Below are 52695 nucleotides of genomic sequence, written 5' to 3'. Positions count from 1 at the left end.
AGTACCAAGGCATTGCGTTTGTGCCGATGTATGGAAGAAAAGATGTTCGGCTATTCTCTATTTTTGCTCCCATTTATTTAAACTTTCTTAATTTTCTATTCATTTATACCTGCTAAAAAACCAAATTATTCTTTCTTGCATTAAATAAGAAGGCTTAAAAATGAGTCCTAAAAAGAATCTTTGTCTTCACTTTTGATTACGAGTTGTTTCTTGGCGAAAGAAGTGGCTCTGCAAAGTGCATGATAGAGCCAACGAACAAACTCATTTCTATTTTTGACCGCCATAAAATTCATGCAGCTATTTTTTTTGTAGATACCACCTATTTAATTCGACTCAAAGAAATGTCAAAATCTTCCTTAGCCGCTAAAGAAGATTTTGACAACATCAGCGCTCAATTGCAGTTGTTGATACAAAAAAAGCACTATGTGTTTCCACACATTCATCCACATTGGCTGGATGCTGAGTACAACAAAGGCAGCAATAGCTGAGTTTGAGCAATATTGCCAAATATCGCTTTCACGCCATTTCGGAAGCCGAGCGCACTTCTCTTTTTGACCAATCGATCAATATTCTGGAAGCAATAATTCAACCCATTCAACCAAATTATGCATTAGATGGCTATCGCGCCGGGGGCTGGTGCATTCAGCCTTTTAGTGATTTTTATCCCCCATTTTAAAAGACATCATATTAAGTATGATTTCAGTGTTGCCGGGCTTAAAAATTTTAAGCAGTGCCCAGTTTTATGATTTTGAAACTGCACCTCAGTTACCGCTGTATACTTTGAAAATGAGGTAGTGGAACTTCACCCCATGGGAGTTTCACTCAAATTCCATTTCGGTTATTCACATTCCTAAAGCCCATCAATTGGCCAATAAATTTTTACTTAAATACTTGTGGAAAACCGGAAATCGCTCCATTGGCGATGGAAATGGTGTGGTGGCTACGTCTAATGATGAAAGCAATCCGCGGATGCTGCCACAAGGCGAAATGGTTTCTTTGGAATTACTCAATAGCATTAAACTTCCACTCTATTATAAGTATTTAAAATCAAGCAAAATCATGCATTTTATCTCCCATCCAAAAATGCTATCGAAACACAATTTAAAAAAACTGGAGCAATTCCTTATAAATGCCCGTCAACAGTATGTCTTGGAGTGCGATTTTAGAAAGATGCAAGAATAATTATTGCTGGATTTTGATTTTTACAATAAATTTTACGTTATTTGCACTCCGTTTTTAAAAAACAGACTAATTAAACAACAAGAAAATGTCACGTATCTGCGATTTAACAGGCAAAAAAGCTATAGTAGGAAACAAAGTTTCTTTCTCTAATAAAAAGACAAAAAGAAAATTTAATCCGAATTTGGTGGTTAAAAAATTCTTTGTTCCCGAAGATGGTTCTTGGGTTACTTTAAAAGTATCTACCTCTGCACTTCGCAACATTCACAAAAAAGGGATTTCTGCAGTGATGAAAACTGCACGTGAAAAAGGGCATTTAAGCAAATAAGCTGAGGCCATTATAACCTATTAAGCGCTGTTACTTTGTAGCAGCGCTTTTTTTTATCCCCGCTATACTGTAAGTTTGTGTTATGGAAATAAGTTAAGGAGTTGTACATCCATTCACTGGATAAACATTTCAAAACTATTTTCAAAATTAGATTTAGCGTCAAACATAATTTTCATCTCCACATGATTCCTTTAAAATTAAAACTAAATATAGTTTTGCTGTTGATTTTTCACTGGGCTAGCGGACAAAACAATTCTTCCAACACCGCAATAAAAAGTAATTACCGATACGATACCGATTTGCTCACCAAAGAATTCCATGCCGGACGTCGAGCGGCCCTGCGTAAGGAATTACCGCCGAATGCCTTGGCTGTGTTTTTTTCAAATCCGGTGCGTAACCGTTCTGGCGATACCGATTTTGAGTTTCATCAAGACCCTAATTTTTATTACCTCAGCGGGCACACAGAGCCAAATTCAATTCTCCTTGTTTTTTCAGAAATGCAGGAGTTGAATGGCCAAAATTTTAATGAAATCTTGTTTTTGGAAGAGCGCACCTCCTCGAAAGAATTGTGGACCGGCCGCATACTGGGAACAAGTGAAGCCAAGAAAATACTTGGAATTCAAATGATTTTAAAAAATACTGAATTTCAAAACTTTCAACTTTCGTTGGATAAATTAGAAGCTATTTATATGGCTCCCTTGTTAGCCGTGGATGCCGAAGAAGGCGCAGCGATTGACTTGCTCAGTATGCAAAACCGTTTCACCACCATGTTGGCCGAATCGGGTAAAAGTAATATACATAGCGGCGCACTAAATACCATTATGAGCAAATTGCGTGAAGTGAAGCAAGCCGAAGAAATAGCATTGATGCGCAAAGCCATCAACATTTCTTGCAAGGCACATCTCGAATTAATGAAAGCGTTGGACAGCGGAATGAACGAATACCAAGCACAAGCTATTTTGGAATATGTGTTTAAAAACGAAGGTGCTGAAGCGCCCGGATACCCTTCCATTGTGGGAAGTGGCGAAAACAGTTGCATTTTGCATTACAGCAGCAATCGTAAAAAATGAAGGAGCAAGAGCTTTTGCTTATCGATGCCGGTGCCGAATACCATGGCTATACAGCCGACATTACGCGTACCCTTCCGGTGGATGGTAGTTTTAGTGCCGATGAAAAAGCAATTTATGAGTTAGTACTTGCAGCACAGGAAGCTGGAATTGCAGCCTGTCGGGCAGGAAACAGCTTTTATGCAACGCACGCAGCCGCTACTAAAGTTATTCAAGCTGGTCTGCATGCCCTTGGAATAACTAAAAACGAAAGCGAATACCGCAGCTACTTCATGCATGGCACCTCACATTTCTTGGGCTTGGATGCGCATGACCCAAACACACGCGCCTTGCTGCAAGCCGGCAATGTAATCACTGTAGAACCCGGAATATATATCCCCGAAGGTTCACCCTGCGATAAAAAATGGTGGAACATTGGCATCCGCATCGAAGACGATATCCTAATTACCAGCGGTGATCCCGAAAATCTATCAGGTTCCCTTCCTCGCGCTGCCGCTGAAATTGAACAGTTAATGAAAGAACAGGGATTTTTTGAACAAAGGCGGTGATGTGTTGATTAGCCGATTAGCCGATTAAATATTCTGATACTATTGAAACATCTTGTCATCCTGAGCGGAGTCGAAGGGTGATTAGCTAGAATGTCATCCTGAGCGGAGTCGAAGGGTGATTAGCCGATTAAATGCTTTGCTATATTGAAACACCTTGTCATCCTGAGCGGAGTCGAAGGATGATTAGCTGATGTGTTGATTAGCCGATTAGCTGATGTGTTGATAAGCCGATTTGCCGATTTCTTGATAGTTGATTTCTTGATTATCTGGTTTAATATTGATAGTCTGGCTGAGCGGTGTAGAAGGGGGATGCGGATTAACGAATTTTTGTATCCCCCGCTGGCGGGGGCAGGGGGTGGATTGGAACGCTGATTTTTTAAGATGATTATGATTTTTCAGGATTTGCTTTTGACTAGTTAAAGCATGAGAATTTTTGAGAAAGCTGCTTCGGAAATTTTTATATCCCCCGCCGGCGGGGGCAGGGGGTGGATTGGAACCTGATTTTTAGAAAGCTTATTATTTTGAGAAGGGATTTGGTTGAATGCTGAAATTGAAGAGAAGCATTATTGATGGAATTAACTATAATTTTTATTGTTACATTTAATCTATGAAAACCCGTTTATTCCTTCTCTTTATTTGTCTCATTCCATCAGCCACCTCTAATGCTCAAAACTGGCAATGGGCAAAACGTGCAGGAAGCGTTTCTGTTGAAAACATTTCAAGTGTTTGTACAGACAATATCGGAAATGTCTATGTTTTAGGGCAGTTCAGTACAAATAATCCATGGGCTCCGTATATGTTATTCGATACTGATACGGTTTATAATATTGGTGTAAATCAAATTTTTATCGCAAAATACTCAAGTAGTGGCTCAATCTTATGGACACGTAGCCTCGGCGGAAGTAATCCAAATCAAGGAGGTTCAAATTGTGCAAATTGCGAATATTCTTATGGCTTGGAAATAGACACTTTTACTAGTTCCATCATTATAACAGGGCAACTTTGGGGGGGCGCTACTTTTGGAAATGTAACCTTAAACGGAATGGGTACACTTTTCGTTACCAAAATTGATTTTAGTGGAACATTCTTATGGTCAAAAACCTATGGAAATATTGGGGTCTCGGCTTCCGCTTCTGTTTCCTGTAACCTAACAGGTGATATCTATTTGTCAGGATATACTAATAATTTACTTTATATCGACAGTGTCAGTATTACTGCTGGCTTCTTTTGGGCTAAATTAGACCAAGATGGAAATGCTGTTTGGGCAAAGAATATTGGGAAAAATACGGGATCAGGAAAACTCTTTTTTGCTAATAACTCAATTTACTCTCTATTTGGAACAACAAATGATACAGTTTGGATTGATAGCTCAATTTATATTTCAACTTCTACAAAAAATATGCTTTTTGCTAAATTTGATAATTTTGGAAATATTCTTTGGTATAAACCAGTAAAAGCCAAAAATTACTTGTTTGCAACATTAGATGTTGACTCGTCTGGTAATTTTTTTATTGCAGGAACTTTTAAGGATAGCCTTAACTTCGGAACAATTTCACTCACTAACCCTAATTATGATATGTTTATTGCAAAATATAACTCTTTAGGTAATCTCATATGGGTAAAACAATCAGGTTCTACCAACGATGTTACTAGTGGTGCTATCTCAACTGCATTAGACGGTAGTACATATATAGGGGGAAGCTTTTCTGGCGCATTGACTCTTGATTCTTTTTCCATTAACTCATCAAGCCCAAATGAAATATTCGTTACAAGATATGACTCCTTAGGTCATTGTATGGGAATAACGCAAGTGCCAAATGCTGTAGGTGTCAAAATATCTGTCGGTCCAAACGGAAGTTTCTATTTAGGCTCAGAATTTTACTACAACATAACAATTGCAAATTCATCATTCATCACATTTGGAGCAGGCGATATCTTCATCGCCAAACACGACGCCATCACCGGAATTCCCGATCCACGTCGAAGTACAAACAACCAACTCTTCATCCACGCCAACCCCAACGAAGGCAAATGCAATATTACCGTACCCGATGAATTTTTGCATGAGAAAAACCTGGTACTTAGCATTTACAACAGCTCCGGCAAACTCATCCAACAAAAAAAACTAGAGATGAATGAAGGTAAAATAAAACTCAGTTTGGAAGCAGAAGCCAAAGGCTTGTATAATGCGGTGCTAAGCAATGGGACTAAGAGTTATAGTGGGAAGATTGTATTTGAATGATTAGCTGATGTGTTGATTAGCTAATTAGCCGATTAGCCGATTAAATATTCTGATAATATTGAAACACCTTGTCATCCTGAGCGGAGTCGAAGGATGATTAACTGATGTGTTGATTAGCCTCTTAAATATTCTGATAATATTGAAACACTTTGTCCTCCTGAGCGGAGTCGAAGGGGGATTCTGAATAAGAATTTTTAAAGAAAGGCGATCATTTTAAATTTATATATTTTTATTTAACAAAACCCGAAAGCTAATTCTTCCGGGTTTTGTGCGTTTTGCATGTGCTTATTTTAAAAGCCTATATCTGTTAGGATTGGAATGAAGGTAAACTATTAACTTGTGCAAAACCTTAATGGCGTTGCTGAAGGAAAAATCGATTCGGCAAAAAAATTTATAAAAACACTCAAGTCAAAAAGAGTTGCACGAGAGGTGAATTCCATGCCTGAAAACCGCTCGAGTTGCTAATTTTCGCTCGTAAATATTCAAGCTAAGGGAATAGAAATTTATTTAGCTTAGGACGTACTTAGCTATAAATTATTTATTTTGGACTCCATTGGCCTGAAGCAGTTGGCAAAGTAAATCAAACATTACAAAGGGCAGTGTAAAGTAAGGCTTGTTGAAACAAATGGTTGAAATCAAACATTAAATGAATTGAAAATAAGTATTGCATTGAAAAACAATAAATCACTTTACCCTTTCCTTCTCCTAATTCTTCTCTTCATCCCACCTTCTGCGGCTTTTTCTCAAACAGACTCTTTAAAAAAAGAAAGTTCATTTGTGAAATTTATGCTGCTCCCGCATCGAAAATTTGTACATATACTTTACAATGATTCTATTAAAAAAACGGATACACTTTATTTTCATTCACTTAAACATAAAACAATAGTTTCATTGCCCTTTATTTTAAAAACGCAGGGAATAAGCCTGGAAGAAAACAGCAACACTTCAAAATCTGAAAAACTAATATTTCAGCCAAATGATAATTATGTGCTCGGTTTTATGTTCAGCAATCGTTTTGCCACCTTAGTGCTGAATACCGGTATTTCATTTAAACAAAAAGGATATAGTGAGAAAGGAAAAACGCGAAAGCATATTGACTTAAATTTTAATTTTTACGGAAAAAAAATAGTAACCGATACTTATTATCTAAATTATGAAGGGTTTTATATTAAAAACAGCAATGCATTTCCGAATTATAAATTAGTCACAGGACAAAATTTTATGCTCCTGCCAAATGCGAAGTTATATGCGTTTGGACTATCCAGCAGCTATATTTTCAACTACAAAAAGTTTTCTTTTCGTGGCTCCTTTACTTTTACCGAAATTCAAAAAAAATCTGCAGGTTCGGGAATAGTTGGGCTATTTTACACTTATTTAAATCTAAGCAATACACAAACACTGACTCCTTCCTTGATTCAATCAAATTTTAAAGACTTGGCAACTACAAATGCCATTCGCTTTCAAAGCATGGGAATCAATACCGGATATGGTTATTCTTTAGTTTTAAAAAAGCATTTCATTTTAACTGGTTCTATTATTAATGGTATTGGAATTGATTTTACAGATCAAAAACTCCTGAATCAAATATCAATTAAGCAAAAGGCAGCTTTTATTGATAAATTAAATACTCGATTTGCGATTAGATACGATAAGAGAAAGTATTTCATCGGCCTTTTCTTCATAAATGAGAATTTAATAAATTACTCCACAAATAATCTCTTAATCGACTATAACAATCGAAAGTTTTTAGTTTTCGCAGGAATTAGGTTGGATACAGAAAAGGCGGAACGAAGGTTCTTGAAAAAAATTAGACTTTTACCGGCATAAAATGAGTGGTACAACCACTCAATTAGAATTTTCTGTTTCTCCATTGTTTAGGAAGGTGAGGAATGAACGCCTCAAATTCGAACATTTTTCTCAAAAAAATAAAAATTCACGAGGTTGTTTACTTATTTAGATAAAAATATTACATTTGCATCCCCATTTAAAAAAGGGGATAATTGTTAAAGCTTATTGGTGAGTGGTTTAACTGCTAGATAAAAGCGGTACATCGCCTAAAAAAATTAAGAAAAGATGGCAAAAAAAGGCAACAGAATTCAGGTAATTTTAGAGTGTACTGAGCACAAAGACAGCGGCAAGCCGGGAACTTCGCGTTACATCACTACAAAAAACAAAAGAAATAGTCCTGACCGAATTGAGTTGAAAAAATTCAACCCGATTTTGAAGAAAAAAACAGTTCACAAAGAAATTAAATAATCGGTTTCAGATTTCAGGGCATTGATGCTTTATCAATACACCAACATCCGAATCCAAAAACTAATAAACAATGGCTAAGAAAGTAGTTGCAACGCTAAAATCAGGTAAAGGAAACAACTTTACCAAAGTGATTAAAATGGTGAAATCTCCAAAAACAGGAGCCTTTACCTTTAAAGAAGAAATCGTTCACAACGACCACATCAAAGATTTTTTCAAACCCTAATCTTTGAATTGGTAGGTATTATAAAAAGCTTCTTTCCATCGGGAAGAAGCTTTTTCTGTTTCCTGTATTAACAGCGTAAATACCCATCCGAAGCAATAACATTCATCCAAAAACAACAAAATACATGGGATTATTTAGTTTCTTTTCGAAAGAAAAAAAAGAAAGCTTAGATAAAGGATTAGAAAAAACCAAAACTTCCATCTTCTCCAAACTTGCTAAAGCCATCGTTGGTAAATCAACTGTGGATGCAGAAGTGTTGGATAACCTGGAGGAAATCTTAATCTCCTCCGATTTGGGTGTGAGCACCACGCTTAAAATTATTGAACGCATTGAAAGCCGCGTATCTAAAGACAAATACGTGGGAACGGCTCAATTAAATGACATTATGAAAGAAGAAATTGCCGCCCTTCTTTCGGAAAATAATACCACCGATTTACTTGAATTTACTGTTCCTGTTGGCCACAAACCATACGTAATAATGGTTGTTGGGGTGAATGGAGTGGGTAAAACTACTACCATCGGAAAGCTGGCACATCAGTTTAAAAAAGCAGGGAAATCTGTTATACTGGGCGCTGCCGATACCTTTCGTGCAGCTGCTGTTGACCAACTTACTATTTGGTCCGAAAGAGTTGGTGTTCCCATTGTTTCACAAGGTATGAATGCCGACCCCGCTTCTGTAGCATTCGATACACTTAAATCGGCTGTAGCCAAGGAAGCCGACGTAGTAATAATTGATACAGCTGGTCGCTTGCACAACAAGGTGAACCTGATGAATGAATTAAGTAAGATTAAAAAAGTGATGCAAAAAATTGTTCCGGATGCACCTCACGAAATTTTGCTTGTACTGGATGCTTCTACCGGTCAAAATGCAATTGAGCAATGCAAACAATTTACAGCCGCCACTGATGTAAATGCATTAGCACTTACAAAGCTTGACGGAACAGCTAAAGGCGGCGTGGTGATTGGCATTTCCGATCAATTTAAAATTCCGGTTAAATACATTGGTGTTGGCGAAAAAATGGACGATTTACAGGTTTTCAATAAAAATGAATTCATTGATAGCTTTTTTAAACAATAATAAGTTTCGATAAGTTTTTTGTACTCATTACAAGCCTTCCTATCTAATGACATTGAAACACCTGCCTGCATTAGATTAAAGACGAATAGTAACATTTTGTCGACAATTCTCGTAAACCTGCTTTTATCAAGGTTTAAATTAGAATATCTATCTATAAATCAGCAAGATAAATTTTGGAATTTTAACCAAAATTACTATCCTTGTAAATTGTATTGACAAAAAAAGGAGTTTTGAATAAATATTGCCTATCCATTCTTATTTTATTGCTGAGTATTTTTTCAGCTCATGCCGGACATGCTTCAAATGCAGGCGCAGCAAACAATTTGTTGTTCACACCCTGCGTTACTGTTATTCCAATTTCGAACATAATTACCTGTGATGGCAGCAATGTGCCATTAACTGCTTTTGCAAGTTCCCCTGCCGGAGCAACATATACTTGGACAAATAGCGATCCTTCAATAGGCTTGGCAGCAAATGGCATTGGTGATATTCCTGCATTTACCGCCACCTGCATAGGACTAACACCAATAATTGCCACCATTACAGTTACACCGACCCTAGGGGCATGTATTGGCGCAATCACAACATTTAATTTTATCGTTAAACCTAGACCAACCATAACTGGGGGAATGCCATCAACACAAACGGTTTGCCCGGGAAATGTGGTACCTGCAAGTACGCTAACAAGTAATTTGGTCGCCACCACTTATACCTGGTCTAATACGAACATTAATATTGGACTAGGAGCCGGTAGCACAGGAAATACAACGGCTTTTGGAGCCGCTAATCCAGGACTAGTAAATATTTCAGGAACAATAACCATTACACCTACAAACAGTGGATGTGTTGGAAGCAGCTTAAATTTTACAGTTACGGTAAAACCTAAACCTAGCATCACAAATTTTTCGAACCAATCCTATTGTAAAGGCGTGGCTGTTCCTGCAAGTGCATTTGTAAGCTCACCGCCCGGAGCCACTTACAGTTGGACAAATGTGTTTACCTACTCAGTAGGACTTGGAGCAAGCGGTAGTGGCGATCTTCCGGCATTTACCACAACAAACGCAATGGCTTTCCCAATTAATGCTGCCATTACAGTATTACCAACATTAAATGGTTGCACCGGTAATGGAGCTAATTTCACCATTACAGTTTTAGCAGATCCAACTGTTACTCCCATCTCTAATAAAAGTGTGTGCAACGGAGCAATTTCTCCTATTGTGCCGGTTACAAGTGTTAATACTGGAACTGTCTTTTCTTGGACCAATAGCAATCCGGCAATTGGCTTAGCGGCAAATGGCGTGGGTGATGTATCATCGTTTGCGGCAGTAAATAATACCGCTGCAAATATTGTTTCCACCATCACTATCACACCAAGTAATGGTTTGTGTTCAGGAATTCTCTCCAGTTTTACAATAACTGTTAAGCCAAGTCCAACGATAGCCGCACCGGTAAATCAAATTACTTGTCCGGGAAATATTGTTGCATCACCGGTTTTAGTGAGCAATCCTGTTGGAGCAAGTTATTCTTGGGTGAATGATAATACAACAATTGGTTTGGCTTCAAACGCAAGTGGAAATGTTCCTGCGTTTATGACGCAAAACTTAGGCTTAACTTCTATTAGTGGTAATGTAACTATTACTCCTACCTTAAATTCATGTGTGGGTTCAGCGGTCAGTTATAGTATCACCGTTAAGCCAAAACCTGTTGTAGTGGGCACCAGCAATCAAACTTATTGTATTGGAGACAATGTTCCTGCTAGCAATTGGATTAGTAATCCGCCTGGTGCAACTTATACTTGGACAAATGTATATACCTATTTTATGGGGCTTGTGGCAAGCGGAGTGGGCAATCTTCCAGCCTATACTACTGTCAATGGTTCAACTTTTCCTATAACTTCAAATATTTCTGTAACGCCAACTTTAAACGGGTGTGCCGGTATAGCATCAAATTATAATATTTCGGTAATGAATAAGGTTACCATGAATATAATTGCCAATCAAAGTATATGTGAAGGATCACTCGTTGCGGCACCTGCTTATACCAGCCCATATTCAGGTGTTACCTATGCTTGGGCAAATAATAACACTGCTATTGGAATTGGTGCCAGCGGCATTGGCAATATTAATTCGTTTACTGCAACCAATTCAACAAACTCCGCAATAATTGGCAACATAACTGTTACTCCGGCTTACAATGGTTGCCCGGGAACAGCAACAGTTTATAGTGTAACCGTGAAGGGAAGAATAACTGCAAGTGTACCTTCAAATCAATTGTTATGCGATGGCACCCCGGTAGCTGCTACCAATTTTACGAGTTCACCAGCTGGGGCAAGCTTTAGTTGGACCAATGATAATACTTCAATTGGTTTGGGCGCAAGTGGGTCAGGTAATATTCCGGCATTTACGAGTACCAATGCGGGAACTACACCAATTTTAGGCAACATTACAGTTATTCCAACGCTTGCAGGTTGTGTAGGAATTGCCAGTACCTATACGATTAGTTTAAATGCATCTCCAGTTGTCGTGCTACCAGCGAATCAAAGTATATGCTCAGGAGTAAATTCACCGCTTTTAAATTTTACGAGTGTTCCCGCGGGAGCAACTTTTGCATGGACCAATAGTAATGCAGCAATAGGATTGGCTTCCTCCGGTAGTGGTGCTATTCCTGCTTTTTTAGCCAGTAATCCCGGTTCGAGTAATAGCGCTGGAACGATTTCGGTTTCAGCTACATTAAATGGTTGCACAGGTACTCCCGGAACCTATAGCATCACAGTGAAACCATTGCCTGTGGTAAGCGGACTATCTAATCAAATTGTGTGCACCGGCGCAAATGTTGCCAGTTCAGCTTTTTCTAGCAGTCCTGCCGGAGCAAGCTTTTCTTGGACAAACAGTAATAGCTCCATTGGATTAGGGGCAAGCGGCACTGGGAACCTTCCTCCCTTTGTAGCTAGTAATTCAACCAACGCGTATCTTAATGCAACAATTACAGTAACACCAACTCAAAATGGATGTGTAGGAACCAGTGATACATATAGTCTGTCGGTTGCCCCCACAGCAAGTGTTAGCGCGCCACTTAACCAAAGTGTTTGCGCAGGAACATTAATTCCTATCAACAATATTGTGAGTAGTCCGGCAGGAACAAATTATACATGGACCAATAATAACACAGCAATTGGTTTAGCTGTAAATGGAATTGGAGATGTGCCATCTTTCACAGCGCTAAATACAGGAACAGTTCCTGAAATTTCAACAATTACCATAACTCCCGATTTTGGCGGTTGTAATGGAACTGCAGTGAGTTATACCATTACTGTAAATCCACTTCCAACTGTTTCAACTCCGGTGAATCAAATCGCATGTCCAGGTGGCAGTATTCCCGCTGCAAATTTTACAAGTGTTCCACCCGGTGCGTCTTTTAGTTGGACAAATACCAATTCAACAATTGGCTTAAGTGGCAATGGCTTAGGAAACATTACTGCTTTTAGCGCGCTCAATATTTCCTCTTCTGCAAGTATTGCCACTATAAGTGTAACACCAAGCCTCAATACTTGTGTAGGAACCGCAAGTAATTATACTATTACTGTAAATCCTAACCCTGAATTGACACCTGTGTCGAATCAAATTTTATGCAATGGCGCTGTTGTAGCGGCATCAACTTTTTCGAGTGTTCCTTTAGGGGCTAGCTTTTCATGGACAAATTCTAATAGCACGATTGGGCTTGCAGCAAATGGAATTGGAGACACTCCCGGATTTGTGACGGTTAACGCTGGTGCATCTGCTAGTGTTGCTTCTATTAGTGTAACACCTACTTTAAATGGGTGTACCGGTGCACCATTCAATTATTCCATAACAGTTAATCCTACGCCGGTTGCACCGCTCGCTACTGGAATTACAGAGTGCCCTAATACTGCTGTAAATTTATCTGCATCAGCACCAGCCGGAACAATCGAATGGTATGACCTTGCCGTGGGCGGAACATTATTAAGTAGCGGTCCCAATTTTACTACACCTTTGTTAGCTGCTTCTACAAATTATTTTGTGCAAGCAAGTATTAATACTTGTAAAAGCAGCCGAACACTTGTACCGGTAACTATCTCAAATGTGATGACAGTTAATGCCGGACTTCCCGATACTATATGTGAAGGCACAGTCGCCCAATTGCAAGCAAATCCTCAAGGAGCAGCTTATACTTATGTTTGGGATGCTCCGGGTAATGCAGGTTTCAGTAACCTAAGCAATCCGGCAGTAGCTCCCCTTTCTACAACAACTTATACTGTCACCGTATCCAAAACTGGAGGTTGTGTGGGAACATCTACTGTAAAAATTAACGTAACAGCTAAGCCAATACTTTTACCCCTATCAAACGTTTCGGTGTGTAGTGGGAGTAATTCAACTGCTTCTTCCTTTACAAGTATTCCTCCAGGGGCAAGTTATGTATGGACTAATTCGGATATCTCAATAGGCCTTGCTTCTAACGGAATAGGCAATGTTCCATCTTTTTCTGCAATTAATTTTGGTTCAAGTGCAGTACTTGCAAATATTAATGTATTACCCTCTCTAAATGGATGTAACGGTACAGCATTAAATTATGTTATTAGTGTTGAACCTAAACCCACCGTGAGTATTCCATTATCAAGCAGCTATTGTGTTGGAACACTTGTACCTGCAACAAATTTTGTTAGTACTCCTCTTGGTGCATCGTTTTCATGGACTAACACTGAAAATGGTATTGGAATGGGATTAAGTGGAAATGGCAACATTCCAGCTTTTACAACAACCAACGGTGGTAATTCGGATTTAACAGGCACTATAAATGTAACACCTACTTTAAATGGCTGTGTTGGAAGTCCGTCGAATTATAACATTATCGTAAAAGCAACACCACAAGCGATAGCACCTGTTACGCAAACTGCCTGTGCCGGAAGCAATTTTTTACCGGTTAACTTTAGCAGTATTCCTGCAGGAGCGAGTTACCTATGGACGAACACTAATACCGCAATTGGTTTAGCAGCAAATGGCGCAGGAAACATCAGCTCATTTCCTGCTACAAACGCAGGAACAACGATTCTTCAGAGTACTATTTCTATTACACCAACCTTGAATGGCTGCATTGGCTCAAGTACAAATTTTTTGATGGAGGTAAATCCGCAACCAGCCCTGATAGGAACTACCAACCAAACTGTTTGTGACGGCGCAATTTTTTCGGCATCTAACTTTAGCAGCACTCCTTCGGGTGCAAGTTATTCGTGGACAAATTCAAACCCCAGCATTGGTTTGGCGCCCAGCGGTACCGGTAATACGCCATTGTTTACTGCATCTAATTCAAGTTCCGCGCTAATATCAGGTGTGGTTACTGTTACACCGGTATTAAATGGGTGTGCCGGTGCAACATCAAACTTTACTTTATCTGTAAAACCCAAGCCGGTTGTTGTGTTACCTGCTGCCCTATCAATTTGCAATGGAGAGAATTCAGCTCCAATTGTACTTAGCAGTAACCCAATTGGAGCTTCCATTACATGGCAAAATTCCAATCCGGGTATAGGCTTAAGCGCCAATGGAATTGGGAATATTCCTTCCTTTATTGCAAGTAACTCGGGCAGTAGTTTAGCGTCGGCAACAGTGCTTGTAACTCCAACTCTTAATGCTTGTGTTGGAGTCACACAAAATTTTGCAATTGACGTAAAACCCACTCCGGTGGCACCCACAGTAGCAAATGCAACTGTTTGTGTAAATACATCAGCTCAATTAACGGCCACTGCTCCCGGTGGCAATTATGAATGGTATAGTGCTTCCAGTGGTGGTAGCCCTTTGTTTACAGGTGTAAGTTATTCCACACCGACTTTAACAACAAATACTATTTATTTTGTTCAAACAAATATGGGAGGTTGTGTGAGTGCAAGAACACAAGTGAATGCGTTTATTACCGGTTTTTTTGTCGCAAGTGCCGGACCTGATGATTCAATTTGTAGTGGCGCTAACTACACCTTGCAAGCCAGCCCAAATTTACCCGGTTATTCATGCATTTGGGACGAACCAAGTAATCCGGGATTTTCAAACAATTTTATTACCACTATAACACCCGGGTTAAGCAAAATTTATATTGCTAAAATTACCGGACCGGGCGGTTGTGTAGTAAGCGATACCGTTTTTATAAAAGTAAATCCTGTACCGGTTGTAACGCCGCCATCCGGCTTGTCAATTTGTAATGGTGCTTCAACCCTTCCAATTAATTTTAATGCATTTCCTATTTCTTCTGTTTGTACTTGGACAAACTCAAATCAAGCCATAGGACTTATTGCAGCTGGAAGTGGCAATATTTCAGCTTTTGTAGCAACAAATTCAACACAATCTAATATTTCGGCTAGCATTTCTGTTCAACCCAGTTATCATGGATGTGTTGGGATTACAAACAATTTCTCAATTGTTGTAAAACCAACGCCTCAGATTACATCAATACTACTAGATTTACAAGTATGCTCAGGCGAATTAGTGCCGGCGAACACCATTAGCGTAACCCCTGCATCATCGAACATATCATGGACAAATTCAAATACATCAATAGGTTTATCATCAAGCGGAAGCACCAATATGCCTTCTTTCATTGCCGATAATAACACAGGAAGTACACAAAGCGGCTTATTAAAATTTACTCCCACTTTTCAAGGTTGTTTGGGTAATGCAATTACCTACAATGTGTTTGTAAATGCTTCGCCACTTGCAGACTTTACTTTTTCTCCGGAAACACCTTCACTTATTAATCCTTTAGTACATTTTAATCAAAGTTCTCAATATGCACAATCTTATGTATGGGATTTTGGCGATGGGTTTACATCAACAGAAACTAGCCCAGTGCACAGTTATCAGGATACAGGATGTTTTACTACACAATTGATTGCTGAAAATGTAAATGGGTGCAAAGATACTCTTCAACAGTTGGTTTGTGTGGAAAGCACCTTTACGCTATATATTCCGAATGCATTTACGCCTGATGGTGATGATAGAAATGATACTTTTTTACCTGTAGGATTTGGCATTTCTGAGAAAAATTATGAATTAATAATTTTTGATCGATTGGGGGATGAAATTTTTAGAAGTAACGACCTGGCAGTTGGGTGGAATGGCAAAGGTGAAGGCTTATTTTCTAAAGGTGATTATGGGGTGAACGGATATATTTATAAAATCTCATGCCGCGATCTTGAAGGAAATAACCACAATTATGTTGGCCAAGTGCTTCTGATAAGATAGTAAACCCTATACAAAAAGAGCTTAGAATGTGTCGCTGTTATGTTAATTCAATTGAATAGGTACAGGAAAAATTCTTCTGAGATTCGAGCAATACAATTCCCTTTTTAGTTTCTAAATTTCCGGAAGCATCCACATTATCAGCTAATCCAAACCAAGGCTCAATGCATACAAACGGTGCGCCCGGTTTACCCCACAAACCTAAATAGGGAAAGCCTTCGATGGATACCTTAACTGCATGTTTTGATTTGGTGGATTGCAGTGTAATAAACTTTGATTTGAAATTTTGCAGCACAATCGCGTCTTTTTCAAACGTTTTAGCATTTAGCTCAATTTCGTTGGCGTTGGTTATGAATTTTTGTGTTTTACCTGAAAACAAACCGCCTTCGAGTAAGCTACATTCCAAGGTTTCCTTTTCGTCGAACACCAATTTATAATCTTCAAATTTTTCGCCCGGAAGCAGTGGGCAACAAAAGCCAGGGTGGGCACCAATTGAAAAGGGCATCACATCTGCACCAAAATTACTCACCTTATATTCTATTATTAATTTGTTTTTGATAAGGCCGTAGCTCACCATTAATTCAAATTCGAACGGAAATACTTCCTGTGTTTCGACATCTGAGTTTAAATAAAATACAACAAAATCATCACTGACCGATTTTAAAAAGAAATTTTTATCCCTAGCAAAACCGTGTTGTGGTAAAGTGTATGTAGAGCGTTTATACTGATACTTAAAATCCTTTAGTTTTCCAACAATTGGAAAAAGAATTGGGGCATGGCGTGGCCAAAATTTTTCATCTGCCTGCCAAATAAATTCCAGCTTCTCATTATTCTTGATACTACATAACTCTGCCCCTTTGTGGTTGATAGAAACCGTTAAGTAATTATTTTGTATGGTAGATTGCATAATTCAAAATTTACTGTCAAAAGTATAAATTCAAACTGATTTTTCATTTCCCCGTGCGATGATTAACTTAGCCCAATGGAACTTACTGAAATAATAGAATTTAAATCTTCGCCTGCCGTTAGAGAAAAACTGGCACTTTATGGGTTTTCAAAGGTATTTGAAGAGGGTGATGTCATTCAAAATGAAAATTCCTATATCAAAGCTATTCCAATCGTTACAAGAGGCAGTATCCGCGTAATGCGAACAGAACCGGATGGTAGAGAAATTTTACTTTATTACATAAAATCGGGCGAATCATGTATCATGTCTTTTTTGGGCGGTATTCATCACGATACCAGTAAAGTAAAGGCAATTGCAGAAGAAGAAACCGAGATATTATTCATTCCCATCGAAAAAGTTAGTTTGCTCATTCAGGAATTTCCAGAATGGTTAGATTATATTTTTAGACTTTATCATAAGCGTTTCGAAGAATTACTCGAGGTGGTGAATGATATAGCATTTAAAAAAATGGATGAGCGCTTACTCGATTTCATCAAAAAAAAATGTACGTTAACCGGCAGTCATACTTTGATTGTAACACATGAGCAGCTTGCAAATGAACTAGGAACTGCGCGTGTCGTAGTTTCGCGTTTGTTAAAACAGATGGAAGATGAAAAACTAGTAGTATTGGGGAGAAATAAAATTACACTCTTGTAACATAAGTTGCACATTTTGCGCTATTGATGGCTGAAATTCGCGCAAAAATTCCATATGAAATTTCTACGCCTTTGCCTCACAATTTTTGTGCTCCTTAGCCTTCATTCGTGTTTCACCGTGCGCAATTCTGCACATTTTAGCTATCAAAAACTACCTCCACAGGAATATTCAAAAATGTTGAATGACAGTATTGGATATTACTTAATTGATGTACGCACAAAAGGCGAATTTAATACAGCACATATTCCAAATGCAAGGAATTTCAGTTTTTTGAATTTTAACTTCGGAAAGGAAGTAGACACACTTAACCGAAACAAGCTTGTATTTGTATACTGTCAAACCTGCCACCGCAGTCCTTTTGCAGCCAGAACCCTCAAAAGAAAGGGATTCCGTAAAGTATATGATTTGAAAGGTGGATTTGTTAAATGGAAGCCAGAGAATTAATTTCTTATGTAACAAAAGTTGCTGTATTCCTATTATTTTAATTGCACTTTTGTTTTGAAATAAATTAAACACTTAAAAAAAAAATATATGAAAGCAAACATGGGTAACCTCGACAAGGCAGTTAGAATCATTGCAGCAGTAATAATTGCTGCCTTGTATTACACCAATCAAATTTCTGGAACTGCAGCCATAATATTATTGATATTGGCCGGCATTTTTATTTTAACCAGTTTTATCAGTTTTTGTCCGCTATACTATCCATTTGGCTTTTCTACAAAAAAGAAAGAAGCATAAATGGCATTTCAACAAATAACGTTAATAGCGTTAATTGGTGCAATTGCAGGAATTTTTGGTGGCTTGTTGGGATTGGGAGGTGCCATTATTATTATTCCTGCGCTTGTGCTATTTATGGGCTATTCGCAACAGTTAGCACAGGGCACTACCCTCATGATGATGGTATTTCCGGTTGGAGCATTAGCTGCACTACAATATTACAATAATGGTCAAGTAAATGTGAAAGCAGCAATCCTATTGGCTGTATTCTTTTTCATAGGTGGTTTCTTTGGGGCAAAATTTGCAACACAACTGCCTCAAGAAGTTTTAAAAAAAATATTTGCCCTACTCCTTGCCGGAATAGCCCTGAATATGTGGTTTCAAAAATAATTAAGAACTATGGTTGATTTTTGGAATAAAAGGTACGCGGAAACCGATTTTGCGTATGGAAAAACGCCCAATCTGTTTTTGGTTGAACAACTAATCAGTTTACAGCCTGAGACTATTCTTTTTCCCTGTGAAGGAGAAGGGCGAAATGCGGTATATGCGGCCACCAAAGGGTGGAAAACAGAGGCGTTTGACTCGAGCGAAATGGGTATGAAAAAAGCACAACAACTGGCAACTGAAAACGAGGTAAAAATTCAGTATCAACTGGGCGATGCAAAAACGATAGATTATCCTATCGAGTCCTTTTCTGTGATTGCATTAATGTACACACATTTCCCTAAAGAAATAAGAGCTGAGGTACATCAAAAAATGGCTCGTTGGTTAAAACCCGGAGGTACACTCATTCTAGAAGCTTTTAATCCTTTGCAATATAGCCGGACATCGGGAGGACCTAAAGATATATCACAACTCTATTCAGAAACAATGTTGCAAGCAGATTTTTCAACTTTGAAAACCAAAATTTTGTATTGCAAGGAAGTTACTTTGCACGAAGGCAAGTTTCATCAAGGTGCAGCGGAAATAATTCGCTATGTGGGGACAAAATTATTAACTGTGTAACAAAAGTAGCTGTGTAATTTATTTTGACCAGCGACCTTTGTCCTCAAGAAATTAAAAACGCAACATGCTCGTTCAACAATTTGAAGATAAAAATTTAGCGCATTACTCTTATGCTATTCTGAGTCAGGGTGAAATAGCCTTGATTGATCCGGGAAGAAATCCAAAGCCCTATTATGACTATGCAAAAAAACATGAAGCTAAAATTATTGCAGTTATTGAAACACATCCGCATGCAGACTTTGTGAGCAGCCACAAGGAAATTTATGAAAAAACAAATGCAACAATTTATGTTAGCAAGCTTCTGAGTGCCGAATATCCTCATGAAACATTTGATGAGGGAGATGCACTTTTAATTGGCGAAAGCACTCTAAAAGCGCTTAATACGCCGGGGCACTCACCCGATAGCATTAGTATTTTGGCACTAAATGAAAAGGGCGAACAAATCGCTGTTTTTACCGGTGATACTTTATTTATAGGAGATTGTGGACGACCAGATTTACGTGAAGAAGCCGGAGCAATAACAGCAACGAGAGCCGAATTGGCCAAACAAATGTACAGTTCATTACGAAAAAAATTAATGCCCTTAAATGATGCTGTACTTATTTATCCGGCACATGGAGCGGGTAGTTTATGTGGAAAAGGTTTAAGTGCAGCCGGAAGCAGTACAATTGGAGCAGAAAAAATAAGCAATTGGAGTCTACAAAATGTATCGGAAGAAAAATTTGTAATAGAATTATTAACTGACCAGCCCTTTATTCCAGCGTATTTCCCATATAATGTAGGGCTTAATAAAATAGGCGCAAAAAACTATAAAGATTCCATCAAAGCTGTTGAAAAAAGAGCTGCTGTAACATGCAAAAATTGCGCCCAAACGCTGCATGCAGAATACGCAATTATAGATACTCGACCACAAAAAATATTTAAAAAGTCGCATTTAAAAAACGCGATAAACTTAATGAACGATACCAAATTTGAAACTTGGTTGGGAAGCATCATCAAACCTGAAGAGCCCTTTTATTTAATCGCGACGAGCGAAACCGAATTAGATGAACTGATTGCCAGGATTGCGAAGATTGGTTATGAGGCTCAAATTGTTCAAGCGTTTACACTCGAGTATGGGGATGCTAGCATGCCGGAAATCAATACCGAGGCACTAAAGCAACATCCTGAATTATTTACCATTCTTGATATTAGAAATGAGACAGAAGTTAAAAGTGCTCCCATTTTTTCAAGTGCATTAGCCATACCCTTGCATCAATTAAGAAACCGAATAAACGAAATACCCTTGGAAAAACCAATCGTAGTGCATTGTGCCGGAGGGTATAGAAGTGCAGCGGGAAGTACGATTTTAAAATCAAAATTAAATGGCAGCGCTGAGGTTTATGATTTAGGCGAAGCGATAAAAGAATTTCAAAAATGAACTATATTTTAAAACACAAAATAACACTTATAGGAGTGCTAATCGGTGCAGTTGCGGGTTTTGCCTATTATTACTATGTAGGATGCGCAAGCGGCACCTGTGCCATCACCTCCAAACCATTTAACAGCACACTGTATGGCGCTGTTATGGGCGGCCTAATTGTAAATCTATTTCAAAGCGAAAAATCAAAACAAAAATAAAAATGGACATCGAAAAGATTATAAAAGAAAAAAGCGGCACTATACTGGATGTGCGTACCCAGGGCGAATTCATGGGCGGACACGTTGTGGGCTCAATTAACATCCCACTGCAGGATCTTTCCCTTAAAATGGATGAATTAAAGCAATTAAAAACGCCACTTATACTTTGTTGTGCATCCGGTAACCGAAGTGGCATGGCGCAGCAAATACTTAGCAATGAAGGCTTAGAGTGCTACAATGGGGGATCTTGGATGGATGTAAACTATTTTCAATCTTAAACACAAAATAAAAATGATAAACACGTTAAAACAATTGTTAGGGATTGGCCCGAAAATAAATTTCGCCGAATTGGTTAAAAATGGTGCAATCATCGTGGATGTGAGAAGCAAAGGAGAGTACGGTGGCGGTCATATAAAAGGTTCGTTAAATATTCCGTTGGATCAATTGAGCAAGAATCTTTCAAAATTAAAAGATAAAAATGCTCCGGTAATAACGTGCTGTGCTTCCGGCATGCGAAGCGCTTCAGCAAAAGGAATTTTAAAATCAAACGGCTATAAAGAAGTGCACAATGGAGGCGGATGGATGAGTTTGCAAAACAAAATCAGATGATACATACCCTTCTTCACGGTTGGTATTTTATGCGATGGCTTCGGTTAGGCTTGGGTTTGTTCATCACCATTCAAGCCATTCAGTTGCACGATACACTATCCGGATTTATTGCAGCGTTTTTCCTTTTTCAAGCGCTCACTAATACGGGATGCTGTGGAGTTAACGCCTGCGCTTCACCACCTAAGAATTCTAAAAATGCAACTACAGAAGAAATAAGTTTTGAAGAGTTGAAATAATAAAGTGCGTTCGATTTTAATAGGAAAAAGGGAATTTTAACAGTGAATGCACTTTTACTTCGAAAATACATCCAATGAAGTGACTATTATATTTTCTATTCCAATGAATCACATGTAACTTTACACCCCATTAACAAACATCAAATGACACTAAAATTTGCGGATATAATAAATAGTTCAACGCCTACCTTGGTAGACTTTTCGGCCGAATGGTGTGGTCCTTGCAAAATGATGAAACCTATTTTGGATGAATTAAAAACAGAATTAGGCGAATCCACACATATACTAAAAGTTGATGTAGATAAGAATCCAAAAGCAGCAGCTGCCTATCAAATACAAGGAGTTCCAACACTTATATTATTCCAAAATGGAAAAATAAAATGGAGACAATCCGGAGTTGTGCCGGCTGGAGAATTAAAAAAAATTATACTAAACCACACCACCCATGCTTCTTAAAAACATATTGTATTCCACTCTATGGAATAAATGTCCTAAATGCCATCAAACGAATGTATTCATCTATAAAAACCCTTACAATTTAAGTCACATGAGTGAATTACACCCGATATGCAAAAATTGTGGTGAAAAGTACGAAAAGGAGCCCGGCGCTTTTTATGGTGCCATGTATGTGAGTTATGGCCTAATGGTAGGATGGTTTGTACTGTGTTGGGCGGCAAACTCTTTTTATTTTGAAATAGAGACATTTAATTTTTTAGCTTTTGTAATTGGAAGTATTATTCTATTTATGCCTGTTACTTTCCGCATTTCTCGCCTATTATGGCTAAATATTTTTATTCGATTCGATAAAGCCAAGGCAAAAGCAACCTCCAAATTAACTTAATTAATCGCAATGAAGTATCCATTTTCCTTATCCATTTTTGTGCTATTTTTCCTTGTAAGTTGTTCTAATTTGCAATCGCAAAACAGTAAGACAAACCTTAGCGCTTCTGAGTTTTCAGAAAAAATAAAACAACTTTCAGATGCTCTTATTGTGGATGTGCGCACTCCCGAAGAATTTGAAAAGGGGCATCTTGTAAACGCTAAAAACATCGACTGGAACAACGATAACTTTGATAGTGAAATTGCTTACTTGGATAAAACAAAACCCGTTTTTGTATACTGTCTTAGTGGCGGAAGAAGTTCATCGGCAGCAAATAAAATGCGGAATGATGGATTTAAAGAGGTGTATGAATTGAAAGGTGGAATTATGAAATGGCGTGCAGCCAAACTTCCCGAAACAACAAAAAACAGTAATGCGGGAATGAGTAAAGCTCAATTTGATGCATTACTCGACGGCGACAAATTAGTGTTGATTGATTTTTATGCAGATTGGTGTGTTCCTTGCAAAAAAATGAAACCTTTCTTGGAAGAAATTTCTAAAGAGCAAGAAGATAAATTGATATTAATCCGAATTAACGCAGATGATAATCAGGCTTTGTGCAAAGAGTTAAAGATTGATGCTTTGCCTGTTTTGCAGCTTTATAAGAATAAATCACTGCTTTGGAATCATCAAGGATTTATCGAAAAAAATGAAATTCTGAAAGCGCTCGAGGAGCAAGCATCAAAATAAAAGAAAACCCACTTTCAAAAAAACATTGAATCGGTTTACCCCTCTCACACGCCACTTATTTGTTCTTTCAATATAATTTAAAGTGTTGATTTCTCTGATTTCAAACAATGGATCTTCTTCCGTATCTATAAAATCAATAAAGGTGCTTAAAACCGAAAATACCTGCATATTAAACCCATAATCAAGAACAATCCTGTTTACAAAAATCCGGCTTCTGCCCCATCCAAGCATTAAATTCAAGCCTTTAAACTTTTGATGACTTGGACCGAAATCTCGTAACAAAGTATCTTTATAAGAATAATTGCTTTGCGCCGAATAGGTCATGTTGGATGTATAAGAAGTTTCAACCGTATTTAAAGTTGGACCAAACATAATGTAATGCCCCCAAGGAGCAATATATTTTGATTTAAAATATTTAAACGCCAAGGTGTAAGTCAATCCCTTAATGGAATAATATCCATTCGGTCTTGAGTAGTTGGAGTAATAATATGAATTATAATTCATCTTCATTGGTCTTGCATTATCATAAGCGGTGGAATAATAACGTACGGTAAAAGAAGCTATCCATTTATTGGAGAGGATAGCATCCAAATTACCTTCATGAATCAGATTAAAAGCCGGGCTTCCGCTACTGGCACTACCGTTTCTTCCAAGTATGGTTTCGTTATCGGCGTTAGGGCCAAAAATGGCAGGGCTTACATTAAGGCCATATCCTACAAGAAGCCGGTTTCCCATGTATCCGGTTGATTGCGAAAAAACCGAGGAGACAAATAAGCTGAAAAATAAACTCAGTTGGATGCTAAAAAACTTTGATTTCATTGATTATGGTTATTTCTGATGTTTTAATTCATAAAGGGTTTGGTACACTTTTCCATTTAAAAAATCAAAGGAATCACGGTGTTTGAAATATTCTGATTTCTTATATACCAATTCATTTGTTTTGAGGTCGAAAGCAAAACTGTAATAATAGGTTTGCCGTTTTCCTTTCTTGGGTTTGTAATTTATTATTCCAAATTTCAAGATATAACGCGTTTGATATTTATCAATAATTTGATCGATATCATTGGTACAAAAAATTGTCTGCCTCGCACAATCGCTGCAGTCATATTTTTCTGCAAGCCAATCTGAGACGATGGAATAATCATTCATTTTGTCGACCTCCTGAGCTGAAATTAAATCGGGGTCGAGGGTAACGAGTTTGAAATTTTGCTTTGCCGCGCAACGGTCAATGATCAATTTTAATTCCTTTTGTTTCTCGTCTGAGGTAATATATTGTACCGCTTCATCGACCTGTGACTTGTCAATTTTTAAATAAAAAGATTCCAGTAAAAGTACTTTATCAGTAGTTGGGTTGGTGTTAATCGGGATAGGCGCTTTTGCTATTTTTCTTTTAGAACGACTGGTTTTCCTTATTTCAAAATTGGAAGATGTATTTTCTGCATCCTTATCAATACTGCTATGTGTCGGAAATTTGCCAACAAATTCGGTATCGCTTATGAATAAATCCAGAAACATTTCCTTGTAATAAGCCGTGTCGTAATTTTTAAAATTATTCTCCTTTTGAATATTGGCTATCATTTCAGTTTTAGAAGTTGAAGCAATTTTTTGAGCGGCTAGTGAATCTCGAATGGCATCTGCTGTAGCCTCTCTTTTTTGCAAGCGCACAAAATCAACAATCCCCCATTTGGAATGCGACAAGAATTTAAATAAGCTATCGGAATAGCTTTCCAATCTTTTGTTTTCAGGAAATTTTTTGTGTTTTCTGTACACATAATTGAGCGACATCATCGTCCATTCATTGGACGGCATTTTTTTGATGAGGTAATAAATTTGTTGCGGGTAACTTTCAATTTCTTTATAGCTCGGAATGCCATCTTCCAGATAAGAATCCTTATCGTAACTGATTTCTGAATTATTTAGCAAGGTTAATGCATACAAGCATTTTGAAATAACTTCAGCCAGGTATTGGTTGTCGGGATATTTTTCTGCTAAAATATAGCCCGCATACAAGGCATTGGGGTAATCCCGGTTTTTCAAATACAAGCGGCACAGTTCCATTCTGGCAATGTCTCTGATGTATTGAAATTCCGTTTTTCCAATCAGGTAATCAACCTTGTCGGCATTATTTCGGGAAGCAACTAAATTGGCAATGGCCTGTTTTCTCTTCGCTGTATTAGGATGGGTTTGCTTGGAATCGTCTTCACTTGAATTGTTTCGAATGGAGGAAAACTCCTTTAAGAGGTAGCGGTTAGGAATCTTATAATGTTCAGTTTCAAAAAATGCCTTATTAAACTCTACCAACTCAAATGGAAGATGGGCATATTGCAAAACATCAAAAGCTTTTTCAGCCTGCAAAAAATCATATTTCGTTGCCTCAAATAATTTAAATCCTTCCAGATCAGCTTCGCTTTCCTTTTCTTTTGAATACTGACATTTTTCAATCAGTCTGTCTTCATTGTCCTTTCCGTTGTAATTGTTATTTTCGATTTTATGGTTTTGCACATACGAATTGATGTTGTGCTTTTTGGTATAGTGGGAGATTTCGTGACACAATACATAGGCAAGCTGGGCTTCCGATTCCAATTGGGAAATTAATCCAATGTCAATAAAAATATATCCTTTATCATAGCTGTAAGCATTCACTACAGCCGATTTGAGGGCATAGATATGCAGTTCCTTCCTAAGTGTGGGATTATCTTTTAAAATGATATCGGCAATTTTATTCAGGTAAACCGATACCTCGTCATTCACAAGCGTATTTCCACTCTTTACAATTTTCGCAATCTCATAGTTTGCTGCCGTTAGATAATTTCGTCGAAGCGATTTATCCTTGTCTTCATTATGGTTGAGGACGCTAATATCTTCACTGATCACTGAGCGTATATTTTGGGTAAATACGTCTGGAAGCAAACCCGATGATTTTAGGGGTTTGTAATTCTCTTTCAAATTTTGCTGTGCGAAGCAAATATTGCTTAGTAATAACAGATATGCAATTCTTTTTAGCATAATAGTAAGGCCAAATTAGTTATGGATTAATTGCACTTCTGTGTAAGGAAAACAAATCGAAGTGAAAATAAAAATAAAGCCGCAAAACTACACAAAATGAACTATTTGCAAAGTCGAATATAATTCTCCCTATTAGGCAATAAAAATGGCTTATCACAGAAACACAGCGCTCTAATTAATTTTTCTACTTTTGGCGGCTTAATACTAAACTAAACCCTTATCTATGAATAACCTTAAGAAAATATGCGTATTGGTTATGGCATTTGTTGTATTAGCTATTGTAGCAAATGCCCAAAGTTTTTCAATTAAAAAAGGAGTTGAATTTAAGCCAGTCGATAATTCCAGGTTTGATGGCTATATCGACTCGGATTCCAGTGGGGTTTATTTGATGCGCAACAGCACTGTGGGAAAAGGGATAACCAAAATTATTCAAAAGCTGGATGCAAAAACCTTAAAGGTGCTCTATTCCACAAAATTTGAATTGGAAAAAGGTGAAGTAGTAGAAGCCTCCTATCTGAAAAATGGAAAAATTATGGCTTTTACTTATTTGTATGTAAAAACAGAGCAGATTAAGTATTTTTTGCTTCGTGAATTTAATGCCACTAGTGGAAAAGCCTTAGGTGAACAAAAAAAAGTGGCAAGCCTTGAAAGTGATATCTTTGGAATTATGGGGCGTAATTTTTACGCATCATTTTCACCCGACGGATTAAAAATGGTGATAACCAGTGAATTCAAATGGTCCGGCAAGGAATCGCACGTGGAAGCAGTTATCTATGAAACTGCAACTTTTAAAAAAATCGCTTCAAAAGAAATCATCAGTGCATATTCCAATTCCACTATCAGCAGCTTTAATTATACGCTTGACAACAAAGGGACATTTTATTATTTATTCCGTTACTTAAAAGATGAAGAAGAAGAAATTACAGGACTAGCGCTGGCGCGCATTCCAGCAGAAGAAACGAAATCAGAAGTGACTCCGCTTCCCTTTGACAAACTGGATATTCAAAACGGTACTTTTAAATTTTTAGATAACAAATTGGTTTTTTGTGGGGTGTTTAAGGACATCGTAAAAAAGAAAGAGCGCAAACAAGGTAAGGTAGCGAACGTGGGTGTTTATTCCTTTTTTATTGATGTTAACACAGGTGAAATCACTAAAAAAGGCTTTGATTATTTCTCCAAAGAGGTGAGTCAAAAGCTTACGTATAAGGATGGTTTGATTGAAGAAAATCCGGCAAAAAAATATTATTCCTTTGAAAATATTTTCACTTTCAATGATGCCGTTTATTTAATCGAAAGTCATTCCTACACGATTTCGAGTAATAATTCTTCCTCCTCTTACGAGCGGGAATTAATTGTTTCAAAATTTAACAGTGCCGGGAACTTAGAGTGGATGAAAATTATTCCCAAGTTCACAGCGAATGACCTGAATACCTTTAATTACATTATCCGTAACAACCAAGTTTATTTGTTTTATTCGGAACATCCTAAAAACTTGGAAAAATTTACAGTGAACGACTATGAACCTAAAAAATATGCATCCATTCAAAACTACAATGGTTCGGTTTTAGTGTGCACTACCTTTGATGAGAAAGGGAATTTATCGCGCAAAGATTTATTTAGAAACCAAGGTTGGTGCTATGATCCTATGCCCAGCACCATTAGTTTAGATAAAGACAATGGTTTATTGTTGCGCATGATTAATAAAGATATGGAACGCTATGATAAAGTAACGATTGAATAAAAGTAGTTAAGAAAGGATGAGAAAGGGGGAAATTGTATCAGTTAAGTACGATTACTTTTTTCGTTTCTGTAAAATTTTCTCCTTCCAGTTTTAGGAAATAAATTCCAGACATGAGCTGATAGGCTTCCCAATTCAGATTGCTTATACCTGCTTTGAATTGTTTATTCGCAATAATTTGCATTTCTCTTCCACTGACATCCGTCAATTGAATCTTTACAATTTCAGCTTTCTTAAGTGTAAAAGAGATTGTTCCTGAATTTGAAACCGGGTTTGGGAAAATACTTAATGATTGAATTTTTGAACTTTCATCAATCCCTGTATTATTAATTATTGTTAGGGTTACCTGATTAGTAGTATCAGAGCAATCAGCACCGGGAGCCAATATGCATCTAAACACATAATTATTCAAACTCATATGATTTGCAAAAACTAAAAGTGTATCGCTATTGATTCCAGAGAAATAGATACTTGGTGGAATATTGACAAAATTTGCTAGGTATTTTCTTTGCCATTGACAAGTTACGCCAAGATTTTGACAATGAACTACAAACATAACAGTATCATGAAGATCTACAGTTTGATTAGTTGGTTGACTGGTAATAACCGGAATACCACTTGGGGTAATAGATATACCATTAGTTGCCCCTACATTGCAGGTATTAACAGGAGAAACAGTTACACTACCGGGGTTGGTTCCAATCAATATATTAACGGAATTAGTGCCCTGTCCATTACTAATTGTATTACCGGCAGGAACTGTCCATACATAACTGTTTGCTCCGTAAACAGGTGCAATAGAATATACAGTTGAGTCACCTTCGCATGGATGCACTTCACCTGCAATAGTTCCGGCAGGATAAGGATATTGGCAGGCTCCAACCTTCATTATAAAGTAGCCATTATTTGCTCCCAGATAATACTTTCCTGGCCCCGGATCTAAATCGGCAGAATCGGTTGCTGCTCCAAGGAAGTATTCTTGATTATAAACATTCTTACCTTTGAATCTCATATCCAACATTTCGTTTAATCCACCAGGAACAGAGGCTTGTACATAATTCCCAAGTGAATCCAACACTAACTGAAAATATCCATGATTTGTTGAATTCACTGTAAAGTAATTGGTTGGCAATCCAGGATTCAAATCACATGTACCTTCAAAATAACCTTGAAAGGAGAGTTTACCTTTGGCTTCCAACCAGATTGAGGTGACAAAATTATCTTCATTATTTCCCAGTCTTCTTGCCCACTTAAAGTCACCTCCGCTATCCAATTTGCACATAACTATATCCGGATAAGTGCCCAATGCTGTAATATTAGTTGTGCCCGAACCCGGATCAAAGTCTACAGTTCCTTTAAAATCACCAGATATAATAACATTTCCGCTGCTATCAGGAATGCAAAAATTTCTAAAGACTGCATTGCTGATATTAAAACTTTTAGCCCACTTAAAATTCAGATAAGAATCATATTTGCAAACAAAGTACTTGTAGTCTATTGTACTCGTGTTTATTAAATTTGTGATTCCCGGTCCGGCATCAAAATCAACTGTATCTAAAAAAAAACCAGAAATGAAAAAATTTCCGTTTATGTCAGCTGTCATATTTGTAGGATTACAATCTCCTCCGCCTCCAAAAAATTTAAGACCAATAAATGCTCTTGAGGTATCTAATTTCAATAAAAAGCCATCATAACTTCCCGCCCAACCGGTAGTAGAATTAACCTGATAAGTTGCACTCGGGCTTGGGTCGAAGTCAACAAGACCTAAGAATGTTCCGGTGAGAATCAAATTTCCAAAAAGATCGAATTGCATTGAATTAATAATGGAAGTGGAAACAAAACCAATACCTGGAATTGTTCCAGCCCAAATAAAATTACCATTCTTGCTTAATTTTACAATAAAACCAGATGTATGTCCAAAAGATAAATTATATGTGGCAGGTCCAGGGTTAAAATCATATGTACCACTATACAAAGTCCCTGCTATATATACGCAGCCTTGATCATCAACTAAAAGGCTATGAGAATAATTTACACTGTACAAATTAAAACCTGTAGCCCAAAGCAAATTACCACTGGTGTCATATTTTGCAACATATAAATTGTTTGAATTTGGGGAGGTACTCAAATTGAAAACACCCAATCCTGGATCAAAATCATATGTTCCTTGAAAAAAACCAGCGCGTAAAATATTCCCGTCAGGATCGAAAGCTGTACTACCATTCAATGCAGGAATTGCCCATTGAAAATTTTGAGCATTTATCCTTGTAAAAAAAAACAATAGTAATAGAAGGACGAATAGTTTTCGCATAGGCAATAGCACTAAATTATTAATGGTTTTGATAAGTCTAGGCCACCTGCGCCTTAATAATATTCAGCGCCCCACCCGCTTTAAACCACTCGATTTGCTGTGCATTGTAAGTATGGTTTACTTTTATTTCGTCACGACTTCCATCCTTGTGATTTAACACCATGCTTAATGGAACACCCGCTGTAAAATTGGTTAAGCCAATAATATCAATGCTATCGTCTTCTAAAATTTTATTGTAATCTTCTTTGTTTGCAAAGGTCAAAGCCAACATGCCTTGTTTCTTTAAATTGGTTTCGTGGATGCGGGCAAAGGATTTTACCAATACCGCGCGAACACCTAAGTGGCGTGGCTCCATTGCAGCATGTTCACGGGAAGAACCTTCTCCGTAATTTTCATCACCCACTACAATACTGCCTACTTTTGCTGCTTTGTAGGCACGCTGCACAGCCGGCACAGAGCCATAATCACCAGTTAATTGATTTTTTACAGAATCTGTTTTTTCAGTATAAAAATTCACAGCTCCAATCAACATGTTATTTGAAATATTATCTAAATGGCCACGGAATTTTAACCATGGACCAGCCATGGAAATATGATCTGTAGTACATTTTCCTTTCGCTTTTATCAACAATTTCAAGCCTTTCAAATCCACCCCTTCCCAGGCAGCAAATGAATCCAATAATTGCAGGCGCTCACTTGTTGGTGAAACCAATACTTGCACTTTGCTTCCATCGGTAGCTGGAGCTTGATATCCGGCATCTTCAACGGCATAGCCTTTTGGAGGCATTTCCAAGCCTTTTGGTTCATCTAGTTTTACCTTCTCTCCCTTCTCATTTGTTAAGAAATCAGTTAAAGGATTAAAAGTCAAATCACCGGCAATGGCCATTGCTGTTACCATTTCAGGAGATGCAACAAATGAATGTGTATTTGGATTACCATCCGCACGTTTGCTGAAATTTCGGTTGAAAGAGGTTATGATAGAATTTTTTTCTTGCTTCTCGGCACCATGTCTTGCCCACTGTCCGATACACGGCCCGCAAGCGTTTGCCAATACCACACCACCCATTTTCCCAAAGGTTCCAAGATACCCATCACGTTCCACCGTAAAGCGCACTTGCTCGCTACCGGGGGTAATGGTGTATTCTGATTTTGTTTTTAAATTTTTATCGATGGCTTGTTGTGCCAAGGAAGCAGCACGAGAAATATCTTCGTAAGAGGAATTGGTGCAGGATCCAATTAAACCCACAGACAATTTTTGCGGCCAATTATTTTCGCGCACGGCAGCAGCAAATTTACTGATAGGCCAAGCCAAATCCGGGGTGAAAGGTCCATTGATATGAGGCTCCAATTCGGATAAATTAATTTCAATAACTTGATCAAAATAAGCAGTCGGATTTTCATACACTTCTTTGTCTCCACGCAAGTGAGCAGCCACACCATCTGCAGCGGCAGCAACATCGGCACGACCTGTTCCACTCAAATAATCACTCATTTTTTTATCGTAACAAAAGATCGAAGTGGTAGCTCCAATTTCAGCCCCCATGTTACAAATGGTTCCTTTTCCGGTACAAGATAAACTATCTGCACCTTCGCCAAAATACTCCACAATAGCATCTGTACCGCCTTTAACAGTAAGAATGCCGGCCACTTTCAAAATAACATCTTTAGCTGAAGTCCAACCGTTCAATTTACCGGTAAGCTTCACTCCAATTAATTTGGGGAATTTTAACTCCCAAGGTAAACCGGCCATCACATCACAAGCATCGGCACCTCCTACACCAATTGCAATCATACCAAGGCCGCCCGCATTCACGGTGTGTGAATCGGTACCAATCATCATTCCACCCGGAAATGCATAATTTTCTAATACCACCTGATGGATAATACCAGCTCCCGGTTTCCAAAAACCAATACCATATTTGTTAGAGACAGATGCCAAAAAATCAAATACCTCTTTGCTTTTATCAATAGCACTCGCTAAATCTTTAGCAGCACCTTCCTTTGCTTGAATTAAGTGATCACAATGCACTGTACTCGGAACTGCCACTGTAGGGCGACCAGCCTGCATAAATTGCAATAAAGCCATTTGTGCTGTGGCATCTTGCATAGCAACTCTATCGGGATTAAAATCCACGTAAGATTTAGCACGTTCAAATGCTACACTTGCATTGCCATCGCTTAAGTGGGAATACAATATTTTTTCTGTTAAAGTTAAGGGTCGACCAACCACTTTGCGCGCAGCTTCTACTCTACTCCCCATTTGAGAGTAAACTTTTTTAATCATGTCGATATCGAATGCCATGTTGAAATTGGGATTTAGGATTTGAGAATTAGGATTTAATGAACTGATAAATTAGCTGTATTTCACAAAAAGTGTCAATCACCACTAAATTTGGAGTGCAAGGTACAAAATGTATACTTTTTTGAAAAGATAAAAACTCAAAAACTTTCTGTGCTTACTCTAGCAATAGTTTCAGCTTTTTAAAAGCCAATTGATTGGCCGGAGTATTCACGGATGAATAAACCTTACGTTTTTCTTTATTGGTAAGATGCCAACTCAATGAAATATTGTCCCAGTATTGATTGTAAAGTACAAAATCAACCACATCAATTTTTCCTTTGTACCATTCACCGGCGTAATTCAATACATCGCTTTGATTGAAATCTTGCACGTGAAATAAATTACCATACAAACTTCCAACGGGCTCCTGAATAGATTGCATAATGGTTTTGGGAGGATTGGCATCTACAGCAAAAAATTTATCTCTGTCACGTATTTGGATAATGATTACTCCACTTGTATTTTCTTCAATCCAGTCCCGAAAGGTAAACAAGAACTGCACACTTGTTTCTTTTCCAAAATTATCTCTTACCCCTGCATCCATAACCTCCATAGCCGGTTTACTCGGCAAAGAAACGGTAGGTAAAATATATGGAAAAGTTGCACTCATGCGGAGCGCGCTTGTGAATAGTACATTGCCGGCGTCCTGCTGTTTAAAGAAGCTCGAAAATTCAATAGCGGGCACCACATTGGTAACATGCACATTGTCGGCTTTTCGCGATTGAGTAAGGTATGAAATCGGTAAGGGTGAAATCATCAGCTTTCTTCCATCATTAATAATGGTAGGGCTTAAAATCATCATAGGTATTTCGGCATTTCGTTCCGGATCGTAATAATCTGCCAGCTTCTTTGCCAGTATATAATTTGTATTTTCATTTAGCTTACGTTCAAATGCGAAAGCTCTGTCACGTCCATATTTATAGCGCCCTTCGGTAACACTTTGCAGTGGGAAAAACCAGTCGTTCACAGCCATACTTAGTGCGATAGGATTTAGTAGATCTTTGGATATATTGTCCCGCAAAATTGGATGATAAATATTTTGAACTTGTTGTTTACGATTCATTAACATCAACTCCCGCAAATAAGCGGCGCCAATGATTCCGCCGGACGCTCCGGTAATAAGTTGGGTGTGTTTCAACAATTGTCCATCCAATAAACTATCGGCATATTGCAGCGAATAAAAAGTCCAAAGTGTTGAACGCAAGCCACCTCCGCTCGTATTTACTAAAATAAGTTTGGGTTTGCGCTTAATCTTTCGGCTGTTCAGCGCATTTTTCATACGCCATTTTTCCAAGACCCCGATTGTAAATGCAATATCTTTATTTTTTTGCATCTTTAGTGTATCCAAGGCATGCAAATTTTTATTGCTGAATTCTGCTTCGGGCACATTGTAATTCATGTTATAGGCTTTGTTTCTGTTTTTGAAAAAATCGAATTGATACAGAAAATTTACCGACACTAATAGAATAACAAATACGGTAGTACTCCATGCGCGAAACCAATTGTAAAGCGCGGAATTTACCATCAGATACATGGTAAAAAGCAGCATTAGGCTTGCTCCAGCCGGAATATTAAACACATCAATATCCCTAAAAAAGCCAATTGTAAGTAAGCTTATTATAGCAGCCAATTCAAAGGTGGCAGCGTTTCTATGATTTTGCTTTAATACCCTTAAAAGCGTTCGCTTTTCGTACATGTCAATATCCTGCACCCTTTTTAATTTAAAAAAGTTACTCAGGTAATGCTGCACATGAACATCCTTTTCGATCTTATAATTCATGGCATCCCACTTTTTTTTACGAGCCAAAAAAACTTTATTCAAAGCTTTAAAGGATGGATCTAACACTTGTTCGGTTTCCACTCCAAACATTTTGTATACATCCTTATTGGTGGTAAAAAAATAAGTCAATGCTAAAAATAGAAAAAGTAATAAGCCGCTTAAAAACCCGGCTAAATCAAAGTAAACTTGCCATCGAGATACAAACTGGTCGCTACGTTGAAAGGTGTATATTTCGATTATATAGGTAATTAAAAAAATAAGCGGAATGATGGAATTGTTGAGGCAATATTTCATAAAAGGATTCTTTAAGGTCCCTAAAAAAGGAAAATGAAATCCATTGATGATATAACTCGAAATATTAAAAGCCATAATAAATCCACCGGTTGCGAATCCTACCATAAAATAGGAAAGCGCATTTACCTTATCGAAATATTCAGGATTTAAAAACAGATAGGGAATGCCGTAACGCGGTGCAATACTTTTAGTAATTAGTCCAAAAACCAGTGTCCAAAAAATTAGTAAGACATGATTTCGTTTAAAAAGTAAAATCAATAACTGCACAGGAAAGAAGTATAAAACACTTCTAACACGCTGACTCTTGAGAATAAATAATCTCATCTGTGCTGTTTAGTTATTTAATTATTGAGTTTTTGAGATGGTGAATTGTTATAGTATTAGGTTTTACTTTTGTCGAAGCTTTGCAATTTTTTTTGATGGTATCTATTTAACGATGATTGGACGGAAGAGTTTCCAAAATAAACTTATCCAATTTTTTCGTTCACTAGTTTTAAAATTTCCTGTTCTGCGGCTTGGGTTTTTGATTCGATTTCTTTTCCCCTTGCGAGGATAGCTGCAGTATAGGCTTTGTCGTTCAATCCACTTGAATTAATGCGAACATTCATAAATGCGCCCATGACTGCTGCTCTTGCGCACAGCGCACCAACACCTGCATCGGTAACCGAATTGGGATTTCCAGACTCCACCATTGCTTTAATCGTTTGCAAGGATGCATAAGCCAGTTCCATTACTTTAAAGGGAACTTCAATAGCATATTTGGTTGCCTCTTGAATCGCTTGCGTACGCTGATTTTTTTCTGCCTCCGTAGCCTTTGGCAAAGCAAATGCATTCATAATTTTATTGAATGCATGAGTATCTTCATCCACTAACTTTAGCAACTCATTCTTAAGTTGTTCTCCGCGCTCCGCCCAATTCGAAAACTCTTCCCAACGTTCGTCCCATCCTGCTTTGTGTGCTGAAAGATTTGCCACCATAGTAGCTAAAGAAATGCCAAGTGAACCAACATAAGCCGAAATAGAGCCACCGCCCGGCGCCGGGCTTTCACTCGCCGTTTCATTTGCAAAGGCGGTTAAATTCATTGAAATTAATTTTTCAGCACCGGCATCTTTTAATAAATATTCAATAATACGTTCCTCCGGTTTAAAGGGCGCCAGTTCATCCAAACCCATTGATTTTATAGCAATTTTTATGAGTTCCTTCTCGGAAACACCAAGCGAACGTTGTTGCTTTTTCAAAAAATATTTACCTGCATCCAACATCGCCTTTAAAGGAATTAATCCAACTAATTCTGATCCACTCACACGAATCCCACGCTCGTTTGCTTTTTTGCATACTTCATCAAATGCAATGTGCACAGGCGTTATGTTGATGTTGGTTAAATTCATTGAAATTTGCGCTATACCGTATTCTTCGATAAACCAACCAATTGCTTTTACCGATTTTAATGTACCTGGAATATTTACCGGCTTACCATTTTCATCGTTCACAATTTTTCCGGTGGAAGGATTTCCTTCGCGTTTAACTCTTCCCGCTTCCCGCACATCAAAAGCAATTGCATTTGCACGTCGGGTGGAAGTGGTATTTAAATTCACGTTATAAGCAACTAAAAAATCTCTTGCACCAATAACTGTACTTCCGGCTTTTACCGAGTGCTCAACAGGACCGAAATCCGGTTTCCATTCCGGTAATTTTATCTTTTTAAAAAATCCTTCATATTCTCCCGCTCGAATTACCGACAAATTATTGCGTGCTGTGTTAGGCTGGGCTGCTTCATACAAATACACGGCAATTCCTGCTTCCTTGCCAACTCTTGCCCCTAATTTTTTTGCCCATTCAGCAGTTTCTTCCATGCTTATACCGGCTATGGGAATTAAAGGACACACATCTGTAGCACCCATTCGAGGATGTTCCCCTTTGTGCTTGCTCATGTCAATTAGCTCGCTTGCTTTTTTTATGGCCAAAAATGCAGCATCAATTACGGAATGTGGATTCCCCACAAAAGTCACGACAGTGCGATTGGTAGCCTTTCCGGGATCTACATTTAATAATTTAACACCTTCCACCGATTCAATTTGATCGGTTATTTGCTTGATGATGTTTAGGTCGTTTCCTTCACTAAAATTGGGTACACATTCGATGAGTTGATTCATTTTTCTATTTTATTTTTGCTGAAAAAAGATAAGCATTCTTTCAGCTTTTAGTTAAGTTCAATTACCTCTCCGTTAATTATCACCGTTTCAATTAAATCGCTAGCAAAGCTGTAAGGAATAAAATTATAACTCGGTATTTCTTTTGTGATAAACACATTTGCCTTTTTGCCCACTGTAATACTTCCATGCGTTTCACTAAGCCCCATCGCATACGCCGAATTAAGGGTTGCTGCATTTATGGCTTCCTCCGGAGTTAATTTATACTGCACACAAAGCAGCGACAACATAAAGTTCATGTTACCACATGGACTACTTCCTGGGTTATAATCACTGGCCACAGCAAGCGGAAGGCCGGCATCAATCATTTGTCGTGCAGGAGGATTGGGTAGAGATAAAAAGAAAGCAGCACCCGGCAAAACCGTTGGCATGGTTGCCGATTGAAGCAAACAGTTAATCTCCTCTTCACCCACATATTCAAGATGATCCACACTAATAGCACCACAGTTCACACCTGCCTGAACTCCACCTGAACAACTCATTTGATTGGCATGCACCTTTGGAATCAAGCCATGATTTCTACCTGCCATTAATATTTTTATGGTTTCTTCCGGAGTAAAATAGCCCTTTTCACAAAACACATCACAAAATTCAGCCAAGCCTTCTGCAGCTATTTGTGGTAACATTTCCTCAACTATCAACTCAATGTAGGCATTACGATTTTCTTTGTATGCCGCGGGTATAGCATGTGCACCTAAAAAGGTGGATTTAATTTCGATAGGTGTAAGGGATTTCAATTTCTTAATTACGCGCAACATTTTTAGTTCATCATCAACCGAAAGACCATAACCACTTTTAATTTCAAGTGCACCGGTTCCCATCCGAATAACCTGATGAATTCGAAGCATAGCAGCTTCTATCAAATCCTCTTCACTTGCAGCATGTAACTTCTTTGCCGAGTTGAGTATGCCTCCGCCACGATTGGCAATATCTTCATAAGAAAGTCCATTTATGCGGTCAACAAACTCGCCTTCACGCGTGCCGGCATACACAATGTGTGTATGAGAATCGCACCAGCATGGAAAAACCAGTTTATTATCCGCATCAATAACTGTTAAATCTGTCCAATCGCTTATTCCCGGCCAATCCTCCATTTTTCCATAATCCACAATCACATCATCCTCCATCGCAAGATAGGCATTCTCAATACAGGGAAGGGATTTCATTGCTTCGCCCTTAAGGCAAACAATACTCGCATCGGCCCGAACCTGCACTAATGATTTAATGTTTTTTATCAGTAGTTTCATTTCTTATTCCTGCGATTCAATGAGAAAATAAAAATTCATACTCAATGCTAATTAACAGCCCGAATATAATAATTAGATAGTATCTGAAACACAGAAACAAATTCAATTTGTTAAACAAATTATTCACTAATTTCGCTGCCTATGTCAGGCAATACCTTTGGTAAAATTTTTACGCTTACCACCTTTGGTGAATCACATGGAACTGCTATTGGTGGTGTTGTGGAAGGTTGCCCGGCCGGATTAAAAATTGATTTCGATTTTATTCAAAATGAACTGAACCGAAGAAAACCGGGACAATCAAAAATTGTATCACAACGCAAAGAAAGCGATACCGTTGATTTTTTATCCGGAATATTTGAAGGAAAAAGTACAGGTACTCCAATTGGATTCATTATTAGAAATGAAGATAGCAAGCCTAAAGACTATTCTCACCTTAAAGATGCATATCGCCCTTCTCATGCAGATTATACCTATGATGCCAAATATGGAATTAGAGATTTTCGAGGAGGAGGTCGAAGCAGTGCGCGTGAAACTGCAACACGGGTTGTTGCCGGAGCCCTTGCTAAATTAATTTTAGCAAAAAGCGGAGTTCGCATTCATGCATACGTTTCACAGGTGGGCGATATACAATTGCCCAAAAACAAAAATCAAATTGATTTTACCCTTATTGAATCGAATAGCGTGCGTTGCCCCGATAAGCTCACTGCCGAAAGAATGCTGAAAAAAATTGAAGCGGTGCGTAAAGCAGGCGACACGATTGGTGGTGTTGTTTCTTGCCTCCTTGAACAAGTTCCGGTGGGTCTTGGAGAACCGGTGTTTGATAAACTGCACGCTGATTTAGGAAAAGCCATGCTGAGCATTAATGCTGTGAAAGGATTTGAATTTGGCTCAGGCTTTGAGAGCGCCAGTATGCTTGGTTCTGAGCACAACGACCTTTTTGTTCCTTCTCCAAAATCAAAAAAAATTATTACCCTTACCAATCACTCAGGAGGCATACAAGGAGGCATCTCGAATGGCGAATCAATACTGTTTCGCGTAGCTTTTAAACCTGTAGCTACCATAATGAAAACGCAGGCAACGGTCGATTCAAAAGGATTAATAACGACCATTAGCGGTAAAGGGCGACACGACCCATGCGTAGTTCCACGAGCCGTTCCTATCGTAGAAGCAATGGCAGCCTTGGTACTGGTTGACCATCTCCTCAGAAACCAAAGTACTAAACTCAGTGATTTAAAATTCTAACATTCCATTCAAGTAAAAATTAGCCCTCGGGGTATTTTTTTGTGGAGAATTAAACGCGTTAATCTTAATACACATCTCACTTTAAACCAATGGGTTAACTACAAACATTGGTTTTGAGTAGAATCATGCCATTAAAAACATAATATTACTTAAATTCGCAACCCCATTTGGGTTTATTCGAAGGTTTAGGCACACTGCACTTCTTCTTGATTTGCATTGCCAAAATCCTAGCAATAAACGAATTTCGAATGGGATGTGTTTATGTGAACAAAATGGCAAAAAAGAAGAAGATTATTATTGTTATAGGTACAAGACCTAATTTTATAAAAATTACGCAATTTAAACAGGAAGCGAAAAAATTTTCAAACCTCGAATTAAAAATTGTACATACCGGTCAGCATTACGATACTAAAATGGCGGATGTTTTTTTTGACCAGTTTAAACTTGTACCGGATTATTTTTTAAATATTGCTCCCAATACTGCCAATAAACAAATGGCAGAGATTATCGATAAACTCGAAGATGTATTGTTGGACTATGCACCTGATTGGGTGATAGTGGTGGGCGATGTAAATTCCACTTTTGCAGCAGCACTTACCGCCAACAAATTAGGAATTAAAATAGCTCATCTGGAAAGTGGCTTGCGCAGTTTCGACAATACTATGCCGGAAGAGCACAACCGCATACTCACCGATGCAATTAGCAATTTGTTTTTTGTAACCGAAGAAAGTGGGATGAAAAACTTATTAGCCGAAGGAAAAACAAAACAAAATACCTTTATGGTTGGCAATACCATGATTGATACCATGGTAGCCTTCAAAAAGGATATTGAAAAATCCGGCATTCTTTCTAAAATTGGTGTTTTACCGGGGCAATATGTGCTTATGACCATGCATCGTCCGGCTACTGTTGATTCCAAAGAAGGACTAAAAAAATTAATTCAACTTATTGAAACCATTACGAGAAAGTTTAAAGTTGTATTTCCAATACATCCACGCACTGTTAATAACATGGAGTATTTTAATTTGCATCAACGCTTAAAAGAAAATAAAAATTTAATCATTTCCGAACCGTTAGATTATTTCAGTTTTCAAAAACTCATCAAAGAATCAAAACTTATCATAACCGATAGCGGCGGAATACAAGAAGAAACAACATTCTTAAAAGTACCTTGTTTGACTTTACGTTCCAATACCGAAAGACCAATAACCGTAAGCGTTGGATCAAATGAACTAATTCCATTTGACATAAAAGTGATTGATAAAAAAATAAACAGTATCATAAACGGAACATACAAAGCCGGCAAAATTCCAAAATATTGGGATGGCAAATCAACTGAACGAATCATAAAAATACTGAGTAAAAACTGATGCTTTATATAACACTCGACGACGGCTATTCATCGGTTTACCAGAGTCAGGTAATAGATACCTGTAGCTACATCTCTCAAAATTATAATACACGCGTAAAACTAATTGCTTTTTTTTCACCCCGTGTTTATTTCCAAAATCGCAGGAAAATAAAAAAAGCTTATAAAGACTGCATAATTCTCCCCTTATTTCCACTTCAAAAATGGAAATGGAATATTCTGCCTCTGATTTTATTTAACTTTTTCTTTCGGCACAAAACAGCCATTTGCCGTAATCCCTTTGCTGCCAATTTAGGAGTGTCGTTAAAGAAATACCGTTTATTAAAAAATGTTGTATTTGATGGCCGTGGAGCAACTTTTGCCGAATGGAATGAATATGATGTTACCCCCAGTGATGCCATTCGCGATTCGATTAAGCCGGCTGAAAAAATTGCCGTATTACAAGCTGATTTCCGCATTGCAGTTTCGCAAAAACTAGTAGAATATTGGGAAAAAGAATTCGGCTACAGCGATAATAAACATGTTGTAATTCCAACTACTTTGCTTACAAATTTTTCACATTCCGATTTCTCCGACGAAAAAATTAAAGCAGTACGTCATGAATTTGGATTTGAAGATAAAGATATTGTACTTATTTACTCCGGCTCTTCGCAAGGCTGGCAATCCTTTGACTTGGTGACCGATTTTTTAGCCACTCAAATGCGAAAAAATGCAAATGTGAAAATCCTCTTTCTTACGCATGAAAATGAGTTGGTCAGCAAACTAAAGAACGATTTTCCAGACAATGTGAGAGTAAAATGGGTCGACCATCATTTCATTAATTTGTATTTATCGGTGGGAGATTATGGATTGTTAATTAGAGAACAATCACTAACCAACTCGGTTGCATCACCCACCAAATTTGCCGAATATTTAGCATTAGGATTGCCTGTTCTAATTTCCGAAAACCTTGGTGATTACTCAGAATTTGTGCTGCATCATAAGTGCGGATGGATCGTTACGAGTGCTGAAATGGAAATGAATTTAAGAAAACGCCCTTACGACGAAAAACAACGTTTAATAGAGCTTTCGAAAAAATATTTTTACAAAAACTCAGCTCAAAACCAATTGGCTTACAGTATACTTTTGCAAGAATTAAATATTATTTAGCTTGAAGGTAGCTTTACTTACAGACGGTATTTATCCTTATGCCATGGGTGGTATGCAAAAACATTCGTACTATCTTGCAAAATATCTTGCAAAAAATAAAATTGAAGTTGACCTCTACCATTTCTCTCAAAACAATACTTACGACATTCATCAACTGGAATTTTTTAGCGAGGAAGAAAAAAAATACATTCACTCCATTCTAACTCCTTTTACACACTTTCCAAAATTGCCGGGACATTATTTGCGAGAGTCCTATCACTATTCCGGATTAATTTATCGTAGCTTAAAAAAACAGGCGGCTGTTGATTTCATCTATGCCCAAGGATTTACCGGATGGAAAATTATCGAGGCTAAAAAATTGGGTGAAAAACTTCCTCCACTTGCTCTTAATTTTCATGGGATGGAGCCTTTCCAAAAAACGATTGGATTGCGTGCCAAACTGCAACAGCAATTGCTCATTGGAGCCATGCGGTATAATCTTAAAAATGCAGATGTGGTGTATTCCCTTGGCGGGAAGTTGAGTAACTTGTTGCGGGAAGAAGGAATTTCTTCAAATAAAATAAAACAAATTCCAATTGGCCTTGAGCCCGCATGGATAAGTGATAAGGTTCACGCTTCCGGACCTGTGCGTCGCTTTGTATTTATTGGACGATATGAGCGTAGAAAAGGGATTGAAGAATTAAATAAAGTATTGAAGCAACTAATAGGAAAAGAAAAATTTGAATTTCATTTTATTGGTCCGATTCCAACTAAAAAACGCATTCAATCGGATCAACTTATTTATCATGGAAGTATCATTGATCAATCCGAAATTCAAAAAATTGTTCGCAGTTGCGATATCTTAATAAGTCCTAGCTTTGCGGAAGGAATGCCCACTGTTATTTTAGAAGCCATGGCATCCGCATTAGCGGTTATTGCTACCGATGTAGGCGCAGTAAGCGAATTGGTTTCGGATAAAACCGGATGGCTTGTTACAGCTCCAAAAACAAAACTCATAAAAGCTGCAATATTGGCCGCACTTAAAGTGGATGCAAAGGAACTACAAAACATGAAGGAAAAAAGCAGAGAGCTGGTAAAAAAGCATTATTTATGGGATGAGATTATTGCTAAAACAATTTCCTCTATCCAAGAAACGATAAAACAAGTCTAGCTTAATTCCTATCTAAGTTCAGTAAAATTTTTATTTTTCTACGGCAAGTAACTCCCAAATCAATGCACTCTCAAACCCCCGACTCATGGCATATTGAGCTACCTTATAGTTTGCCTTTATTGGATTTTTTTCCTTAAGCTGGTTTGCTTTCTGACTTAAAATGGCTTGAAGTACTTCCCGGTAATCATCTTCGTCAATTGCAGCAATCCCTTTCTTAATACAATATTCGGAAGTCCCCTTTAGTTTTAATGCTTGCCGGATTTTATTTCTTCCCCATTTTTTAATTCTGAACTTCCCTCCGGCATAAGCAATGGCAAAACGTTCTTCATTTAAAAAATTATCGGCTATCAATTTTACCAAAATTTCCTCTACCACTTCCTTCCATAATCCCCACTCGTATAACTTATCACGCACTTCCTGCTGACTTCGTTCCTGATACGCACAATAGCCACGTGCTTTCAAATACGCTTGTTGTGGATCGGTAATGCGCTTGGTTTTCTGCTCTTCGGAATAATTCATACCTCTGCTGGCAAGTTAAATAAGCACACGAGCCCATCAATATTCAAAGACGCCAAATTCGCTTTTTATAGTGAGCTTCTTTTTGGCGGATGCTTCAACACGTCCAATTACTTTTGCATCGATGTCAAACGATTTCGAAATCGAAATTATTTCTTCCGCATATTCGGGAGCTATGTATATCTCCATTCGATGCCCCATATTAAACACCTTGTACATTTCGCTATAAGGTGTTTGAGATTGTTCTTGTATTAATTTAAATAAGGGTGGAACCGCAAATAAATTATCTTTAATGATGTGCACCTTATCCACAAAGTGAAGGACTTTTGTTTGCCCGCCTCCACTGCAATGCACCAATCCATGAATATGCTTTCGGTATTTTTCCAAAATTTTTTTCATTACCGGAGCATAGGTTCGTGTGGGTGACAAAACCAATTTGCCGGCGCTAATTTTAAAAGGTGAATGCCCTGCTGGATTTAGAAACTGGCTTGCAGGAATGTCAATTTCATCTGTCAGTTTTAGCTTGCCTGAATACACTAAATCGGCAGGAACTGCTCCATCATAACTTTCGGGAAACTTAGTTCTATACTGCTTATCAAACACATCGTGTCGTGCACTTGTAAGCCCGTTGCTGCCCATTCCTCCGTTGTATTCATTTTCATAGTTAGCTTTACCGAAAGAAGCCAAACCAATAATTACATCTCCGGCTTGAATTCGATCATTCGAAATTACATCCGCTCGTTTCATGCGGCACACAACAGTGGAATCCACAATTAAAGTCCGCACCAAATCCCCAACATCAGCAGTTTCACCACCGGTACTATGAATACCAATTCCATAGTTTCGCAGCTGTGCCAATACTTCTTCAGTGCCGTTAATGAGTTGTGCAATTACCTCTCCGGGGATAAGGTTTTTATTTCGGCCAATTGTAGAGGAGAGCAAAATATGATCCACGGCTCCCACACACAGCAAATCATCGGTATTCATAACAATTGCATCCTGCGCTATTCCTTTCCAAACTGAATCATCGCCGGTTTCTTTCCAGTAAATATAAGCCAAAGAAGATTTTGTACCAGCACCATCAGCATGCATCACAATGCAAGAATTTTCATCGCCCGATAAAAAATCAGGAACAATTTTGCAGAATGCTTTCGGAAAAAGTCCTTTATCCAAACCTTTAATGGCAGCATGTACATCTTCTTTTGATGCAGAAACTCCCCTTTGATTGTAGCGTGTATCTTGTGTCATGGATATAAAAAAAGCGTCCCGTTCTTCATCGAAAAACGGGACGCATTAAAATTAGTTGTACTAATTACTCTCCGTCTTCTTCTTCCCCGCTTGCGTCCTGAACTTTAGGAGCTACCTTAGGTGCATTGGGATCTAATTTTGGAACGTAATCTTCGCGCAAAACTTTAAATTCTGTTCTTCTGTTCTTTTGGTGAGCTGCTTCTTTTTCTTCGTTTGATTTTAAAGCTGCAATTTCTTTGTCAGAAATTAAAGGACGATCTTCACCGTATCCTTTTGCTGTTAAACGATCTGCAGCAATTCCTTTCAAAATTAAATAATCCACAACCGATTGTGCTCTTTTTTGTGAAAGCACAGCATTGTTTTTATTGTTATCACGAGTATCGGTATGTGAACCTAACTCGATTGTTACATTCATATTATCTTCTAGGGTTTTAATTAAACCATTCAAAGAATCTTGATATTGTGGTTTTAAATCCCATTTTGCAAGGTCATACAAAATATCCGGTAAACGAATTGGACCTTTTTTAATGGATTTCAACATCAAATCTTTTGTAAACACTTGAGCTGTTTCAGAGCCAACTGTAGTAAAGGTTCCTTTATCTCCAAGGTATTTATCCATACCTGAACTAATGGTATAAGAAACATTTTGTGTAACGTATCTTTTTCCATCAGGAGTTGCGTCAAAGTTGTAGCTTCCTTTAGCATCGGTCGTTTGTTCAACACTTGAGCCATCGCTGCCAATTAATTTTACCACTGCACCAACTATTGGTTCTTTGCTATCCACATCCAACACTTTACCCATTACACTGTAAACCAAGGGAGGCATTGTAAATGACCAAATATCATCAGCGCCTTTTCCGCCTTCACGCGCAGAAGAAAGATATCCTCTGTTTGATTTTGCTTCGTAAATTAATCCAAAATCATCAGCAGGAGAGTTAATTGGCGACTTCATGTTTTCAGGAGCTGCAAAGTTTTCTCCGTTCTTAGCACACATAAAAATATCTAAACCACCCATTCCTGCTAATCCGTTAGAAGCGAAATATAAATCACCGTTATCGCGCACAAAAGGATACATTTCATCTCCTTCGGTATTAATTTTTCCGCCCATGTTCACCGGCTCACCCCATTTTCTTGAACCTTTATCGTAAGTACTAACCCATAAATCTTTTCCACCCATTCCGCCCGGCATATCAGAAGAGAAATACAATTTAGTTTCATCCACATTGATTGCCGGATGACCAACTGTAAATGTATCGGTTGTTAACACAATGTTGGTAGGTGTTCCCCAAGCAGTACCCATTTTATCGGCCATCATAATTTGGCAACCCATAAATTTTTTCTTTACCACATCGCAACGAGTAAAATAAATTTTTGTACCTTTTTTATTTACGATAGATGCTCCCTCATTGTATTGAGAATTGATGGTTTTATCGATAGGTGTGGGTGTACTCCATTTTCCTTTTTTATCCACTTTCACTTCGTAAATATCGCTAAAGCTTTGTCCAATCGTATTATCCGTTGCGTTACCGGCAGAGCCTTCACGCATAGAAGTAAAATACAAAGTACTGTATTTGCGATCGATGTAAGTCGGCGCGAAATCACTTGAGCCTGAATTAATTTGAGCCAAATTGTTTACCTGAAAACGGGTTGGATTATCTTTCCATTTTTGTGCTTCTGCAGATGATTTTGCACCCATCTCTCCACGCGGATCACTAGATACTAAAGCTTTGTATTTATCGTATTCGATAATGGCATCGTTGTAACGGCCATTTGCTTTTATCGCATCAGCCAATCGAAGCTGTGCAATTGGATCAGCATATTTCGCCTTAATGGCTTTTGCATAAAAAACTTCAGATTGCTTATTATCACCAATCAAACGATAACACTCGGCTGTTTTAAATAAAATTTCTGTTCTAGCAGTCTTGTTTTTCTCTTTTGTAGAGGCTTTTTTATAGAGTTCGATTGCCTTGTAATACTCAAAACTGTCAAAGGCTTTGTCTGCCTCTTTTGATGCACCTTTTTGAGCGCTTGCAGTCAACGACAATGCGAGAACCAAAGAAATACTTGTAAAGATTTTGAAAACTTTCATAAGGGTTGAATTGATTTATTGGGTGGCTAAATTAAATAAATTTCAATAAGCACCAATAATTTTTTTTACTATGCCTATGAGTTAGGGGTTTTTTATCAGTAATGGATGCCTTTTGTTGAGTAACTAAATGCTCCAAAATTTGTAGGAAATAATATATTAAAAGCAATCGAAATAGTTTAAAACACTTTAGTTGCCTGGAGTCTGATTATTCTTCTTTCTTTTCTGTTTTCGGCTCAACAGCTGCTTCTACTTCTTTCTTTACATTGTCAACAGTTTGATTCCATCCATCGTGCATTTGGTCCATAGTGGTTTTTATGGGCTTGGCACTTTGCTCAATTTCGCGCTTAATCCCATCAGATGCATCTTGAAACTCACGCATGGCTTTTCCCAATCCGCGGGCTAAGGAAGGAATATTTTTAGAACCAAAAAACATGAGCACTACAAGCACTATCAGCACTACTTCGCCTCCGCCCATGTTCAAAAATAATAATGTCATACCCTTGATTTTGAGTCGCGAAGTTAATGCAAAATATGGCATGCAAACGATTCCCTTAATTTGATTTTGTTAAAACTAATGTTAATTTTAATGTTCTAAACTCCTGTAAATGAAAAAACAACTACTCCTCCCGTTATGCATGCTCTTTGTTTCTTCTGCCTTTTCCCAAAGTGAATTAGTCAATATTTACTTAAAAAAAGCACAACAACTTAACATCAAACCGGTTCCTTTCACGAAACCACAGGCTGCTGCGGCAGTTGAAATGCCTGTTAAAAGCTCTAAAAATAAAGTTCAAACCTTATCGAAAACCCAAGCCACACAAGCTATAACGGAACACTACATTGGGAAAACTGAATACGATTTGCAGACCAATGCTGCAATAGGTAACAGATTACTAGTCCACAATGATAGCACAATTTCGGCCGCTTGGACCCTGATAGCTGTTGGAGGAACATCGGCTTCAAGAGGTACCGGATACAATTATTTTAATGGGAACAATTGGAGTCCTATCCCCACACAAAAAATAGAACCTAACAGTCGAGCAGGATCTAATAACATTTTAGTTACTTCAACCGGAAGAGAAATAGTAATAGCACATACAAGTACTGGTTCAGGAGGAATGTTGCTCACTGCCAGACCTGCAAAAGGTATAGGAGCATGGACAGAAGACCCTACAGTGTTAGGACAGATGGCGAATGACACTTGGGCAAGAGCAATTGTTGGTGGAACAAATGGTGAAACCGTGCATGTTATTTGTCATGGTTCTGGAAATAGCGCCACACCAGTAAATGGGCAGGATGGTCCACTATTATATTCGCGTTCGCTCGATGGGGGAATAACATTTCCAGTTTTAAGGTCATTAATACCTGCTATTGATTCGTCACATTATTTGGGATTTAATGCCGAGGATTATTCAATCGATTCAAAAGGCGACACAGTTGCTATAGTGGTGGGGAGCTTTTCGACCGACCTAATTCTTTTAAAGTCAACGGATAATGGCACTACTTGGAATAGCAGAATACTCCAACCCTTTCCTGTCCCATTTTATGATGGTTCTGTAGGATTGCCTGGTGGCATTGCTGTTGGGCCAAGTGGTGATGCGCATGTAAGGATTGATAACACAGGGCTTGTACACGTATTTTGGAGCAATGTACTTTTAACTGATTCTTTTACTACTCTGGGCTATTATCCAAATGTGCTTGATGGATTGCTCTACTGGAATGAAAATCATGCTTTGGGCGCAGTGGATACTATTGCATGGGCCCCCGACAAAAATGGGAATGGTCAACTCGATGTAGTGAGTAATTCAAGTGGCTGCGGGATTGCCGGAAATTACCGAGGATCAATTACCCAAATGCCTAGTTCAGCTGTAGATTCGGCTAATAATTTGTTTGTTTGCTTTCAATCTATTTGTGAAGACTGTGACACGCTTGCTTATGCGGTAAATCACAAACATGTGTATACAATTGTATCACAAGATAATGGAATAACTTGGAGCAACCCCCTTGACATAAATCAAAATATTGATAGCGCTTATCAGGAAGGAGTTTATGCCTGTCTAGCTAAAAATGCAAACGGAGCAATTCATCTTACCTATCAGCGTGACCCTGCTCCGGGGCATTCACTTCTTACGAATGGTTTAACTCAATGCCAGAATTGGAATTTAACTGAAAGCGATATTATTTACACTAAAATAGATTATTCCGGACCCGGTGGCTTTCCTTGGCGATATGGAAATTTATCCTCAAAAGCTCAATTTAAATCAAAGATAAATCTTCAAAATTTCCCTAATCCTGCTGATAAGCAAACAGTAATAAGCTTTGAATTAAATCAAAATTCTACAGTGAAAATGGAATTGAGAAATATCTTGGGACAAATAAAGATGCAGGAAAATCTTGGAAAAATGGAAATTGGGAAACACACTCTACCGCTTGTCACAACGTCTTTACCAGCCGGACTCTATTTTTATTCCCTAAAAACTGAACACATGGAAGCGAGTGATAAAATGCTAATTATACACTAATCTACATTTTAATATGAAAATAATTCTACCCCAATTATTTCTTCTATTTGCGGTTAATTCAGCATTTTATACACAAGCACAAAATTCAAGGAATTTAATTCCAAATGCTTATTTCAAAAGCATAAAGGCAATTCCTATCAGGTCGCAAGTAATAGAAGAACCTGCACTTCGATTACCTCAATTGGACTCAAAAAAACGAGACGCACTATCCATGTCTGCTCAAAAATCACAAGGGGTTACCGAAGCACTAATTGGAAAAACAAATTACGATTTACAAACCAATGCCGCAATTTCAAATCGATTAATCTCTTTTCCGGATGGTACCCTTTCAGCTACTTGGAATTTACATTCGCCAGGCACAAGCACCTCTGCCATTGGAACAGGTTATAATTATTTTGACGGAACCGCTTGGAGCTTGATTCCTACTCAGCGCATAGAACCTACACAAAGAACGCTTTTTACAAATATTGTAGTAACCCAATCCGGAAAAGAAGCAGTAATTGCGCATTCCAGCACGCTGCCCGGTATGTTAATTACAACACGGCCACAAAAAGGGCTTGGTACTTGGACCGAAAATCCGTTAAATTTAGGTCAAGCTATAAATGATAAATGGCCCAAAGCGATATCCGGCGGCGCAACAGGTGAAACCATTCATGTAATTTGCAATGGTTCGGGTACTAGTGGTATACCTCTTTATGGTCAGGATGGGCCATTACTTTACTCACGCTCGTTAGATGGCGGGGCCAGCTTTCCTATTCTTAGAATGGTAATTCCAGCTATTGATTCTTCTCATTATATAGGATTTGGTGGTGATTCCTATTCAATCGATGCACATGGAGATACAGTTGCCATTGTACTAGGATCATTTGCTACTGACTTAATTTTCCTCAAATCAATTGATAACGGAACTACATGGACTTCCCGCATTATTCAAAGTTTTCCAATACCATTTTACAAGGATAACCTTGATTCTTTGCCAGATTTGAATGGTGATGGTACTTCAGATGAAATTGAAACAGCAAGCGGAGATGCGCATATAATGCTTGATAACAATGGATTGGCCCATGTTTTTTGGAGCAATATACGGGTAACCGATACCTCAGCTTCCGCACTATTGGGGTATTACCCTAATGGTACTGATGGCTTATATTATTGGAACGAAAATTTTGCGACGGGTGCTTCACCTGATACTATAGCCAGAGCCGAGGATATAAACGGAGATGGTGTTTTAACCATTGCACACGGAAGTCAAGGTGGAGGCACAATGGGATTATATCGGGGTGGAATAACACAAATGCCCAGTTCCGGAGTAGATGCCAACAATACTATTTATGTAAGTTACCAATCTTTATGTGAAACCTGTGATACAACAGCCTATGGGACAAGTTATAAGCATGTTTATTTAAAATCATCAGCCGATGGTTTCGACTGTGCCATTGATATTGATCAGGATATAGACTCAATGAATCATGAATGTGTATTTGCCTGCATGGCTAAAAGGGTTGATAATGCAGCACACATCATCTATCAACGCGATGGTGCACCCGGACATTCACTAATATTTTGTGGAGGGCCGGGAATTTGTCAAGGTAGTTGGAATCTAACTGAAAGTGATATAATTTACGCCAAAATTGATTTGTTCTTTGGTGGTGTTAATTGCGGTGTAAACGTGCACGAGAATGCGCTTTTAAACTTAATCTTAACAAGTTACCCGAACCCTGCTGAAAATACATGCATGATCACATTCGATCTCAAAAAAAATACAAGTGCAAACCTTCAGTTAAAAGATGTAATGGGTAAAATTGTATATTCGGGTAACAAATTCAAACTACCACCAGGCAAACATTCAATTGTGGTAAATACAAGTGATCTTAGTGACGGAATTTATTTCTATACCTTAAAAACGGAGGATGAAGAAGTAACTAAAAAGATGTTGGTTCAACACGATTAAACTCAAAGAAGTACGATTAAAAAGAAGCAGCCTTTTCAATCGTCGTAATTTCATCCTAATTTAAGATCCTTAGACAACTTAATACTTCAGCAAATCCAACAATTGCTTCTCAAATCTGCCTTTGGGCAAAAAGTTAGCTTCCAACTCCAGCGCAAAAGGAACAGGTGTATCCAGGCTAGCGCTGCGCATTACCGGGGCATCTAAATATTCGAAACAATGTTCACTGATAAATGCTGAAATTTCGCCTGCAATGCCACCAATCAAAGTATCTTCATGCAATATAATCACTTTGCCGGTTTTCTTAACCGTAGCTGCGATTGCTTCTTTATCAAATGGCAAAAGACTGCGCAAATCGAGCAAATCAGCCGAAACGGAAACATTACGGTCTAATACTTCTAAAGCCCAATGCACTCCGGCTCCATAGGTGATGATAGAAACATCGTTTCCTTGACGTAATAATTTTGCCTTACCTATTTCTATAGTATAATACTCGTCGGGCACTTCTTCGCTAATGCTGCGGTAGAGCGCTTTGTGTTCAAAAAATAAAACGGGATTTGGATCTTCAAAAGCTGCACATAACAAACCTTTTGCATCGGCCGGAAATGCGGGGTATACCACCTTTAAGCCCGGAGTATGCACAAACCAGGCTTCGTTCGATTGCGAATGAAAGGGCCCTGCTCCCACTCCGGCACCTGTGGGCATGCGCACCACCACATCGGCATTTTGCCCCCAACGCCAATGACTTTTAGCGAGATTATTTATAATTTGATTGAATCCGCAGGTAACAAAATCCGCAAACTGCATTTCTACCATTGCTTTGTATCCCTTAATAGATAAGCCTAGTGCTGTGCCAATAATGGCGGATTCACAAAGGGGAGTGTTGCGTACGCGCTCACTTCCAAACTTTTCGAGAAAACCTTCTGTAGCTTTAAACACACCGCCATATTCAGCAATATCTTGCCCCATTAACACCAGGTTAGGATGGCATTCCATCGCTTGGCGCATCCCGTCGC

The 52695-nt window shown here is 38.2% G+C and carries 45 protein-coding genes (1 of these 45 only partly in view); 32 read left to right on the top strand and 13 right to left on the bottom strand.

Going from position 1 to position 52695, the window contains the following annotated elements; all coding sequences use genetic code 11:
• Positions 1-239: 239 nt before the first annotated feature.
• The 12 genes from IPP32_14135 (at position 240) to IPP32_14080 (ending at position 16165) form a co-directional block, all read left to right on the top strand.
• Positions 240-488, top strand: coding sequence for a hypothetical protein (locus IPP32_14135; protein MBL0049221.1), 249 nt, complete (start codon positions 240-242; stop codon positions 486-488).
• A 2-nt stretch (positions 489-490) separates the two neighbouring features.
• Positions 491-676 carry a hypothetical protein gene (locus tag IPP32_14130; GenBank protein ID MBL0049220.1) on the top strand — a complete coding sequence of 62 codons (186 nt, stop codon included), beginning with the start codon at positions 491-493 and terminating at the stop codon, positions 674-676.
• A gap of 188 nt (positions 677-864) precedes the next feature.
• Positions 865-1182 carry a hypothetical protein gene (locus tag IPP32_14125; GenBank protein MBL0049219.1) on the top strand — a complete coding sequence of 106 codons (318 nt, stop codon included), beginning with the start codon at positions 865-867 and terminating at the stop codon, positions 1180-1182.
• 85 nt (positions 1183-1267) lie between these two features.
• The gene (locus IPP32_14120; protein ID MBL0049218.1) at positions 1268-1507 is read left to right on the top strand and encodes a 50S ribosomal protein L28; all 240 of its coding nucleotides are present in this window, start codon (positions 1268-1270) and stop codon (positions 1505-1507) included.
• Positions 1508-1689: 182 nt separating this feature from the next.
• Positions 1690-2577 carry an aminopeptidase P N-terminal domain-containing protein gene (locus IPP32_14115; GenBank protein MBL0049217.1) on the top strand — a complete coding sequence of 296 codons (888 nt, stop codon included), beginning with the start codon at positions 1690-1692 and terminating at the stop codon, positions 2575-2577.
• On the top strand, positions 2574-3122 hold the full coding sequence (locus IPP32_14110) for a M24 family metallopeptidase (GenBank protein ID MBL0049216.1): 549 nt from the start codon (positions 2574-2576) through the stop codon (positions 3120-3122). Before IPP32_14115 ends, IPP32_14110 begins: the two co-directional genes overlap by 4 nt.
• A 607-nt stretch (positions 3123-3729) precedes the next feature.
• Positions 3730-5364 carry a T9SS type A sorting domain-containing protein gene (locus tag IPP32_14105; protein ID MBL0049215.1) on the top strand — a complete coding sequence of 545 codons (1635 nt, stop codon included), beginning with the start codon at positions 3730-3732 and terminating at the stop codon, positions 5362-5364.
• 651 nt (positions 5365-6015) lie between these two features.
• The gene (locus IPP32_14100; GenBank protein MBL0049214.1) at positions 6016-7191 is read left to right on the top strand and encodes a DUF4421 family protein; all 1176 of its coding nucleotides are present in this window, start codon (positions 6016-6018) and stop codon (positions 7189-7191) included.
• Positions 7192-7437: 246 nt separating this feature from the next.
• Positions 7438-7620 carry a 50S ribosomal protein L33 gene (gene rpmG, locus IPP32_14095; protein MBL0049213.1) on the top strand — a complete coding sequence of 61 codons (183 nt, stop codon included), beginning with the start codon at positions 7438-7440 and terminating at the stop codon, positions 7618-7620.
• Between the two features lie 70 nt (positions 7621-7690).
• A complete protein-coding gene (locus IPP32_14090; protein ID MBL0049212.1) occupies positions 7691-7843 on the top strand; it encodes a DUF4295 domain-containing protein in 153 nt (50 codons plus the stop codon).
• Between the two features lie 124 nt (positions 7844-7967).
• Positions 7968-8921 carry a signal recognition particle-docking protein FtsY gene (gene ftsY, locus IPP32_14085; GenBank protein ID MBL0049211.1) on the top strand — a complete coding sequence of 318 codons (954 nt, stop codon included), beginning with the start codon at positions 7968-7970 and terminating at the stop codon, positions 8919-8921.
• A gap of 230 nt (positions 8922-9151) precedes the next feature.
• A complete protein-coding gene (locus tag IPP32_14080) occupies positions 9152-16165 on the top strand; it encodes a gliding motility-associated C-terminal domain-containing protein (protein ID MBL0049210.1) in 7014 nt (2337 codons plus the stop codon).
• Positions 16166-16202: 37 nt separating this feature from the next.
• Here IPP32_14080 and IPP32_14075 read toward each other — a convergent pair whose 3' ends face one another.
• A complete protein-coding gene (locus IPP32_14075; protein ID MBL0049209.1) occupies positions 16203-17069 on the bottom strand; it encodes an aldose 1-epimerase family protein in 867 nt (288 codons plus the stop codon).
• Between the two features lie 75 nt (positions 17070-17144).
• Here IPP32_14075 and IPP32_14070 point away from each other — a divergent pair, with 75 nt between their 5' ends.
• The 13 genes from IPP32_14070 to IPP32_14010 all read left to right on the top strand — a co-directional run bounded on the left by IPP32_14070 (position 17145) and on the right by IPP32_14010 (position 23522).
• The gene (locus IPP32_14070) at positions 17145-17765 is read left to right on the top strand and encodes a Crp/Fnr family transcriptional regulator (GenBank protein ID MBL0049208.1); all 621 of its coding nucleotides are present in this window, start codon (positions 17145-17147) and stop codon (positions 17763-17765) included.
• A gap of 54 nt (positions 17766-17819) precedes the next feature.
• Positions 17820-18209 carry a rhodanese-like domain-containing protein gene (locus IPP32_14065; GenBank protein ID MBL0049207.1) on the top strand — a complete coding sequence of 130 codons (390 nt, stop codon included), beginning with the start codon at positions 17820-17822 and terminating at the stop codon, positions 18207-18209.
• A gap of 87 nt (positions 18210-18296) precedes the next feature.
• Positions 18297-18503 (top strand): DUF2892 domain-containing protein, encoded by a 207-nt coding sequence (locus IPP32_14060; protein ID MBL0049206.1) that lies wholly within the window; start codon positions 18297-18299, stop codon positions 18501-18503.
• A complete protein-coding gene (locus tag IPP32_14055; protein MBL0049205.1) occupies positions 18504-18872 on the top strand; it encodes a sulfite exporter TauE/SafE family protein in 369 nt (122 codons plus the stop codon).
• A gap of 9 nt (positions 18873-18881) precedes the next feature.
• The gene (locus IPP32_14050) at positions 18882-19487 is read left to right on the top strand and encodes a class I SAM-dependent methyltransferase (protein MBL0049204.1); all 606 of its coding nucleotides are present in this window, start codon (positions 18882-18884) and stop codon (positions 19485-19487) included.
• Between the two features lie 64 nt (positions 19488-19551).
• The gene (locus IPP32_14045) at positions 19552-20907 is read left to right on the top strand and encodes an MBL fold metallo-hydrolase (protein MBL0049203.1); all 1356 of its coding nucleotides are present in this window, start codon (positions 19552-19554) and stop codon (positions 20905-20907) included.
• Entirely contained in the window at positions 20904-21107 is a 204-nt protein-coding gene (locus IPP32_14040; GenBank protein ID MBL0049202.1) for a hypothetical protein, read from the top strand. The genes IPP32_14045 and IPP32_14040 overlap by 4 nt, the downstream gene beginning before the upstream one ends.
• Before the next feature lie 2 nt (positions 21108-21109).
• Entirely contained in the window at positions 21110-21385 is a 276-nt protein-coding gene (locus IPP32_14035; protein MBL0049201.1) for a rhodanese-like domain-containing protein, read from the top strand.
• Positions 21386-21398: 13 nt separating this feature from the next.
• On the top strand, positions 21399-21716 hold the full coding sequence (locus tag IPP32_14030; protein MBL0049200.1) for a rhodanese-like domain-containing protein: 318 nt from the start codon (positions 21399-21401) through the stop codon (positions 21714-21716).
• The gene (locus IPP32_14025; protein MBL0049199.1) at positions 21713-21952 is read left to right on the top strand and encodes a hypothetical protein; all 240 of its coding nucleotides are present in this window, start codon (positions 21713-21715) and stop codon (positions 21950-21952) included. The genes IPP32_14030 and IPP32_14025 overlap by 4 nt, the downstream gene beginning before the upstream one ends.
• A gap of 144 nt (positions 21953-22096) precedes the next feature.
• The gene (gene trxA, locus IPP32_14020; GenBank protein MBL0049198.1) at positions 22097-22408 is read left to right on the top strand and encodes a thioredoxin; all 312 of its coding nucleotides are present in this window, start codon (positions 22097-22099) and stop codon (positions 22406-22408) included.
• Positions 22398-22793 carry a DUF983 domain-containing protein gene (locus IPP32_14015; GenBank protein MBL0049197.1) on the top strand — a complete coding sequence of 132 codons (396 nt, stop codon included), beginning with the start codon at positions 22398-22400 and terminating at the stop codon, positions 22791-22793. The genes trxA and IPP32_14015 overlap by 11 nt, the downstream gene beginning before the upstream one ends.
• A 9-nt stretch (positions 22794-22802) precedes the next feature.
• The gene (locus IPP32_14010) at positions 22803-23522 is read left to right on the top strand and encodes a thioredoxin (GenBank protein ID MBL0049196.1); all 720 of its coding nucleotides are present in this window, start codon (positions 22803-22805) and stop codon (positions 23520-23522) included.
• Here the strand turns inward: IPP32_14010 and IPP32_14005 are convergent.
• Positions 23514-24341, bottom strand: a complete 828-nt coding sequence (locus IPP32_14005) for a hypothetical protein (protein ID MBL0049195.1) — start codon at positions 24339-24341, stop codon at positions 23514-23516. The two genes, IPP32_14010 and IPP32_14005, sit on opposite strands and share 9 nt — an antisense overlap.
• A 9-nt stretch (positions 24342-24350) precedes the next feature.
• Complete coding sequence (locus IPP32_14000) at positions 24351-26528, bottom strand: M48 family metallopeptidase (GenBank protein MBL0049194.1); 2178 nt, start codon at positions 26526-26528, stop codon at positions 24351-24353.
• 223 nt (positions 26529-26751) lie between these two features.
• On the opposite strand from IPP32_14000, the gene IPP32_13995 reads away from it, so the two are divergent.
• Positions 26752-28269, top strand: a complete 1518-nt coding sequence (locus tag IPP32_13995; GenBank protein MBL0049193.1) for a hypothetical protein — start codon at positions 26752-26754, stop codon at positions 28267-28269.
• A gap of 37 nt (positions 28270-28306) precedes the next feature.
• Here the strand turns inward: IPP32_13995 and IPP32_13990 are convergent, their stop codons facing one another.
• From IPP32_13990 to IPP32_13970, 5 genes are all read right to left on the bottom strand, one after another.
• On the bottom strand, positions 28307-30577 hold the full coding sequence (locus IPP32_13990) for a T9SS type A sorting domain-containing protein (protein ID MBL0049192.1): 2271 nt from the start codon (positions 30575-30577) through the stop codon (positions 28307-28309).
• A 37-nt stretch (positions 30578-30614) separates the two neighbouring features.
• Positions 30615-32879, bottom strand: coding sequence for an aconitate hydratase (locus tag IPP32_13985; GenBank protein MBL0049191.1), 2265 nt, complete (start codon positions 32877-32879; stop codon positions 30615-30617).
• A 154-nt stretch (positions 32880-33033) separates the two neighbouring features.
• Positions 33034-35316: a patatin-like phospholipase family protein gene (locus IPP32_13980; protein MBL0049190.1), complete on the bottom strand. Its 2283-nt coding sequence runs from the start codon at positions 35314-35316 to the stop codon at positions 33034-33036.
• A gap of 143 nt (positions 35317-35459) precedes the next feature.
• Complete coding sequence (ftcD, locus tag IPP32_13975; protein ID MBL0049189.1) at positions 35460-37145, bottom strand: glutamate formimidoyltransferase; 1686 nt, start codon at positions 37143-37145, stop codon at positions 35460-35462.
• Positions 37146-37192: 47 nt separating this feature from the next.
• Positions 37193-38449 carry an imidazolonepropionase gene (locus IPP32_13970; GenBank protein ID MBL0049188.1) on the bottom strand — a complete coding sequence of 419 codons (1257 nt, stop codon included), beginning with the start codon at positions 38447-38449 and terminating at the stop codon, positions 37193-37195.
• A gap of 141 nt (positions 38450-38590) precedes the next feature.
• Here IPP32_13970 and aroC point away from each other — a divergent pair, with 141 nt between their 5' ends.
• From aroC to IPP32_13950, 4 genes are all read left to right on the top strand, one after another.
• Positions 38591-39691 carry a chorismate synthase gene (gene aroC / locus IPP32_13965; GenBank protein MBL0049187.1) on the top strand — a complete coding sequence of 367 codons (1101 nt, stop codon included), beginning with the start codon at positions 38591-38593 and terminating at the stop codon, positions 39689-39691.
• A 272-nt stretch (positions 39692-39963) separates the two neighbouring features.
• Positions 39964-41061 carry a UDP-N-acetylglucosamine 2-epimerase (non-hydrolyzing) gene (gene wecB / locus IPP32_13960; protein MBL0049186.1) on the top strand — a complete coding sequence of 366 codons (1098 nt, stop codon included), beginning with the start codon at positions 39964-39966 and terminating at the stop codon, positions 41059-41061.
• A complete protein-coding gene (locus tag IPP32_13955; GenBank protein MBL0049185.1) occupies positions 41061-42209 on the top strand; it encodes a hypothetical protein in 1149 nt (382 codons plus the stop codon). Before wecB ends, IPP32_13955 begins: the two co-directional genes overlap by 1 nt.
• Positions 42210-42702: 493 nt before the next feature.
• Positions 42703-43359, top strand: coding sequence for a glycosyltransferase family 4 protein (locus IPP32_13950; protein ID MBL0049184.1), 657 nt, complete (start codon positions 42703-42705; stop codon positions 43357-43359).
• Positions 43360-43389: 30 nt separating this feature from the next.
• Here IPP32_13950 and IPP32_13945 read toward each other — a convergent pair whose 3' ends face one another.
• From IPP32_13945 to IPP32_13930, 4 genes are all read right to left on the bottom strand, one after another.
• Entirely contained in the window at positions 43390-43878 is a 489-nt protein-coding gene (locus tag IPP32_13945; protein ID MBL0049183.1) for a RecX family transcriptional regulator, read from the bottom strand.
• 36 nt (positions 43879-43914) lie between these two features.
• The gene (locus tag IPP32_13940) at positions 43915-45123 is read right to left on the bottom strand and encodes a phosphoribosylformylglycinamidine cyclo-ligase (protein MBL0049182.1); all 1209 of its coding nucleotides are present in this window, start codon (positions 45121-45123) and stop codon (positions 43915-43917) included.
• A 64-nt stretch (positions 45124-45187) separates the two neighbouring features.
• Entirely contained in the window at positions 45188-47212 is a 2025-nt protein-coding gene (locus IPP32_13935; GenBank protein ID MBL0049181.1) for an OmpA family protein, read from the bottom strand.
• Positions 47213-47417: 205 nt separating this feature from the next.
• Entirely contained in the window at positions 47418-47687 is a 270-nt protein-coding gene (locus IPP32_13930) for a twin-arginine translocase TatA/TatE family subunit (GenBank protein MBL0049180.1), read from the bottom strand.
• Between the two features lie 130 nt (positions 47688-47817).
• Between IPP32_13930 and IPP32_13925 the strand changes: the two genes are divergently transcribed.
• Together IPP32_13925 and IPP32_13920 are read left to right on the top strand one after the other, a co-directional pair.
• Positions 47818-49731: a T9SS type A sorting domain-containing protein gene (locus IPP32_13925; protein MBL0049179.1), complete on the top strand. Its 1914-nt coding sequence runs from the start codon at positions 47818-47820 to the stop codon at positions 49729-49731.
• Positions 49732-49744: 13 nt separating this feature from the next.
• Positions 49745-51682, top strand: coding sequence for a T9SS type A sorting domain-containing protein (locus IPP32_13920; GenBank protein MBL0049178.1), 1938 nt, complete (start codon positions 49745-49747; stop codon positions 51680-51682).
• A gap of 78 nt (positions 51683-51760) precedes the next feature.
• Here the strand turns inward: IPP32_13920 and IPP32_13915 are convergent, their stop codons facing one another.
• Positions 51761-52695: the 3' portion of a dehydrogenase E1 component subunit alpha/beta gene (locus tag IPP32_13915; protein ID MBL0049177.1), read on the bottom strand. Its footprint extends 1045 nt past the window's final position; 935 of the gene's 1980 nt are visible here — the last part of the coding sequence; the start codon falls outside the window, past its right edge; its stop codon occupies positions 51761-51763.

It is taken from the genome of Bacteroidota bacterium, from assembly GCA_016721765.1.
GTDB lineage: Bacteria > Bacteroidota > Bacteroidia > UBA4408 > UBA4408 > UBA4408.
This window is presented reverse-complemented; position numbering and strand designations above follow the sequence as displayed.

Excerpts from the sequence above, each read along its gene's own strand:
- IPP32_14135 (MBL0049221.1), top strand. The coding sequence starts at position 240 with ATGATAGAGCCAACGAACAAACTCATTTCTATTTTTGACCGCCATAAA.
- IPP32_13945 (MBL0049183.1), bottom strand. The coding sequence starts at position 43,878 with ATGAATTATTCCGAAGAGCAGAAAACCAAGCGCATTACCGATCCACAA.
- IPP32_14120 (MBL0049218.1), top strand. The coding sequence starts at position 1,268 with ATGTCACGTATCTGCGATTTAACAGGCAAAAAAGCTATAGTAGGAAAC.
- IPP32_14065 (MBL0049207.1), top strand. The coding sequence starts at position 17,820 with ATGAAATTTCTACGCCTTTGCCTCACAATTTTTGTGCTCCTTAGCCTT.
- IPP32_13990 (MBL0049192.1), bottom strand. The coding sequence starts at position 30,577 with ATGCGAAAACTATTCGTCCTTCTATTACTATTGTTTTTTTTTACAAGG.
- IPP32_14060 (MBL0049206.1), top strand. The coding sequence starts at position 18,297 with ATGAAAGCAAACATGGGTAACCTCGACAAGGCAGTTAGAATCATTGCA.
- wecB (MBL0049186.1), top strand. The coding sequence starts at position 39,964 with ATGGCAAAAAAGAAGAAGATTATTATTGTTATAGGTACAAGACCTAAT.
- ftcD (MBL0049189.1), bottom strand. The coding sequence starts at position 37,145 with ATGAATCAACTCATCGAATGTGTACCCAATTTTAGTGAAGGAAACGAC.
- IPP32_14000 (MBL0049194.1), bottom strand. The coding sequence starts at position 26,528 with ATGCTAAAAAGAATTGCATATCTGTTATTACTAAGCAATATTTGCTTC.
- IPP32_14010 (MBL0049196.1), top strand. The coding sequence starts at position 22,803 with ATGAAGTATCCATTTTCCTTATCCATTTTTGTGCTATTTTTCCTTGTA.
- IPP32_13920 (MBL0049178.1), top strand. The coding sequence starts at position 49,745 with ATGAAAATAATTCTACCCCAATTATTTCTTCTATTTGCGGTTAATTCA.
- IPP32_13995 (MBL0049193.1), top strand. The coding sequence starts at position 26,752 with ATGAATAACCTTAAGAAAATATGCGTATTGGTTATGGCATTTGTTGTA.
- IPP32_14045 (MBL0049203.1), top strand. The coding sequence starts at position 19,552 with ATGCTCGTTCAACAATTTGAAGATAAAAATTTAGCGCATTACTCTTAT.
- IPP32_14055 (MBL0049205.1), top strand. The coding sequence starts at position 18,504 with ATGGCATTTCAACAAATAACGTTAATAGCGTTAATTGGTGCAATTGCA.
- IPP32_14090 (MBL0049212.1), top strand. The coding sequence starts at position 7,691 with ATGGCTAAGAAAGTAGTTGCAACGCTAAAATCAGGTAAAGGAAACAAC.
- IPP32_14040 (MBL0049202.1), top strand. The coding sequence starts at position 20,904 with ATGAACTATATTTTAAAACACAAAATAACACTTATAGGAGTGCTAATC.
- IPP32_14030 (MBL0049200.1), top strand. The coding sequence starts at position 21,399 with ATGATAAACACGTTAAAACAATTGTTAGGGATTGGCCCGAAAATAAAT.
- rpmG (MBL0049213.1), top strand. The coding sequence starts at position 7,438 with ATGGCAAAAAAAGGCAACAGAATTCAGGTAATTTTAGAGTGTACTGAG.
- IPP32_14075 (MBL0049209.1), bottom strand. The coding sequence starts at position 17,069 with ATGCAATCTACCATACAAAATAATTACTTAACGGTTTCTATCAACCAC.
- IPP32_13935 (MBL0049181.1), bottom strand. The coding sequence starts at position 47,212 with ATGAAAGTTTTCAAAATCTTTACAAGTATTTCTTTGGTTCTCGCATTG.
- trxA (MBL0049198.1), top strand. The coding sequence starts at position 22,097 with ATGACACTAAAATTTGCGGATATAATAAATAGTTCAACGCCTACCTTG.
- IPP32_13940 (MBL0049182.1), bottom strand. The coding sequence starts at position 45,123 with ATGACACAAGATACACGCTACAATCAAAGGGGAGTTTCTGCATCAAAA.
- aroC (MBL0049187.1), top strand. The coding sequence starts at position 38,591 with ATGTCAGGCAATACCTTTGGTAAAATTTTTACGCTTACCACCTTTGGT.
- IPP32_13980 (MBL0049190.1), bottom strand. The coding sequence starts at position 35,316 with ATGAGATTATTTATTCTCAAGAGTCAGCGTGTTAGAAGTGTTTTATAC.
- IPP32_13930 (MBL0049180.1), bottom strand. The coding sequence starts at position 47,687 with ATGGGCGGAGGCGAAGTAGTGCTGATAGTGCTTGTAGTGCTCATGTTT.
- IPP32_14070 (MBL0049208.1), top strand. The coding sequence starts at position 17,145 with ATGGAACTTACTGAAATAATAGAATTTAAATCTTCGCCTGCCGTTAGA.
- IPP32_14110 (MBL0049216.1), top strand. The coding sequence starts at position 2,574 with ATGAAGGAGCAAGAGCTTTTGCTTATCGATGCCGGTGCCGAATACCAT.
- IPP32_14005 (MBL0049195.1), bottom strand. The coding sequence starts at position 24,341 with ATGAAATCAAAGTTTTTTAGCATCCAACTGAGTTTATTTTTCAGCTTA.
- IPP32_13955 (MBL0049185.1), top strand. The coding sequence starts at position 41,061 with ATGCTTTATATAACACTCGACGACGGCTATTCATCGGTTTACCAGAGT.
- IPP32_13925 (MBL0049179.1), top strand. The coding sequence starts at position 47,818 with ATGAAAAAACAACTACTCCTCCCGTTATGCATGCTCTTTGTTTCTTCT.
- IPP32_14105 (MBL0049215.1), top strand. The coding sequence starts at position 3,730 with ATGAAAACCCGTTTATTCCTTCTCTTTATTTGTCTCATTCCATCAGCC.
- IPP32_13985 (MBL0049191.1), bottom strand. The coding sequence starts at position 32,879 with ATGGCATTCGATATCGACATGATTAAAAAAGTTTACTCTCAAATGGGG.
- IPP32_13970 (MBL0049188.1), bottom strand. The coding sequence starts at position 38,449 with ATGAAACTACTGATAAAAAACATTAAATCATTAGTGCAGGTTCGGGCC.
- IPP32_14025 (MBL0049199.1), top strand. The coding sequence starts at position 21,713 with ATGATACATACCCTTCTTCACGGTTGGTATTTTATGCGATGGCTTCGG.
- IPP32_14050 (MBL0049204.1), top strand. The coding sequence starts at position 18,882 with ATGGTTGATTTTTGGAATAAAAGGTACGCGGAAACCGATTTTGCGTAT.
- ftsY (MBL0049211.1), top strand. The coding sequence starts at position 7,968 with ATGGGATTATTTAGTTTCTTTTCGAAAGAAAAAAAAGAAAGCTTAGAT.
- IPP32_14035 (MBL0049201.1), top strand. The coding sequence starts at position 21,110 with ATGGACATCGAAAAGATTATAAAAGAAAAAAGCGGCACTATACTGGAT.
- IPP32_14015 (MBL0049197.1), top strand. The coding sequence starts at position 22,398 with ATGCTTCTTAAAAACATATTGTATTCCACTCTATGGAATAAATGTCCT.
- IPP32_14115 (MBL0049217.1), top strand. The coding sequence starts at position 1,690 with ATGATTCCTTTAAAATTAAAACTAAATATAGTTTTGCTGTTGATTTTT.